General features: G+C 70.8%; 55 protein-coding genes (2 of these 55 only partly in view). 29 read left to right on the top strand and 26 right to left on the bottom strand.

Features of this window, described 5'->3' with window-relative positions:
- Positions 1–3 carry the 3' portion of a SigE family RNA polymerase sigma factor gene (locus LXN57_RS10330; RefSeq protein ID WP_251797812.1) on the top strand. Its footprint begins 1,158 nt before the window's first position, so the window shows 3 of its 1,161 coding nt (coding positions 1,159–1,161); its start codon lies beyond the left edge, outside the window; it ends in the stop codon at positions 1–3.
- Between the two features lie 50 nt (positions 4–53).
- Here LXN57_RS10330 and LXN57_RS10325 read toward each other — a convergent pair whose 3' ends face one another.
- Entirely contained in the window at positions 54–605 is a 552-nt protein-coding gene (locus LXN57_RS10325; protein ID WP_251797811.1) for a DM13 domain-containing protein, read from the bottom strand.
- 132 nt (positions 606–737) lie between these two features.
- Here LXN57_RS10325 and LXN57_RS10320 point away from each other — a divergent pair, with 132 nt between their 5' ends.
- Positions 738–2,006, top strand: coding sequence for a cation:proton antiporter (locus tag LXN57_RS10320; protein WP_251797810.1), 1,269 nt, complete (start codon positions 738–740; stop codon positions 2,004–2,006).
- A gap of 36 nt (positions 2,007–2,042) precedes the next feature.
- On the opposite strand, the gene LXN57_RS10315 is transcribed toward LXN57_RS10320, so the two are convergent.
- The 3 genes from LXN57_RS10315 to LXN57_RS10305 all read right to left on the bottom strand — a co-directional run bounded on the left by LXN57_RS10315 (position 2,043) and on the right by LXN57_RS10305 (position 5,505).
- Positions 2,043–3,620, bottom strand: a complete 1,578-nt coding sequence (locus tag LXN57_RS10315; protein ID WP_251797809.1) for an ABC transporter permease — start codon at positions 3,618–3,620, stop codon at positions 2,043–2,045.
- A complete protein-coding gene (locus LXN57_RS10310) occupies positions 3,617–4,540 on the bottom strand; it encodes an ABC transporter ATP-binding protein (RefSeq protein WP_251797808.1) in 924 nt (307 codons plus the stop codon). The genes LXN57_RS10315 and LXN57_RS10310 overlap by 4 nt, the downstream gene beginning before the upstream one ends.
- Before the next feature lie 140 nt (positions 4,541–4,680).
- Entirely contained in the window at positions 4,681–5,505 is an 825-nt protein-coding gene (locus LXN57_RS10305) for an SAM-dependent methyltransferase (RefSeq protein WP_251797807.1), read from the bottom strand.
- Between the two features lie 255 nt (positions 5,506–5,760).
- On the opposite strand from LXN57_RS10305, the gene LXN57_RS10300 reads away from it, so the two are divergent.
- On the top strand, positions 5,761–6,669 hold the full coding sequence (locus LXN57_RS10300) for an NAD-dependent epimerase/dehydratase family protein (RefSeq protein WP_251797806.1): 909 nt from the start codon (positions 5,761–5,763) through the stop codon (positions 6,667–6,669).
- Here the strand turns inward: LXN57_RS10300 and LXN57_RS10295 are convergent.
- The 5 genes from LXN57_RS10295 to LXN57_RS10275 all read right to left on the bottom strand — a co-directional run bounded on the left by LXN57_RS10295 (position 6,659) and on the right by LXN57_RS10275 (position 12,178).
- Positions 6,659–7,318, bottom strand: a complete 660-nt coding sequence (locus LXN57_RS10295; RefSeq protein WP_251797805.1) for a response regulator transcription factor — start codon at positions 7,316–7,318, stop codon at positions 6,659–6,661. The genes LXN57_RS10300 and LXN57_RS10295 overlap by 11 nt on opposite strands.
- The gene (locus LXN57_RS10290; RefSeq protein WP_251797804.1) at positions 7,315–8,472 is read right to left on the bottom strand and encodes a sensor histidine kinase; all 1,158 of its coding nucleotides are present in this window, start codon (positions 8,470–8,472) and stop codon (positions 7,315–7,317) included. Before LXN57_RS10290 ends, LXN57_RS10295 begins: the two co-directional genes overlap by 4 nt.
- Positions 8,469–10,649, bottom strand: coding sequence for an MMPL family transporter (locus tag LXN57_RS10285; RefSeq protein WP_251797803.1), 2,181 nt, complete (start codon positions 10,647–10,649; stop codon positions 8,469–8,471). The genes LXN57_RS10290 and LXN57_RS10285 overlap by 4 nt, the downstream gene beginning before the upstream one ends.
- Before the next feature lie 406 nt (positions 10,650–11,055).
- The gene (locus tag LXN57_RS10280; RefSeq protein WP_251797802.1) at positions 11,056–11,691 is read right to left on the bottom strand and encodes a hypothetical protein; all 636 of its coding nucleotides are present in this window, start codon (positions 11,689–11,691) and stop codon (positions 11,056–11,058) included.
- Positions 11,692–11,770: 79 nt separating this feature from the next.
- Positions 11,771–12,178: a four-helix bundle copper-binding protein gene (locus LXN57_RS10275; RefSeq protein WP_251797801.1), complete on the bottom strand. Its 408-nt coding sequence runs from the start codon at positions 12,176–12,178 to the stop codon at positions 11,771–11,773.
- Positions 12,179–12,235: 57 nt separating this feature from the next.
- On the opposite strand from LXN57_RS10275, the gene LXN57_RS10270 reads away from it, so the two are divergent.
- Positions 12,236–12,457: a hypothetical protein gene (locus LXN57_RS10270; protein ID WP_251797800.1), complete on the top strand. Its 222-nt coding sequence runs from the start codon at positions 12,236–12,238 to the stop codon at positions 12,455–12,457.
- 63 nt (positions 12,458–12,520) lie between these two features.
- Here the strand turns inward: LXN57_RS10270 and LXN57_RS10265 are convergent, their stop codons facing one another.
- Positions 12,521–14,719, bottom strand: coding sequence for an MMPL family transporter (locus LXN57_RS10265; RefSeq protein ID WP_251797799.1), 2,199 nt, complete (start codon positions 14,717–14,719; stop codon positions 12,521–12,523).
- Positions 14,720–14,893: 174 nt separating this feature from the next.
- Here LXN57_RS10265 and LXN57_RS10260 point away from each other — a divergent pair, with 174 nt between their 5' ends.
- Positions 14,894–16,633: a sensor histidine kinase gene (locus LXN57_RS10260; RefSeq protein WP_251797798.1), complete on the top strand. Its 1,740-nt coding sequence runs from the start codon at positions 14,894–14,896 to the stop codon at positions 16,631–16,633.
- Positions 16,630–17,310, top strand: a complete 681-nt coding sequence (locus LXN57_RS10255) for a response regulator (RefSeq protein ID WP_221379168.1) — start codon at positions 16,630–16,632, stop codon at positions 17,308–17,310. The genes LXN57_RS10260 and LXN57_RS10255 overlap by 4 nt, the downstream gene beginning before the upstream one ends.
- Here the strand turns inward: LXN57_RS10255 and LXN57_RS10250 are convergent.
- A complete protein-coding gene (locus LXN57_RS10250) occupies positions 17,262–18,191 on the bottom strand; it encodes a LysR family transcriptional regulator (RefSeq protein WP_251797797.1) in 930 nt (309 codons plus the stop codon). The genes LXN57_RS10255 and LXN57_RS10250 overlap by 49 nt on opposite strands.
- Positions 18,192–18,263: 72 nt before the next feature.
- Here LXN57_RS10250 and LXN57_RS10245 point away from each other — a divergent pair, with 72 nt between their 5' ends.
- Positions 18,264–19,142, top strand: coding sequence for a DMT family transporter (locus LXN57_RS10245; protein WP_251797796.1), 879 nt, complete (start codon positions 18,264–18,266; stop codon positions 19,140–19,142).
- Between the two features lie 158 nt (positions 19,143–19,300).
- On the opposite strand, the gene LXN57_RS10240 is transcribed toward LXN57_RS10245, so the two are convergent.
- From LXN57_RS10240 to LXN57_RS10220, 5 genes are all read right to left on the bottom strand, one after another.
- Positions 19,301–19,768: a GNAT family N-acetyltransferase gene (locus LXN57_RS10240; protein WP_251797795.1), complete on the bottom strand. Its 468-nt coding sequence runs from the start codon at positions 19,766–19,768 to the stop codon at positions 19,301–19,303.
- Positions 19,769–19,778: 10 nt separating this feature from the next.
- Positions 19,779–22,160 (bottom strand): glycoside hydrolase family 65 protein, encoded by a 2,382-nt coding sequence (locus tag LXN57_RS10235; protein WP_251797794.1) that lies wholly within the window; start codon positions 22,158–22,160, stop codon positions 19,779–19,781.
- 116 nt (positions 22,161–22,276) lie between these two features.
- Positions 22,277–22,930, bottom strand: a complete 654-nt coding sequence (locus LXN57_RS10230; RefSeq protein ID WP_251797793.1) for a fasciclin domain-containing protein — start codon at positions 22,928–22,930, stop codon at positions 22,277–22,279.
- A gap of 82 nt (positions 22,931–23,012) precedes the next feature.
- Positions 23,013–23,741, bottom strand: a complete 729-nt coding sequence (locus LXN57_RS10225; RefSeq protein WP_251797792.1) for an anti-sigma factor — start codon at positions 23,739–23,741, stop codon at positions 23,013–23,015.
- On the bottom strand, positions 23,695–24,273 hold the full coding sequence (locus LXN57_RS10220; RefSeq protein ID WP_251797791.1) for an RNA polymerase sigma factor: 579 nt from the start codon (positions 24,271–24,273) through the stop codon (positions 23,695–23,697). The genes LXN57_RS10225 and LXN57_RS10220 overlap by 47 nt, the downstream gene beginning before the upstream one ends.
- Positions 24,274–24,432: 159 nt before the next feature.
- On the opposite strand from LXN57_RS10220, the gene LXN57_RS10215 reads away from it, so the two are divergent.
- Both LXN57_RS10215 and LXN57_RS10210 read left to right on the top strand, forming a co-directional pair.
- Positions 24,433–25,263, top strand: a complete 831-nt coding sequence (locus LXN57_RS10215; protein ID WP_251797790.1) for a DUF4397 domain-containing protein — start codon at positions 24,433–24,435, stop codon at positions 25,261–25,263.
- The gene (locus LXN57_RS10210) at positions 25,260–25,931 is read left to right on the top strand and encodes a class F sortase (protein ID WP_251797789.1); all 672 of its coding nucleotides are present in this window, start codon (positions 25,260–25,262) and stop codon (positions 25,929–25,931) included. Before LXN57_RS10215 ends, LXN57_RS10210 begins: the two co-directional genes overlap by 4 nt.
- Positions 25,932–25,970: 39 nt before the next feature.
- Here the strand turns inward: LXN57_RS10210 and LXN57_RS10205 are convergent, their stop codons facing one another.
- Positions 25,971–27,071, bottom strand: a complete 1,101-nt coding sequence (locus LXN57_RS10205) for a Gfo/Idh/MocA family protein (protein WP_251797788.1) — start codon at positions 27,069–27,071, stop codon at positions 25,971–25,973.
- Entirely contained in the window at positions 27,041–27,745 is a 705-nt protein-coding gene (locus LXN57_RS10200; RefSeq protein ID WP_251797787.1) for a ThuA domain-containing protein, read from the bottom strand. Before LXN57_RS10200 ends, LXN57_RS10205 begins: the two co-directional genes overlap by 31 nt.
- Before the next feature lie 140 nt (positions 27,746–27,885).
- On the opposite strand from LXN57_RS10200, the gene LXN57_RS10195 reads away from it, so the two are divergent.
- Positions 27,886–28,173 (top strand): hypothetical protein, encoded by a 288-nt coding sequence (locus tag LXN57_RS10195; RefSeq protein ID WP_251797786.1) that lies wholly within the window; start codon positions 27,886–27,888, stop codon positions 28,171–28,173.
- A gap of 117 nt (positions 28,174–28,290) precedes the next feature.
- Positions 28,291–28,563 (top strand): hypothetical protein, encoded by a 273-nt coding sequence (locus tag LXN57_RS10190; RefSeq protein WP_251797785.1) that lies wholly within the window; start codon positions 28,291–28,293, stop codon positions 28,561–28,563.
- Between the two features lie 15 nt (positions 28,564–28,578).
- Here the strand turns inward: LXN57_RS10190 and LXN57_RS10185 are convergent, their stop codons facing one another.
- Both LXN57_RS10185 and LXN57_RS10180 read right to left on the bottom strand, forming a co-directional pair.
- Complete coding sequence (locus LXN57_RS10185) at positions 28,579–28,878, bottom strand: hypothetical protein (protein WP_251797784.1); 300 nt, start codon at positions 28,876–28,878, stop codon at positions 28,579–28,581.
- Positions 28,879–28,928: 50 nt separating this feature from the next.
- Entirely contained in the window at positions 28,929–29,375 is a 447-nt protein-coding gene (locus tag LXN57_RS10180) for an Hsp20/alpha crystallin family protein (protein ID WP_251797783.1), read from the bottom strand.
- Positions 29,376–29,498: 123 nt separating this feature from the next.
- Here LXN57_RS10180 and LXN57_RS10175 point away from each other — a divergent pair, with 123 nt between their 5' ends.
- The 6 genes from LXN57_RS10175 (at position 29,499) to LXN57_RS10150 (ending at position 35,679) form a co-directional block, all read left to right on the top strand.
- Positions 29,499–30,158, top strand: a complete 660-nt coding sequence (locus LXN57_RS10175; protein ID WP_251797782.1) for a hypothetical protein — start codon at positions 29,499–29,501, stop codon at positions 30,156–30,158.
- 72 nt (positions 30,159–30,230) lie between these two features.
- A complete protein-coding gene (locus LXN57_RS10170; protein ID WP_251797781.1) occupies positions 30,231–31,769 on the top strand; it encodes a phenylacetate--CoA ligase family protein in 1,539 nt (512 codons plus the stop codon).
- Positions 31,766–32,212 (top strand): DUF4188 domain-containing protein, encoded by a 447-nt coding sequence (locus tag LXN57_RS10165; RefSeq protein WP_251797780.1) that lies wholly within the window; start codon positions 31,766–31,768, stop codon positions 32,210–32,212. Before LXN57_RS10170 ends, LXN57_RS10165 begins: the two co-directional genes overlap by 4 nt.
- The gene (locus tag LXN57_RS10160) at positions 32,209–33,264 is read left to right on the top strand and encodes a hypothetical protein (protein WP_251797779.1); all 1,056 of its coding nucleotides are present in this window, start codon (positions 32,209–32,211) and stop codon (positions 33,262–33,264) included. Before LXN57_RS10165 ends, LXN57_RS10160 begins: the two co-directional genes overlap by 4 nt.
- A complete protein-coding gene (locus LXN57_RS10155) occupies positions 33,261–34,283 on the top strand; it encodes a nitroreductase family protein (RefSeq protein ID WP_251797778.1) in 1,023 nt (340 codons plus the stop codon). Before LXN57_RS10160 ends, LXN57_RS10155 begins: the two co-directional genes overlap by 4 nt.
- A gap of 16 nt (positions 34,284–34,299) precedes the next feature.
- Positions 34,300–35,679 carry an FUSC family protein gene (locus tag LXN57_RS10150; RefSeq protein WP_251797777.1) on the top strand — a complete coding sequence of 460 codons (1,380 nt, stop codon included), beginning with the start codon at positions 34,300–34,302 and terminating at the stop codon, positions 35,677–35,679.
- Positions 35,680–35,694: 15 nt separating this feature from the next.
- Here the strand turns inward: LXN57_RS10150 and LXN57_RS10145 are convergent, their stop codons facing one another.
- Both LXN57_RS10145 and LXN57_RS10140 read right to left on the bottom strand, forming a co-directional pair.
- Positions 35,695–37,314, bottom strand: coding sequence for a phospholipase D-like domain-containing protein (locus LXN57_RS10145; RefSeq protein ID WP_251797776.1), 1,620 nt, complete (start codon positions 37,312–37,314; stop codon positions 35,695–35,697).
- 36 nt (positions 37,315–37,350) lie between these two features.
- Positions 37,351–37,884, bottom strand: a complete 534-nt coding sequence (locus LXN57_RS10140; protein WP_251797775.1) for a peptidase M23 — start codon at positions 37,882–37,884, stop codon at positions 37,351–37,353.
- Positions 37,885–38,048: 164 nt separating this feature from the next.
- On the opposite strand from LXN57_RS10140, the gene LXN57_RS10135 reads away from it, so the two are divergent.
- From LXN57_RS10135 to LXN57_RS10110, 6 genes are all read left to right on the top strand, one after another.
- Positions 38,049–38,555 (top strand): MarR family winged helix-turn-helix transcriptional regulator, encoded by a 507-nt coding sequence (locus LXN57_RS10135; RefSeq protein ID WP_251797774.1) that lies wholly within the window; start codon positions 38,049–38,051, stop codon positions 38,553–38,555.
- A 217-nt stretch (positions 38,556–38,772) separates the two neighbouring features.
- On the top strand, positions 38,773–39,705 hold the full coding sequence (locus LXN57_RS10130) for an NADP-dependent oxidoreductase (RefSeq protein WP_251797773.1): 933 nt from the start codon (positions 38,773–38,775) through the stop codon (positions 39,703–39,705).
- Between the two features lie 276 nt (positions 39,706–39,981).
- Positions 39,982–41,046 carry a TolB-like translocation protein gene (locus LXN57_RS10125; protein WP_251797772.1) on the top strand — a complete coding sequence of 355 codons (1,065 nt, stop codon included), beginning with the start codon at positions 39,982–39,984 and terminating at the stop codon, positions 41,044–41,046.
- 53 nt (positions 41,047–41,099) lie between these two features.
- Complete coding sequence (locus LXN57_RS10120; RefSeq protein ID WP_251797771.1) at positions 41,100–41,315, top strand: hypothetical protein; 216 nt, start codon at positions 41,100–41,102, stop codon at positions 41,313–41,315.
- Positions 41,316–41,346: 31 nt separating this feature from the next.
- Positions 41,347–42,075 carry an alpha/beta fold hydrolase gene (locus LXN57_RS10115; RefSeq protein WP_251797770.1) on the top strand — a complete coding sequence of 243 codons (729 nt, stop codon included), beginning with the start codon at positions 41,347–41,349 and terminating at the stop codon, positions 42,073–42,075.
- Positions 42,076–42,138: 63 nt separating this feature from the next.
- On the top strand, positions 42,139–43,557 hold the full coding sequence (locus LXN57_RS10110; protein ID WP_251797769.1) for an AfsR/SARP family transcriptional regulator: 1,419 nt from the start codon (positions 42,139–42,141) through the stop codon (positions 43,555–43,557).
- On the opposite strand, the gene LXN57_RS10105 is transcribed toward LXN57_RS10110, so the two are convergent.
- On the bottom strand, positions 43,493–44,146 hold the full coding sequence (locus LXN57_RS10105; RefSeq protein ID WP_438872861.1) for a class I SAM-dependent methyltransferase: 654 nt from the start codon (positions 44,144–44,146) through the stop codon (positions 43,493–43,495). The two genes, LXN57_RS10110 and LXN57_RS10105, sit on opposite strands and share 65 nt — an antisense overlap.
- A gap of 118 nt (positions 44,147–44,264) precedes the next feature.
- Here LXN57_RS10105 and LXN57_RS10100 point away from each other — a divergent pair, with 118 nt between their 5' ends.
- The 3 genes from LXN57_RS10100 to LXN57_RS10090 all read left to right on the top strand — a co-directional run bounded on the left by LXN57_RS10100 (position 44,265) and on the right by LXN57_RS10090 (position 47,856).
- Positions 44,265–44,414 (top strand): hypothetical protein, encoded by a 150-nt coding sequence (locus tag LXN57_RS10100; protein WP_251797767.1) that lies wholly within the window; start codon positions 44,265–44,267, stop codon positions 44,412–44,414.
- A gap of 280 nt (positions 44,415–44,694) precedes the next feature.
- Positions 44,695–45,780, top strand: a complete 1,086-nt coding sequence (locus LXN57_RS10095; protein ID WP_251797766.1) for a sugar phosphate isomerase/epimerase family protein — start codon at positions 44,695–44,697, stop codon at positions 45,778–45,780.
- A gap of 258 nt (positions 45,781–46,038) precedes the next feature.
- Entirely contained in the window at positions 46,039–47,856 is a 1,818-nt protein-coding gene (locus LXN57_RS10090) for an HEXXH motif domain-containing protein (RefSeq protein ID WP_251797765.1), read from the top strand.
- Here LXN57_RS10090 and LXN57_RS10085 read toward each other — a convergent pair.
- On the bottom strand, positions 47,800–48,903 hold the full coding sequence (locus LXN57_RS10085; protein WP_251797764.1) for a 5'-methylthioadenosine/S-adenosylhomocysteine nucleosidase family protein: 1,104 nt from the start codon (positions 48,901–48,903) through the stop codon (positions 47,800–47,802). The genes LXN57_RS10090 and LXN57_RS10085 overlap by 57 nt on opposite strands.
- Positions 48,904–49,095: 192 nt before the next feature.
- Between LXN57_RS10085 and LXN57_RS10080 the strand changes: the two genes are divergently transcribed.
- A complete protein-coding gene (locus LXN57_RS10080) occupies positions 49,096–49,275 on the top strand; it encodes a hypothetical protein (protein ID WP_251797763.1) in 180 nt (59 codons plus the stop codon).
- Positions 49,276–49,315: 40 nt separating this feature from the next.
- On the opposite strand, the gene fxsT is transcribed toward LXN57_RS10080, so the two are convergent.
- Together fxsT and LXN57_RS10070 are read right to left on the bottom strand one after the other, a co-directional pair.
- Positions 49,316–52,717: an FxSxx-COOH system tetratricopeptide repeat protein gene (gene fxsT, locus LXN57_RS10075; protein ID WP_251797762.1), complete on the bottom strand. Its 3,402-nt coding sequence runs from the start codon at positions 52,715–52,717 to the stop codon at positions 49,316–49,318.
- 402 nt (positions 52,718–53,119) lie between these two features.
- Positions 53,120–54,463, bottom strand: coding sequence for a ricin-type beta-trefoil lectin domain protein (locus tag LXN57_RS10070; RefSeq protein WP_251797761.1), 1,344 nt, complete (start codon positions 54,461–54,463; stop codon positions 53,120–53,122).
- Between the two features lie 289 nt (positions 54,464–54,752).
- Here LXN57_RS10070 and LXN57_RS10065 point away from each other — a divergent pair, with 289 nt between their 5' ends.
- Positions 54,753–55,055 carry a putative quinol monooxygenase gene (locus LXN57_RS10065; RefSeq protein ID WP_251797760.1) on the top strand — a complete coding sequence of 101 codons (303 nt, stop codon included), beginning with the start codon at positions 54,753–54,755 and terminating at the stop codon, positions 55,053–55,055.
- A 262-nt stretch (positions 55,056–55,317) separates the two neighbouring features.
- A protein-coding gene (locus tag LXN57_RS10060; RefSeq protein ID WP_251797759.1) for an amidohydrolase family protein crosses the window boundary here: on the top strand, positions 55,318–56,263 show its 5' end (the start). Its footprint extends 1,094 nt past the window's final position; 946 of the gene's 2,040 nt are visible here — the first part of the coding sequence; its start codon is at positions 55,318–55,320; its stop codon lies beyond the right edge, outside the window.

Here is a 56,263-nt window from a genome sequence, read left to right as displayed (position 1 = left end):
TGATCAGGCGGCCCTGATGTCGCGGCCGGCCGCATCCTCGCGGCCGGCCGCCCTCACGTGAGAGCGGCTGCGCCGAACGACACCGAGAAGCGTTTGCACCAGATGCTGACGCTGCGGAAATCGCTCGGGTCGATGTTGTCGCGGAGACGGTACACCTGGTTGCCGTGATTTCCCTTGAGCTTTCCCAGTTCCGCGTACTCGCCGTCGTCGAAGACGTGCCAGCCGTCGGCGCCGTCGCGTACCGGTTGGTCGGACAGCCATACCCGCAGGTCAGGCCCGTCGGAGGTGTCCAGGCCGACCAGTTCCAGCTGGTGGCTGCCGTCCGCGTTGCGGACCATCCGGGCGGTACCGGTGGTTCTGTGCTCGTGGGTGACGAACGAACCCTGCGTGAGCACCATCGCGGCCGGTTTCCGCGGCTTCGAAGAGGGGGCCGATGCCGCCGATGCGGCCGGAGACGCGGACACGTCGATGGACAGCGCGTCCGTCACGGTCGTGTCGGTGACGAGCCGCCAGGGCTGGAACCAGTAGAGGCCCACGGCGCCGCCGATGCTGAACAGCGCTATGACGACCCAGGCGACAGGCTTGGACAAGGTTCGGCGAATCATGGCTTCGAGCCAACCCGGAGCCGGCCGTTCGCGCCAGGCTGTGGTGCTTACGGTCACCTTACGGCGTGTGCCCCGTCCGGCTGATCCGCCGCGAAGGGCATAACCCGCAGGAGAAGCGGGCACGCTAGCGCCGTGCAAACGTCTGACGTCGTCTTCGCGGTCATCGGTTTCGGAGCGCTGCTGGCCGGGATCCTCCCGCGCCTGCTCGAGCGCCGGCCGCTCTCGATGCCGATCGCGTTCCTGGGTCTCGGCATGCTCGTCTTCGGCCTGCCCCTCGGCCTGCCCGATGCCGACCCGCTGACCCATTCCAAGGCCACGGAGCACCTGACCGAGGTCGGCGTCATCGTCGCGCTGATGGGCGCGGGTCTGAAGATCGACCGGCCGCTCAGCCGGCGGGGCTGGGCATCCACGTGGCGGCTGCTCGCGATCGCGATGCCGGTGACCATCGCCGCGGTGGCGCTGCTCGGCTGGTGGTGGGCCGGACTCGTACCGGCCGCCGCCTTGCTGCTGGGTGCCGCGCTCGCGCCGACCGACCCCGTTCTCGCCTCGGACGTCCAGGTCGGCGAACCCACCGACGAGGAGGACTCCGAGGACGAGGTGCGGTTCGCGCTCACCTCCGAGGCCGGTCTCAACGACGGGCTCGCGTTCCCCTTCGTCTACGCGGCCATCGCGATGGCCGGGACGGCCGGGCTGGGGTGGATCGGCCACTGGGCCTGGCAGGACCTGCTCTACAAGCTCGCCATGGGCCTGATCGGCGGGTTGATCGTGGGCAAGGTGCTGGGCTGGCTGTTCTTCCGTCCCCGTGCCGAGGCGCTGCGCCTGGCCCGTCATTCCGAGGGCTTCCTCGCCCTGGCGGCGACCTTCGTGGCGTACGGCGTGGTGGAAGTCGCGGGAGGATACGGCTTCCTGGCCGTGTTCGTCGCCGCGCGAGCCATCCGTGCCGCCGAGCGGTCACACGATTACCACCAGGTGTTGCACGACTTCGCCGAGCAGACCGAGCGGCTGCTCACCGTCCTGCTGCTGCTGCTCTTCGGCGGTGCGATCGTGAGCGGACTGCTCGAAGCGCTCACCTGGCCCGCCGTCTTCGTGGGGCTCACGCTGCTGTTCGTCATCCGGCCGCTGACCGGCATCCTGTCTCTGCGCGGGGCGCCCGGCTCCACCGCGGAGCACTGGGTGATCGCCGCCTTCGGCATCCGGGGCATCGGTTCGTTCTACTATCTGTCCTACGCGTTGACGCATGCCGCCTTCCCCGGCGCCGATCTCATCTGGGCGTCCATCGGCTTCGTCGTGCTCGTGTCGGTGGTTCTGCACGGCGTGGCGGCCACGCCGGTGATGCAGATGCTGGACCGCGCCCACGATCGCTCCGGGCAGCGTGGGCCGCAGCCGGAGCCCAGCCGGTGAACCGGCGGAACGCCCTGAGCGGCCGGGAAGCGAAGCTCAGTAGCCGATGTCGCGGCGGCGCAGGCCGGCGTAACCGGCGGCGAGCAGGGTCACGGCGATCAGGCCGACCACGAGGAGCGGTGTGACGGCGAGCGCGTCCAGGGGTACCCGCGGGGTGTGGGCGAACGGTGACGCGCGTTGCGCCCAGCCGGGCAGGTCGAACGAGTCGGCGAAGAGCGCGACGACCGCGCAGTAGGCGACGGCCACCCAGGCCACCACGGCGGCCGGCCGGGGCAGCCAGCCGATGGCGAGCACCGCGACGGCGACGACGAGCCACACCGCGGGCAGGTAGGCGAGGGCGACTCCGACCAGGCGGGGCACCTGGCCGGGGTCGGAGACTGTCATGGCGTACGCGGCGCCTTCGCCGAAGCCGATCGCCAGCAGGGCGAGGGCGGTGCCGGCGAGGGCGACGCTGAGGTGGCCCGCGAGCCAGCTGAATCGGCTCGTCGCCGTGGCCAGGACCGGTTCGGCCCGGCCGGACGTCTCCTCGGCGCGCACGCGCAACACGCTGGTGACGCCGTACGCCGCGGCGATGAGCGCCGACACGCTGACGGTGAGCGCCAGGTACGAGTCGACGATGCTCTGCGCGCCGCCGGGCAGGAACTGCGTGATCTCGGGGTTGTCCGCGACGTACTGCTCGATGCTGTTGCCGATGGAGCCGTACGCGACGCCGAGCAGCGCCAGGCCGGCCACCCAGCCGGCCAGCGCCGAACGTTGCAGCCGCCAGGCCAGCCCGAACGGGTTCGCGAGCGCCGCGGAAGCCGTGGGACGTCCGGGCCGGGACGGGACGAGTCCGGCGCCGAAGTCGCGCCGTTCGAGCAGCGCGACCGCGAGCGTGATCAGCAGCAGGGTGGCGGCGAGGGGCAGCAGCAGCGGCCACCAGCGGTCCCCGGCGTAGGGAAAGGTGCGCTGTCCCCATCCGATCGGTGACAGCCACGACAACGTGCCGTCGCCGGTGTCCCCGGCGGCCCGCAGGGCGTACGCGGCGCCGAGCACCGAACCGACCGCGCCGTAGACCGCGCGGGTATTCTCGAAAACCTGAGCGGCGACCGCCGTGAGCGCCGCGAACGTCAGCCCGACGGCGGCCACGGCCGCGCCCAGCAGCATCGACCCGCTGACCGGCAGGCCGGTGCCGGCGGCCACGGCGGCCACGAGCACCCCGGCGGACAGGTCGGCCAGCCCGGCGAGGACGAGCGCGGCAGCCAGCGGAGCGCGGCGGCCCACCCGCACCGAGCGGAGCAGCTCGGCGCGGCCGGCCTCCTCGTCGGCGCGCGTCTGCCGGCCGACCACGAACATGTTCATCAGCGCGATCACGATCGCGAGGAAGGCGAAGATCTCGAAGACGACCTCGCCGCCGATCGAATCGAGCAGCTGGGTGGGCCCGCTCATCGCGATGACAGCGGTGTTCCCGCCGATCGTGCGCCGGAGGTTGGCGAGGTCCTCGGCCGTACCGTAGAGATTCTGGCTCTGGGTCGACTGGATCAGCAGGAGCACGGCGGCGCCCAGCAGCCACCAGGGCAGGCTACGACGTTCCCGGCGCAGGAAGAACAGCAGCAGGTTGGCTGTCCCGGTCATGACGCGACGATCTCGGCCGCGGTGGCGTCGGCGCCGTAGTGCCGCAGGAACATCTCTTCCAGGGTCGGCGGGGTGCTGGTCAGGCTGCGTACGCCGAGGCCCGCCAAGCGGCGTATCACGGCGTCCAGCTGCGCGGAGTCGACGTCGAAGCGGGCGTGGTGATCCTCGGCCACGACGTCGTGCACGCCGGGCAGCGTATCGATGCCGACGAGCGGTTCGGCGGTCTCGACGGTGATCGAGGTACGGGTCAGGTGGCGCAGCTCGCGCAGCGTGCCCGACTCCACGGTGCGGCCGAGCCGGATGATGCTCACCCGGTCGCACAGCGCCTCGACCTCGGCGAGGATGTGGCTGGACAGCAGCACCGTCCGGCCCTCCCGGCGGGCGTCCTGAATGCAATCCTGGAAGACGGACTCCATCAGCGGGTCCAGGCCGGACGTGGGTTCGTCGAGCAGCAGCAGCTCGGCGTCCGAGGCGAGCGCGGCGATCAGGGCGACCTTCTGCCGGTTGCCCTTGGAATAGGTGCGGGCCTTCTTGCGCGGGTCGAGATCGAACCGGTCGAGCAACTCGTCGCGGCGGCGGCGGTCGGGACGGCCGCTCATGCGGCCGAGCAGGTCGATGACCTCGCCGCCGGAGATGCCGGGCCAGAGCGTGACGTCACCGGGCACGTACGCCAGCCGCCCGTGCAGGGCGACGGCGTCCCGCCAGGGGTCGCCGCCGAGCAGTCGTACGGCGCCGGAGTCTGCGCGCAACAGACCGAGGAGAATGCGGATGGTGGTGGTCTTGCCGCTGCCGTTCGGGCCGAGGAAGCCGTGCACCTCACCCGCGGCGACGGTCAGATCCAGTCCGTCGAGGGCCTTGGCCGGGCCGAACGACTTGGTCAGACCGGAGATCGAGATGGCCGTGCCGGTGCTCGCGTTCATCGGAGGCTCCTTTACAGGCGGCAGTGTGTCGCCGACCAGGCTTCCCGGCACTCCGTGCGACAGCGTACGCCACAAACGCCACTTTCGTTTGTGGACTCGTCGCCGGATTCCGCGAGCGCCCGAACCGGCCGCGTCCGGACCTACGGGATCCGGGCGACGGCCCCGTACCCGGTGGCTTCGGCGGCGGTCGGGCGGGGGCCCGGTTCGGGGCGCCAATCGCTCACCGAGACGATTCCCGGATCCAGCAGCTCCAGGCCGTTGAAGAACGGGGTGACCTCGGCGAGCGTTCGCGGGCTGAACCGGGGCTTGATGCCCTCGTTGATCGCGTTCATCGCGGCGATCGTCTCGGGGTCGAGCGGATCGAACGTCGCGTGCGACAACACCAGGTAGCTGCCGGCCGGCAGAGCGGAGACGAGCTGACTCACGATGCCGTACGGGTCCTCGTGGTCCTCGACGAAGTGCATGATCGCCACCAGCTGCAGCGCGATGGGCCGGGACCAGTCCAAGGTGTCGCGTACGGCGGGGTCGGCCAGGATCTTCCGCGGTTCCCGCACGTCGGCGTCGATGTAGGCGGTGGCGCCCTCGTCCGAACTGGTCAGCAACGCCCGGGCGTGGCTCAGCACCAGCGGGTCGTTGTCCACATAGACGATCCGCGACTCCGGGGCGATTCCCTGGGCCACGTCGTGCACATTGTCCGCGGTGGGCAGCCCGGTGCCGATGTCGAGGAACTGCCGGATACCGGCCTCGCGGGCGAGGTGACGCACCGCCCGCTGCATGAACGCGCGGTTCTCGCGGGCGGCGGTGCGGATGTGCGGGAACACCCCGGCGATCGCGTCACCGGCGTCCCGGTCGGCCTGGAAATTGTCCTTGCCGCCGAGCCAGTAGTTGTACCGCCGCGCCGGATGCGGCCGGGTGGGGTCGAGCTCCGGCCCGCCACGCTGATCCGTGCCCTGCTCGCTGCCCATCACCGTCTCCGCCGTCCGTCGATGCCGATCCCGCCATCCTAGATCGGCCGGGAAATCCGCCGGCTCCTCGGCGGTCGTACGCTGAACATCTACGCCACTCGGGCCGGCGTTCAGCAGCCGGGCCAGACCCGATCCCGCGGATCGGTCAGTTCGAGCCGGGACAATCCGGGGTGTCGCCGCCGTCCTGAGCCCGGCTTCCCGCTGCGGGCGGCATCCGGCTTGACAAAGGGCGCGGTCCTTCGTGGACGATGTCGGATGCGCATTCTCGTCGTGGGTGGAAGCGGTCTCGTCGGGGCCCATGTCGCGGAGGTGCTGCGCGAACGCGGCCACGCGGTGACCAGTGCGGCGCGCGCTGCGGCCCCCGGCGTCGACCACCGGCTCGATCTGGGAGCCGCCTCGGCCGAGCAGCTGCGGCCGCTGCTGGCCGGGCACGACGGCGTGGTCTTCGCCGCCCGCACGGACGAGCAACGACCGCTGCGCCGGCCGATCCATCCGGCGTTCCGCCGCGACATGGTGGAGCCGGTGGTACGCCTGTTCGGCGCGGCCCGCGACGAGGGGCTGACCCGCGGCGTCATCATGGGCTCGTACTACACGTACTTCGATCGGCTGCATCCGCAGTGGCGCCTTCCGGAACGGCACGTCTATGTCCGCTGCCGGGTCGAGCAGGCCCGGGAGGCGCGGGTGGCCGCCGGTCCCGGCCTGCCGGTCGCCGTCCTGGAGCTGCCGTTCGTGTTCGGCCGGGCCGGCGACCGTCTGCCGAACTGGGCGCCCGCCCTGGATCGCTGGGTCCGCTCCCGTTCGCCGCTGGTCGCCCCGCCCGGCGGGACAGCGGCCACCTCGGCCCGCCGCGTGGCCGAGGTCGCGGTGGACGCGCTCGAGCGGAGCAGCGGCCAGGACATTCCGGTGGCTGACGAGAACCTGACGTGGGCCGAGATGATCACTCGGATCGCCGGGGCGGCCGGTCGTCCCCGCCGGGCCGTCCGCCTCCCGGCTGTCGCGATGCGCGGATCGCTCCGGCTCGGCGGGGCTTTGCAGGCTCTGAGCGGCCGGGAGTCGGGCACCAACCTGACGTACCTGGCCGACCTGCTGCTGGCCGACCTGTTCATCGAGCCGGCATCGGGACGGCCGCTGGATCAGGCGATCCGGGAAACGTTCAAGCCTTGACCAGCCCCTGCTGGTAGGCGAGGACGACCAGCTGGGCGCGGTCGCGGGCCCGCACCTTCATCATCGCCCGGTGAATATGCGTCCGGACCGTCAAGGGGCTCACGACGAGGCGTTCGGCGATCTCCTGGTTCGAGAGGCCGTGGGCGGCCAGCGCGGTGATCTCCCGCTCGCGGTCGGTCAGTGTTGCCAGAGACCCCAGGGACGGCCCGCCGATGCGGCCGGAACCGGACAGGAAACGGTCGATCAACGCGCGGGTGGCTGCCGGCGAGAGTAGCGCCTCGCCCCCGACCACGGTTCTGATGCCGGCCAGCAGAACGTCCGGGGTGACGTCCTTGCCGAGGAAGCCGCTGGCCCCCGCCTCGAGCGCGCGGGCCACGTACTCGTCGGTTTCGAACGTGGTGAGGATCAGCACGCGTGTCCGTGCCAGCTCGGTGGTGGAACAGATGCGCTGCGTCGCGGCCAGCCCGTCCAGGATCGGCATCCGGATGTCCATCAGGACGAGGTCGGGCCGGTGCAGTTGAGCGTGTGCGACCGCTTCCTCGCCGTTCGCGGCCTCGGCGACGACCGTCATGTCGTCGCCGGACTCGATCAGCATCCGGAACGTCGAGCGCAGCAGCGCCTGATCGTCGGCGAGAACGATCCGGATCATCGGAGCACCTGGTCTTCCTGCCAGGCGGCCAGCGGGATGGTGAGGGAGACCGCGTACCGGTCGGGGCCGGCCGGACCGGCCCGGACCGACCCGCCGACCGCGTTCGCGCGTTCCCGCATGCCGATCAGCCCGTAACCGCCGGTTCCGGCCGGACCGGAGTGGGCCGAGGTGTTGACCACGTCGACGGCGAAGGTGTCCTCCTCGTACGTCAGGGAGATGGTGACGATCGGGTGAACGGCATGTCTGGTGACGTTGGTCAGCGCTTCCTGAACGATCCGGAACGCGGTGAGCTCGACCAGGGGCGGTAAGCGCCGCGGCGTCCCGTCGCTGGACACGGAGACGTCGATCCCGGCCGCCCGGCACGCTTCGATCACCTCGGGGAGCTGGTCGAGGCCGGGCGCCGGAGTGGTGCCCGGCGAGGAGTCGTCGCCGGGATGACGGAGCAGGCCCACGGTCGCTTTGAGCTCGCGCAGAGCGGCCGACGTGGACCCGCTCAGCCCGGCGAGAAGCGGGGGGACCTGCTCCGGACGCTTCCCCAGCAGATGGGCCGCGGTCCCGGCCTGCGCGTTCGCGACCGCGAGGTGATGCGCGACAACATCGTGCAGGTCACGCGCGATGCGCAGGCGTTCCTCGCTCAGCCGGCGGCGCACGTCGTCGTCCCGATTGCGTTCGGCGTCCGCGGCGCGGGCCTCGACCATCCGCAGGTACGCCCGCTGGGCGTGGGTCATCCGTCCGGCGAACACTGCCGGAAGCAGCCACAGGGCGACGCCGACGGTCCGCAGGAGCAGGGACCCTCCCGTCGGGGCCGTGTCGCCCGCCGCTCCGCCCAGGATCACCGCTCCCACCGCGATCCCGGTCCACCAGGCGGCCGCCCGGAGACTGCCGGCAACCGTCAGCCGATACAGGCAGCCGATCAGCGGGGCCAGCAGCAACGGTGTCGGCAGGTAGCCGGCCGCGCAGGCGGCGGCCGCGCAGCAGATCGCGACGACGGTCGCGACCCGCGGGAAGCGGGCGGAGGCGAACAGGGCCCCGCTCGCGACCAGGCTCAGCAGCGCGCCGGGAAGCAGCTCGGCCGGCCGGAAGATGCCCTCGGTGCTGAGGCTGGCGCCGAGGGCAGCGAAGACGAACGCGACCAGCGCGGTCAGAACGTTCATCGGGCCGACACTACGTGAGCCGGCTCCGATCCCGGCTGGTGTTCACTCGGCGCCCCGCCCTCGACGTCGACATGCGGCAGCACCCGGTCGAGCCATCGCGGCAGCCACCAGGCCCGCTCGCCGAGCAGTCCCAGGACGGCGGGCACCAGTGTCAGGCGTACCACGAAAGCGTCGAAGAAGACCGCGCACGCGAGCCCGAGGCCCACCATCTTGATCAGCGGCTCGTCGGCCGCCGCGAACCCGCCGAACACCGCGATCATGATCACCGCGGCCGCGACGACCACCTTCGAGCTCTGCTCGAAACCGGTGACGATCGCGTCGCGGGCCGGCCTGCCGTGTACATGAGCTTCACGCATCCGCGACACCAGGAAGACCTCGTAGTCCATCGCCAGCCCGAACACGATGCCCACCAGCAGGATCGGCATCAGGCTCATGACCGGCCCGGTCTGCTCGATGCCGAGCAGGTCGGCCGCCCAGCCCCATTGGAACACCGCGACGATCACCCCGAGCGCGGCGAACAGCGACAGCAGGAAGCCGAGCGCCGCCTTGACCGGGACCCAGACCGAACGGAAGACCACCAGCAGAAGCAGCACGGCGAGGCCGATGACGATCGCGACGTACGGAACGAGCGCCGACTGCGTCTTGCGCGCCATGTCGATGTCCAGCGCGGTGGCGCCGGTGATCTCGTACCGTACGTGCCCGGCCGCCTCCACGCCCGGACGCGCGGTTCGCAGCGCTTCCACCAGGGCCTCGGTACGTTCGTCGGCCGGGCCGGTCGACGGCACGGCGGTGAGGATCGCCGTGTCGCGCTGCTGGTTGAAGGTCGCCTTGGACACCGACACCACGCCGCTGGTCGTTCGGATGCTGTCCGCCACAGTTGCCACCGCCGATGCCGGGTCAGCGGCGCCACGGGCGTCGACCACCACCGTCAGCGGACCGTTGAACCCGGGACCGAACGCCTCGGCCCGCAGGTCGTACGCGCGTCGCTGGGTCTCTGTCGTCGGCAGCGACGCGTCCCCGGGCGTGCCGAGTTGCAGGGACAAGGCCGGGACGGCGATCGCGGCCAGCACCGCGACACCGGCCAGCGTGATCACGAGCGGACGGCGCAACACCAGCCGCATCCAGGTGCGCGCCGCCGGACGGCGCTCCGAGCTGCGGACACCGCCGCGGCGTTGCGCTCGGGGAAGGACCCGGTTCGGGGCGAAGCCCAGCAACGCCGGCACCAGGGTCAGCGCCACCAGGACGGCCACCACCACCGCAGCCGCGGCGGCCAGTCCCATCTTTGCCAGCGACGGGATGCCCACCACCGACAGCCCGGCGAGCGCGATCACCACGGTGGTCCCGGCAAAGGCCACCGCCGAGCCGGCCGTCCCCACCGCGCGCCCGGTGGCCCGCTCGGCGTCGTCGCGGCCGTGGCGCTCCTCCCGGTACCGGGAGACGACGAACATCGCGTAATCGATGCCGACCGCCAGCCCCAGCATGAGGGCGAGCATTCCGCTGGTGATCGCCATCTGCAGCGGCCCGGCCACCGCCCAGACGCCGAGGAACGAGATGGCCACCCCGATGACCGCCGTGAGGAGCGGCAGACCCGCCGCGACCATCGAACCGAAGGTCATCAGCAGGACGACCGCGGCGATCGCCACTCCGGCGAGCTCCATGGCACTCATCCGGGTGCCGGTCTTGAGCGCCGATCCCGACATCTCCGCCGTCAGCCCGGCATCGCGCGCCCGCTCCACGGCATCGGCCAACGCAGCGCGCGATTCCTCGGTCACCTCGGACGAGGGAACCCCGTACGACACCGACGCGAACCCGGTCGATCCGTCGGCGCTGACGCCTCCGCCGGCCGACGGCGGCACGACCCGTGACACCTGAGGACCGCCGGAGACGAGCGCCAGCGCGGCGTCGACGGCCTTCGCGTTTCCCGCGGACGTCAGTCGCTGACCCGGCGGAGCGACGAACACGACGGTCGCCGACGCCCCGTCCGCGGCGGCACCCGGAAAGCGCTCCGCGATGAGGTCGAACGCCTGCTGCGACTCGATCCCCGGCATCGTCGCCCGGGTGCTGACCGGGCCCTCCGACTCGACGGCGAGCAGCATGATCCCGCCCAGCGCGAACAGCCACACCAGGACGACCAGCCATCGCCGGCGGTAGGAAAAGCGACCAAGACGATCCAGCATGCCTGCCATGGCGGACACTCCACTTCTCTGCGAAAGGTGCCCACAGCCTCTCGGCCGGGCCCCGGTCGCGTCGTCGTGCAGGTGCAGGCTCCGGGTACGGGAATCGCAGTACGGCGGACGCCGACGTGGTCGAGCGAGCCGGAGAACAGACTGAACGACCTCCGAGCCGGGGCCTCGCACAGTGCGCCCGAGGAGAACTCCGCGCACGGCAGGCTGAGCGTCCGGCCCGGCCCGGGCGACACGCCACCCGGACCGGGTGGGAGCTGATCGCGGACCCCGAATACCCCGTCCAGCCGGTGTGATCCTGTCGTCGGCGGGAAGGTGCCGGGGTCGTCGTCTGTGGAACCCTGCCCGAAGTTGCCGCGCCATCCCGCGGTTGCGGGATCGGTTCCGGTTGTGATGCGGCTCAGCTCGCCGCGGTGCTCGCGTCCGCGTAGCGCAGGACCGCGCCGATGCCGTGCTCGAGGGTGGCCTCGCCGGGAACGATCAGCACCAGGTCGGCCCCGGTGCCGGCGATGGCGCGGACCAGCGCGGCGTCGGCGCGGACCTTCTGCGGCTCGTCCACACCGGCCTCGCGCAGCACGTGGTCGTCGACCGCGACGAGCGTCGGGTCGTCGGGTGCGATCCACAGCTTGTCGGTCGACGACTGGTCGTCGATCAGGAGCACAGTGTCGGCCTGGCCGCGCTGCAGCCGGGCGACCACGTCGACCAGTCCGGTGCTCGCGGCGTGCGGCAGCGGTTCGAACCAGGCCGTGTCGGCGGGCGGGGGAGCGGACAGCGTCTGCACCATGGCGACGTCGCCGTTCGTGGCGAAGACGGCCAGCCCGTACTGTCCGGGCTGGGTCGGATGGTCCTGCACGGCTCCCTCCACGGCGTCGAGAGTCGCGGCGTCGGCGCCCTGCCCGGCCAGCTCCTCCCGCAGGCCGCGCCAGCGCAGGGCGACCTCGTGGTCGGCGTTCTCGCCTGCGCGGGTGGCGTCGAGGTAGACGGACACCCACGAGCCCGGGCGTTCGAACAGGGGACGCAGGAAGTCGAGTTTCACGGTGAAGGTCCTTCCACTGGTCACGTCGGCCGTACGAGCGCTGGCTACCCCCGATTCCGCGAATCTCACCCGGGGTGGCTCACCTGATGGCGGCGAGCAGGTCGCGGCAGGCCTGTTCACAGGCGCGGCAGGCGTCGGCGCAGATCCGGCAGTGTTCGTGCATGCCGGCGTGCCGGCCGCATTCGTCGCCGCACGCCTTGCACGCGGTCGCGCAGGCGTCGAGGAGGCTGCGGCTGATGGTGGCGTCGTAGCCGGTGTGCCGGGACAGCACCCGGGCGGTGGTGCCGCAGATGTCGGCGCAGTCGAGGTTCGTACGGATGCACTTGGTCAGGTCGGCGACGGTGTCTTCGCTGAGGCAGGCGTCGGCGCAGGCGGTGCAGGCCTCGGCGCAGGCGATCAGCGCGTCGATCGCAGCGGCGAGCTTCCCGCGGTCCAGGTTGATCGACTTGGGATAGGTGTCGAGCATGGGCTGGGTGGTAGTTGTCATGTCGGGCCGCCTACCCGCTGCGGCCGGGATGATGCGCGACGGCTCGGCCTGACCGGCTTGACGCTGCTCGACCCGGCCGGCGCGGGCGCCCTCGTCGTGGCCCACCGGATCGCCGTCAATCTGCGGGTGGCGCTGCGGCTCCGTGCGATCAGCGCGGCCGAGGCCGAAGCCCTGAGGCTCGTCGGCGCCGCCGATCTGCTGCCCGGCCCGCGCCCGGCGGGAGCCGGAACGCGTGCGTCAGCGACGGCCTTCATCAACGGAGGCTGCTCGAGGTGGTGACGCGGGAGGCACCGTCCGCAGGGTGGTTCGCGGACGGTGCCTTCGCTCAGGTCCCGCCGGCGGTCAGCGGCCCGCACCCACTGGTTGCGGCAGGGCCGGCGGCTCGTCGGGCACGGCGTCCTGCAGCCGTTCGCCCTCCACGTCGACGTTCGGCAGCAGCCGGTCCAGCCACCGGGGGAGCGCCCACGCGCGCCGGCCGAGCAGGGCCATCGCCGCCGGGACGATCGTCATGCGGACCAGGAACGCGTCGAGCAGGATGGCCGCGGCCAGGGCGAACCCGATCGACTTGATCAGTGGGTCCGGGGCCAGGACGAAGCCGGCGAAGACGCTGATCATGATGATCGCCGCCGCCGTGACCACCCGGGCGCCGTGCGCGTAGCCGGCGGTCACCGCCTGGATCGGGGACGCGCCGTGCACGTGCTCCTCGCGCATCCGGGTGACCAGGAAGACCTCGTAGTCCATGGCCAGACCGAACACGATCCCGATGAGGATCACCGGCAGCAGGCTGACGATCGGGCCGGTCTGTTCCACCCCGAACACGTCGGCCAGCCAGCCCCACTGGAAGACCGCCACCACCGCGCCGAACGTGGCCACCACCGACAGCAGGAACCCGGCGATCGCCTTCAGCGGCACCAGCACCGACCGGAACAACAGGGTGAGGAGCAGGAAGGCCAGAACGACGATCACCGCCAGGTACGGCACCAGCGCGTCACCCATCTTGGCGGCGATGTCGATGGTGACGGCCGTGGTGCCGGTGACGGACAGGTCGGCGCCGGTGTCCGCCCGCAGGTCCGCGTCGGCGTCGCGGATCGCGTGCACGAGGTCGGTCGTCTCGGTGCTGTCCGGCGCGCTGGCCGGGATCACCGACACCATCGCGGTGTCGCCGGCCTCGTTGAACGTCGGCGGGCTGACCGACACCACGCCGGGCAGGGCCTTGATGGTGTCGGCGGCCGCGGTCGCCGCCGCCTTCGGGTCGGGGCTGCCGTCGGCGTCCACCACGACCAGCAGCGGACCGTTGTAACCGGCCCCGAATCCGCTCGTCATCAGGTCGTACGCCTTGCGCTGGGTGGTGTCCGGCGACGCCATGTTGTCGCCGGGCAGGCCCAGCCGCAGATCGAGCGCCGGCACGGCGATGATCCCGAGCACGGCGACCGCGGTCGCCACGGTCAGGATCGGCCGCCGGGTGATCGCGCGGGCCCACCGCAGGCTCAGCGTGGGCCGGTCCCCGTCCGCCTCGAGGTCCCGGGTGTGGCCGGTGCGCCCGGTGATGCGCCGGCCCGCGAAGCCGACCAGCGCCGGCAGCAGGGTGAGCGCGATGAGCACGGCTACCGCGACCGCGCCCGCGGCGGCCAGACCCATCTCCGTCAGCACCGGGATGTTGACCACCGCCAGCGCCGTCAGAGCGACGAGCACGGTGAGCCCGGCGAACGTGACCGCGGACCCGGCCGTGCCGACCGCGCGCCCGGCCGCCTCCGCGCCGGTCCGGCCCACGGCCAACTCGTGCCGGTACCGCGAGACGATGAACAGCGCGTAGTCGATGCTGACCGCGATGCCCAGCATCAGCGCCAGCGTCGACGTGCTGCTGCTCAGGTCGAAGAAGCCGGACGCCAGCTGGATGCCGGTCATCGTGGCGGCCACCCCCAGGAAGGCGGTGAGCAGCGGCAGCCCGGCCGCGATGAGCGAGCCGAAGGTGATGGTCAGCACGACCGCGGCCACGCCGAAGCCGATCACCTCGCTGAGCCCCTGCTCGGGTTCGCTCTGCAGGGCGTCCCCGCCGGTCTCCACGGCCAGCCCGGCGTCCCGCCCGGGCTCCGCGGCCGCCAGCAGCGCCTCACGGTCGGCGTCCGTCACCTCGGCCGCCGGCACCTTGAACGTGACCCGGGCGTACGCGATCGTGCTGCCCTCGTTGACGGTGCCGTCCAGCGGATCGCTCACCTGAGCGACCTGCGGCCCGGTCTTCAAGGCGGCGACAGTACGGTCGACCGCACCCCGGTTCTGCGGGTCGGTGAGCTTCTCGCCGGGCGGCGCGGCGAACACCACCCGTGCCTCGGCGCCACCCGCCGGTGACTCGCCGAAGCGCTCGCTCAGCAGGTCCTGAGCTTGTTGGGCCTCGGTGCCGGGAATGGCGAAGTCGTCCGAGGTCGGGCCGGACAGCGTGGCCGCGCCCACGCCGAGCAGGCCCAGTATGGCCAGCCAGATCGCGAGGACCAGCTTGCGGCGGTAGAAGCTGAACCGGCCGAGCCGGTACAGATAGGTAGCCATCGGAGTTCTCCCGGGCAGCCGGAGTCAGTGACCGTTCCACAGTCGCGAAACCCGCGCCGGAAGTCGTCGTCCAGCCACAGACGGCCGTCTACGACAATTGCGGTATCCGGCTCCGTGCCCGGTACCACGCCGGGAGGACGCCACCGGAACGCGCCGGGCGTAGGGTCGGCCGTGATGAACACGACCGAGGGACACCTGCTGGGACGCTGGCGCGTGGTCGCCGAGCGGCCGCTGCTGGTCGATTTCGTGCTCGCCCTGGTGCTGGCGGCCGCGGTGTTCAAGGCGGCGCTGCCGGAGTCCACGCACCGGCCGAACGGCTGGGACGTGCTGATCGCGGTGGTGGCGTTCGTGGCCGTCATGGGCCGCCGTCGCCGGCCGATGACCGCGCTGGTGATCGCCACCACGGCCACGGCCGCCGCCGTGGTCCAGGAGGTCAACAATCCCGGCCTGATCGTGGCGCTGGGCGTCATCACGTACTCGATCGCCGCCCACACCGACCGGCGCCGGGGCTGGTTGTGCGCGCTGGCCGCGTCCTCGGTGGTCTATGTGACCGTGGTGCTGCTCAACCGGGACGTGTGGCTGCGCCCCGACGTGCTCGGACTGTTCGCCTGGGTCTTCCTGGCGGCCGCGGTGGGCGACGCGGCCCGGTCCCACCGGGCGTACGTCCGCGAAGTGGAGGAGCGGGCCCACCGCGCCGAGCACAGCCGCGAGGAGGAGGCCCGCCGCCGGGTCACGGAGGAGCGGCTGCGCATCGCCCGCGAGTTGCACGACGTGGTGGCGCACCACATCGCGGTGATCAACGTGCAGGCCGGCGCGGCCACCCACATCCTCGACCGCCGGCCCGACCAGGTGGCGCCCGCCCTGAACCACATCCGGGAGGCGTCGAACAGCGTGCTCTCCGAGATCCAGTCGGTGGTGGGCGTGCTGCGCAGCGCGGACGAGCCGGACGAGACCGAGCCGGCGCCCAGCCTCACCCGGTTGCCCGACCTGCTGGCCGGTCTCGCGGCGGCCGGTTTTCCGGTGCGGTTCCGTCAGCTCGGCGAGCCGGGGGAACTGCCGGTGGTGGCCGACCTGGCGGCGTACCGGATCGCGCAGGAGGCGCTGACCAACGCGTACAAGCACGGTGCCGGCGCCGCCCGGCTCACCGTGCGGCACACCCCGGAAGCGGTCGAGATCGAGGTGGTCAACCAGCTGCCCGTGGCCGCGGCCGAGCTGGGTTCCGGATACGGGCTGCTGGGCATGCGGGAGCGCGCCGCATCCGCGGGCGGCACTCTCACCGTGGGGCCGGCGGGCAGCGATTTCCGCGTACGGGCGGTGCTGCCGGCCGGCGCGCCGGCGCCCCGCTTCGGCCCTGCACCACGCGAGCCGGCCCGCAGCGCCGGCCTGCTGCACGACATCGTGACCGGCCACATGGCGTCGGTCGTCGAGCAGACCCGCGCGGCCACGCGCCTGCTCGAGAGCCCCGAGCCGGTGGCGCCGTCGCTCGCCCACATCCAGCGGGCGTCGGACTCCCTGCTCACCGAGCTGCATTGCGTGGCCCGCCTGCTCGGCATCTCCGACGAGCCGGCGCCCGGGCTGCCCGGGCTGCGCGGGCTGCCCGAGTTGCCGGCGCGGCTGGCGGCGACCGGGATGACGGTGGAGCTTCAGGTCCGCGGCGAACCGCGGCCGCTGCCCATGGCGAGCGACCGGGCCGCGTACGAGACCATCGCCGACGCCGTGGCCGGGGCGCACCGGCACGGCGTGCGAGCGGTCCGGCTCGCCGTGCGGTACCGGCCGGACGCGGTCGAGATCGAGGTGGTCAGCAACGAGGGGGACGGCTACCGGATGCAGGCGGTGCTGCCGGTGGCCTCTCCGGCGCCGCAGACGGCCCCGGGATGCGGAGTCGTGCCCCGCGGCCGGGTGCGGTCCGCGTGACCATCCGCGTGCTGCTGGCCGACGACCAGGCGCTGATCCGGGCCGGCTTCCGCATGATCATCGATGCCGAGCCGGGGTTCGAGGTGGTCGCCGAGGCCGCCGACGGCCGCGAGGCGCTGGGCCTGGCCCGCACGACCCGGGCCGACGTGATCCTGATGGACATCCGGATGCCGCGCATGGACGGACTGGAGGCGACCCGGCTGATCGGGGCCGACGACAACCTGGCCGGCGTCCGGGTGCTCGTGCTCACCACGTTCGAGAACGACGACAACGTGGTGCTGGCGCTCCAGGCCGGGGCGAGCGGCTTCCTCGGCAAGAGCGTGGAACCGGAAGACCTGCTGAACGCCATCCGGGTGGTGGCCGACGGCGAGGCGCTGCTCTCGCCGCGAGCCACCCGGGCCCTGGTCGCCCGCTTTCTGGACCACCTCAGGCCGGACGGCCCGCGGGCGCCCGCCCTGGACGATCTGACCGATCGCGAGCGCGAGGTCCTGGTCCTGGTCGCGCACGGCCTGTCGAACAACGAGATCGCGGTTCGGCTGCACATGTCGCCGCTGACCGCGAAGACCCACGTGAACCGGGCGATGACCAAACTCGGCGTCCGTGACCGCGCCCAGCTGGTGGTGCTCGCCTACCAGTGCGGTGTGGTCCGCCCGGGCGACGCGCTGCCCGGCGACTGACCGGCGGCCGCTATCTCGTGGAGGGCGCCGAGGACCATGCGCACGGCGGCCCGGTGCAGGCTCTCCGGACGCGCGAGGACGTCGATGTGCCGCCCGGCCGGCAGGTCGGCCAGCGGCCGCAGCACCACGCCGGGATCGGGCCGGCTGGTGTAGCCGGGCAGCAGCGCGAGCCCGCCACCGGCCGCCACGATCGCGGCCACGACGGTGAACTCGTTGACCCGGTGGACGATGTCGAGGGGCCGGCCGGCGATCGCCGCGATGGCGGTCAGGACTCCCTCGATCGGGAACCCCTCGTGGACGCTGATCCACGGCTCACCGGCGACGTCGGTGGCGGTGAGCGACGGCGCTGAAGCCAGCCGGTGACCGGCCGGCATGGCCACGTACAGCGGCTCGTGGACCAGCGGTACGACCGTGAGACGGTCCGCCGGCCAGGACGGGCTGTGCGCCAGCCGGTGGGCCAGCACCAGGTCGTAGTCGGCGACCAGCGCCGGGAATCCGGTCTGGGCCACGTCCTTGTCCGAGCACCGCACCGGGGGCAGGCCGGCCCGGCCGATCAGCGGGCCGAAATAGGTCAGCCCGGCGCTGTGGAAGGCGGCCACCGTGACCGGCGCGGCCGGGTCGTCGAGGTAGGCGTCCACGGCCCGGCCGGCCCGGTCGAGCGCGGTGGAGACCTCGATCGCCGCCGCGGCGAGGGCCCGGCCGGCCTCGGTGAGTACGAGACGACGGCCGCGGCGTTCGGTCAGCGGCACCCGCGCCGAGCGCTGCAGCGACCGCAGTTGCTGGGAGACCGCCGACGGCGTGATGTGCATCGCCCGGGCGACGGCGGCGACGCTGCCACGGTCGCCGAGTTCCCTGAGCAGGCGCAGGTGGTGCAGATCCATTAGGTATGACTACACCGTTGGTTCAGAGGTTGGCATCTTGTCTTCACGATCTGGCCGCTTCAGGCTGCGGTCATGTCGATACGCCGGAGCGATCTGTTGTTGCTGGCCGTGGCGGTGGTGTGGGGCAGCAGCTACCTGGCCGCGCAGACCCTCGTCCTGGTCGGCGGGGTGCTCGCCGTGCTGGCCCTGCGCTTCGGAGTCTCGGCGATCGCCCTGGCGCCGGCCATGGCCGGGCGGCGGCTGAGCCGGCCCGAGGTGCGGGTCGGGGCGCTGCTGGGCCTCACCCAGGCGGCGGTGCTGGTGCTGGAGACGTACGGGGTGGCGCTGACCAGCGCGACCAACGCCGGGGTGCTGATCAGCCTGACGATCCTGCTGACGCCGGCGCTCGAGGGCGCGGTGCGCCGGCGGTGGCTGCCACGCCGGTTCTTCGTGGCCGCCGCGGTGGCGGTCGCCGGCGTGGTGCTGCTCGTCGCCGGCCCGGGCCTGCGCGCGCCGACGGCCGGCGACGCCCTGATGCTCGCGGCAGCCGTCGTCCGCGCGGCCCACGTCACGCTGTCCGGGCGGCTGACGGAGGGCCGGCGGTACGACACGGTGACGCTCACCTGGCTGCAGATGGTGGTCGGCGCGGTCCTGTTCACGATCGTTGCGGCGCCCACCCTGCCCTCGGCGGTGCGGGCCTTCGGGCCTGCTCACTGGGTCGGCGTGCTGTATCTCGCGCTGGGCTGCAGCGTGTTCGCGTTCCTGGTGCAACTGTGGGCGATCCGGCGTACGTCGGCGGCCCGCGCGAGCCTGCTGCTGGGCACCGAACCGGTGTGGGCGGTGCTGATCGGGGTCGGCATCGCCGGCGAGCACCTGACCGCGGTCGCCGTGGCCGGGATCGCGCTCGTCCTCGCCGGCACCTACTACGGCCAGCGCGTCGAGGCCGGCCATCGCGCGCTGACCCCGGTCTGATCCGCCGGCGCTCGCCAGGCGCTTCTCGGGATCGAACCCCGGTCCAGGTGGTCGTCGAGAGCTTCCCCGTGGTCCCCACCCTGGTCGCCGGCAGCGATCGCATCGCCCTGTACAGCCACCGCTGATACCGCGGGGCGGAGGTCGGGCACTGACGCGGTTCAGGACTGGGGGAGCAGGTCTTTGGCCAGGTTGCGGCCCGTCTCGGTGAAGCCCAGCTGCTCGTAGAGGGCCCGGGCGCCGGTGTTGTGGGCGAAGACGTGCAGGCCGATCCGGGTCAGCCCGTTGCCGTGGCACCAGCGCTCGGCGGCCAGCATGATGGCGCGCCCGTAACCCTGGCGGCGCAGGCCGGGCTCGACGGCGACGTTGTAGACGAACGCGGTGTCGTCGGTGACCCTGATCCAGAGGAAGCCGACCCGGCGGTCGCCGTCGTACGCGTACCAGAAGTGGTGGTCGGGGGTGGCGTACTCGTCGGGAAGCAGATTCGCGAAGGTGACGGCGGCGTTGCGGGCCGCGATCTCAGCCGGCCGCCCCGACGCGGCGACGCTCTGCGTGTAGTGCGCCTCGGCCTCGGCCCGCCACGGCCGGTACTCGTCCTCAGTCATCGGTTCCAGCCGCACGCCCGTCATGGCCGCCAACCTATCGAGTCGCCGGACGGGGATCCGGCACTGCCCGCTCGGGCGCGTAGCCGGGCGGCTGCTGAGGCGCCGGTAGCAACGGCTTCAGCGGCACGACGTCGCGCTCCACCGGTTGGCCGGCCGCTACCGAGAGGGACTCGTCGTAGAGCCGGAGCGGCAGCCGGGCGCCATCGCCGTCGCCGTCGCGCACCGTCACCCGTACGGTCCGGTGGCCGGCCTCGACGAGCAGCCGCAGGCCGTGGTGCCGCAGCCGGAACCTCAGGCCCGTGACACCCTCGGGCAGCCGGGGGTCCAGGGCGAGCACGCCGTCGCGTTCGCGCAGGCCGCCGAACCCCTCCACAATGGCCGACCAGGCGCCCGCGAGTGAGGCCAGGTGCAGTCCGTGGCCGGTGTTGCCGTGCAGATCGCGTAGGTCGACGAGAGCGGCCTCGGAGGCGTAGTCGTGGGCCAGTTCGAGGTGGCCGACCTCGGCGCACAGCACGGCCTGGGTGCACGCGGACAGGGACGAGTCGCGGACGGTGATGCGCTCGTAGTAGTCGACGTTGCGGGCCTTCTGCTCAGCGGTGAACTCCTCGGGGCACCAGTGCATGGCCAGCGCCAGGTCGGCCTGTTTGATCACCTGGCGACGGTAGAGCTGGAAGTACGGCGCGTGCAGCATCAGCGGTTCGCCCGGGTGCTCGCCGGTGAAGGGCCAGGGGGCGTAGCGGGTGAAGCCGGTGGACTGCTGGTGCACGCCGAGCCGCTCGTCGTACGGCACGTGCGCGGCGTCGGCGGCCACCTGCCAGGCCTTGGTCTCGTCCGGCCGTACGCCCAGGCGGGCGGCCACCTCCGGCCGGCGGGCACAGCCCGCGACGGCCGCGCGCAGGTTGCGGGCCGCCATGAGGTTGGTGAAGAGGTTGTCATCGGCGACCGCGCTGTACTCGTCGGGACCGGTGACGCCGTCGACGTGCCAGACGCCGGCGTCGTCGTGGTGGCCGTACGAGACCCACAGCCGGGCCGTCTCGATGAGGATCTCGAGGCCGCACTCCTCGTCCAGCGAGTCGTCGCCGGTGACCTGACGGTAGCGGTCGACGGCGCGGGCGATCACCGCGTTCAGATGCAGCGCCGCGGTGCCGGCGGGCCAGTACGCCGAGCATTCCTCGCCGTGGATCGTGCGCCACGGGAAGGCAGCGCCGGCCAGGCCCAGCGTGCGGGCCCGGTGCCGGGCCTGGCCGAGGATGCTGTGCCGCCAGCGCAGCGTGTCGGCGGCGGCGTGCGGGGCGATGTAGGTCAGCAGCGGTAGCACGAAGCCCTCGGTGTCCCAGAAGGCGTGGCCGTCGTAGCCGGGCCCGGTCAGCCCCTTGGCCCCGATGGCGCGCCGTTCGGCACGGGCGCCGGCCTGGAGCACGTGGAAGAGGCTGAAGCGAACCGCCTGCTGGAGCACCGGGTCGCCGTCGACCTCGACGTCGGCGGTGTCCCAGAAGTCGTCCAGGTACGCGCGTTGTTCGGACGCCAGGCCGTCCCAGCCCGCATAGCGCGCGCCGGTGAGGGCGCCGGCCACTTGGTCGCGCACGGCTTCCGGGGAGCGCGAGGAACTCCACGCGTAGCCCAGAAACTTGGTGATGCGCAGGCTTTCGCCGGGCTGCAGGACGGTCACAACGGTGGTGCGGGCCCAGTCCGCGCGGACGTCGGTCTCCTCGTCGTAGTCGCCGGGCGCCTCGACGACATGGTCCATGCCGGCGCCCATCAGCAGCCGGCTGACCCGGGTGCGGTGCAACAGCACCGCGCCGTGTTGCTCGGTGTCCTGTCCCACCGCTTCGAGCGGGCGGTCGAGCGCGGCCGCGACGCGGGGGTCGGAGGACTCGTGCGGCTGTTCCTCGTTGGCCACCAGGCCCGACTGGACGGTGATCCGCATCGGTTGGCCGACGGCCTCGACCTCGTAGGCGACGGCGGCCACCGCCCGCTGGGTGAACGACACCAGGCGGGAGCTGCGGATCCGCACCCGCCGCCCGGCCGGGGACTCCCAGTCGACGGACCGCCGGAGCACGCCGTCGCGCAGGTCCAGGGTCCGTTCGTGGGCGATCAGCCGGCCGTGCGCCACATGGAACGGCTCATCGTCGACCAGGAGCCGGATGAGCTTGCCGTCGGTGACGTTCACGACGGTCTGACCCTGCTCCGGATAGCCGTAGCCGCCTTCCGGGTAGGGCAGCGGCCGCTGTTCGTAGAACGAGTTGAGGTAGGTGCCGGCGATGACGTGGGGCTCGCCCTCGTCGAGGTTGGCCCGGAGCCCGATGTGACCGTTGGCCAGGGCGAACACGGATTCGGACTGGGCGAGCCGGCCGATGCTCAGCGAGGGCTCGCGCACCTGCCACGGCTCGACCGGGAACAACGCGTCGGCGACCATGTCACTACCCTCAGGCCTGGCCGGGCCCTGGTCAAACGCTGCAGCGTCCCGGCTGCCGCGAGCGGAGGGGTGGGCGCCGGTGCGCGCCCACCCCCGTCAGCTCCGGCGGGCCCGGGTCAGGGCAGGTTGATCGGGCGGAGGACCCGGTCGATGCCGTGGGCGATCTGCTTGTTGCCCTTGTTGAGGTCGAAGCGGATCACCCGCGGGTTGCGGTCGCTGCGGTCGGCGTCGATCAGCGCGATCCGCTTGTGCCAGTGGCCGTAGACGTCGACCTTGACGGTCGAGCCGGCGGCCGTCTTGAGCTTGGCCCCGTCGGCCTTGAGAGCCGCCTTGCGGGTGATCGTGGCACCCGGGACGACGTGGTAGAGCAGGACCGACTCGACGGTGTTGATGCCGAGCCCGGCGACCGCGGTGAAGGCCGCCTTCTCGCCCGGCAGCCGCTTGGAGTGCTGGATGTCGGCGACCAGCTTCTGGAAGGCACGGTCGTTGGGGATGAAGGCGGTGACGGCGGTCTTGCCGTCGGCCAGCACCTTGACCGGGCTGGACGGCTTGGCCTTGAGCACGGCCAGCACGGCGGCGGTCAGGATGTCGTAGTCGTAGCCGTTGCGGTCGAAGCCGCTCTTGTCGGCGGTCAGCACCGCGGCGAGGGACTTCGTGCCCAGCGGCTTGGTCTTGCCGTGCGCGGCGGCCGGGGCGGCGGAGAGAGCGGAGGCGACGATGGCGGCGGTCGCGACCGCGGCGGCGCGCCGGCCGGCTCGGGTGATCCTCATCTACGTGCGTCCTTCCGGAAACGGGATGGTGGCTGCGTCGCCACCACCCCGTCTTCGCTCCGGTCACGCCGTTTGGATGCACCTAAGAAGTGAGAGTTCCGCGCAGCAGGCTGCGACCCGAATGGGTGACATCGCCGTCGTGCGGCTCGTCGCTGATGTCGACCAGGCGATAGCGGTTGAGGTCGGTGCCCGGGGGCACCGGCAGCACCGCGTCCGGCCGGTCGGTCAGGCTGCCGATGGCCACCATCTTGCCCGGGTTGTCCGGGTCGAGCAGCCACACCTCGTGGAAGCCCGTGGTCAGCGGCAGGTTGTGGACGTCGATCCGCAGCTGCCCGTCGGACAGCACCCGCACGTCACCGCCCGCGTTGGGCGGCACCTCCTTCAACGGCGTCAGCGTCGCCCGGGCCGTCACCGGCCCGGTCTGCTGACGGCCGGTGAACCGGTCGACGGCCACCGTGCCGGCCACAGCGAGAACCGCCGCCGCCGCCGCGGCGATGGTGGGCATCAGCCAGCGTGACCGCGAACGGTCACGCCGTACGCGTCGCTCCGCCATGTCGATCACCGGTGCGGCCGGCGCGGCGGGCGCGGTCGAACCGGCTATCCCGGCCTCGATGGCCGACCAGACATGCTCCGGTGGGGGCGGCAGCTCGCGCAGATCCTGAGCCTGCGAGCCGACCTCGGCGACGTGGCGCAGAGCTTGTATCTCGTGGCGGCAGCCCTCGCACTGCGCCAGATGATCGGACTCGTTCAGCTCCTCGATCTCCTCAGAGAGCGCGAGAAGGACCAGCCGATCGGGATCCAAATGTTGCACCGTCCACCTCCCAACGGCGTCGCAGGTTGGCCATTCCACGCCGGATATGGCTCTTGACCGTGCCCAGTGGCAGTCCGGTGACGGTCGCTATCTGGGGATGAGTGAGATCGTCGAAGAACGCCAGTTCCAGTGTGCGTCGCTGTTCGTCGGGCAACCGGCCCAGCTCGTCGGCGACCACGAGCCGGTCCACGATCCGTTCCGGTGTCTCGTCGGTGTCCGGCGCCGTCTGCTGGGCCTGAACAGTTTCGGTCGTCCGCTGTTCCCGCGACGCGGACCGCAGGCGGTCGACGGCCTTGCGCCGCGCGATGCCGAGCAGCCAGCCCAGCATCGTGCCGCGTTGCGGATCGAAGCTGTCCCGGCCGGTCCACGCGGCCACGAATGTCATCTGGGTGACGTCCTCGGAGTCGGCCCGGTTACCCAGCAGGCGCTGAGCCAGATAGAGCACGGCTGATCCGTGCCGCTCGTACGCCACTCGCAGAGCCGTCTCGTCGCCGGCGCGTAACCGCTCGGCGAGCTCGTCGTCGGAGCTCATCGACCTCCTTCCCGCGCATAGGGGTTCCACCGATGGTTCGTTCGCCGGGCTCCCGGCGGATGCACCCGAAAGTTTTCTGATCCGGCTGCATCCGCCCGCCGGCGCCGCGACGAAGGACCGGGCGTACCGAATCAACGACGATCACGCACAGGAGATCCGATGCGCATTCTGCCCTTCCGCCGTGCCGCCGCTTTCGGCGCGGTGACCCTACTGGCCCTCGGCGGCCTCGGCGCGATGGCCACCTCGCCGGCCTATGCCAAGGCGAACTCGCAGGTGACGGTCGTGCACGGCATCCCCGGACAGGCGGTCGACGTCTACGTCAACGGCGAGAAGACCGTCCCGGACTTCCAGCCCGGCAAGGTCGCGGGCCCGCTGAGCCTGCCCGCCGGCGAGTACGACATCGCCCTGACCAAGCCCGGCGACGCCATCGGCAGCGCGCTGCTCAAGGTCGACAACGCCGAGGTGCCGGGCGACGCCAACATCAGCCTGGTCGCCCACCTCAACGCCGAGGGCGAGCCGGCGCTGACGCCGTTCGTCAACGACACCGCCAAGCTGGCGGCGGGCAAGGCCCGGCTCATCGTGCGGCACGCCGCGGCCGCGCCGGCCGTGGACATCCGGGCCGGCGGCGAGCCGGTCTTCGAGGGCGTGACCAACGGCAAGGAGGGCAAGGCCGACGTGGACGCGGGTACGGTCTCGGCCGACGTCGTGCTGGCCGGCACCGACACCCGGGTGCTCGGCCCGGCCGACCTCGACCTCAAGGAAGGCACCGCGACCATCGTGTACGCGGTCGGCTCGGCCGAGGACGAGACCCTCGACATCGTGTCGCAGTCGATCGCCGGGCTGCACTCGGCGCCCGGCGGCGTGCCCAGCGGCGACGGCGGCCGCGCCGACGGCAACGGCAACGGCAACCTGCCGCTGTACGGGGCCGGCGCCGTGGGCATCCTGCTGGCCCTGTTCGGCCTCGCGCGGCTGGTGACCGGACGTCGATGAACTCGCATCGCGGCACGCCCCGGACCCGTCCGGGGCGTGCCCTTCCCCTCGTACTGCTCGGTCTGGCCCTGGCCGTCACCGCGGGCACGGTCGCCTGCCAGTCGCAACCGGCGGACGACTTCGGCGCCCCGCCCGTCACCACTCCCGCGTCCTCGCCGCCGCCGGCGGCGGCCGACGTCGCGATCCAGGACGGCGCCCCGCCGAAGAGCACCGCCGCTGACGTGCCGGCCCGGCTTCGCATCCCCGCCCTCGACCTCGACGCGACCGTCGACGCCGTCGGCATCGACGCCGCGACCGGCGAGTTCGCCGTCCCGCCGAGCGTCGACCGGGTGGGCTGGTACCGGTACGGGCCGGGCTTCTCGGCGAAGGCCGGCTCCATCGTCGTCGCCGGGCACGTGGACAGCGCGGCCGAGGGCAAGGGCGCCTTCTTCCGCCTGGGGGCCCTCGAGGCCGGGGACTCCGTGGCCCTGACCGGTCCGGGTGGGAAGGAGCGTGTCTTCGAGGTGATCGCCCGCGAGCGGTACCGCAAGACGGCCATCCCGCTGGACAAGTACTTCGCCCGCGACGGAACCGCCCGGCTCACGCTGATCACCTGCGGCGGGCCGTTCGATCCGAAGACCCGGCACTACCGCGACAACGTGGTGATCACGGCCGCCGCCCGCCGGTGAGTGCCGCTCCGGCCGACCCGTTCGAGGCCCGCGAAACGGTCAGGCGGGGGAGCGGCGCCACGTCGCGGCCGGAACCAGGGGAACCGGGTCGGGCCGTTCGGTCGTCGTCGTCAGCTCGATGCGGCGGCCCTCCTCGGCCGACCGCAGCAGCGACGTCATGGCGTCCAGGACGTGCAGGGCCAGCGCGCCGCTCGCCCGGGGTGACGGCGTGGTGAGCATGTCGAGCAGGCCGATGCCCCGGGCCGCGTCCGCGTAGCCGGCGGACGGGGGCACGCTGCGCCACTCGGCGGCGCCCAGCTCGAACAGGCGCACGTCGCCGGCGAACAGGTTGGGGTCGGGCACCGCGAGGGTGCTGGTCTCGCCGTGCACCTCGATCGGGGCGGCCGTGGTGCGGACGGCGTCGAAGCTGGTGGTGATCGTGGAGAGGGCGCCGCTCGTGTGGTGCAGGATCCCGGACACGTGGGTGTCGACCGTGACCGGGATCCGCTCACCCGCCCGCGGACCGGAGCCGATCACGCGCGTGTCGCGCCGGCGGGACGAGGCGCCGGTGACGGCGGCGACCGGGCCGAGCAGGTGGACGAGGGCGGTCAGGTAGTACGGGCCCATGTCGAGCAGCGGGCCACCGCCGGGCCGGTAGTAGAAGTCGGGCTGATGATGCCAGCGTTCGTGCCCGGGAGTCGCCATCACCGCGACGGCGGACAGCGGTTGCCCGATCACGCCGGCGTCGATGACGGCCCGGGCGGTCTGCACACCGGTGCCGAGCACGGTGTCGGGGGCACAGCCGACCTCGACACCCGATGCGGCGGCTCGCTCCAGCAGCGAGACGGCTGCGGGCATGTCGGCGGCGAGCGGCTTCTCGCCGTACACCTGCTTGTTGCTGGCGATGGCGGCCAGCGCGATCGAAGCGTGCGCCGCCGGGATCGTCAGGTTGAGAACCGTCGCGATGGAGTCTTCCCGCAGGAGGTCGTCGACCGGCAGGGCGCGGCAGCCGGGGATGCCGGCGGCGACCGAGGCCGCACGCGAGGTGTCGAGGTCGGCCACCGCCGCGATGGTCACGGCCGGGTGGTTACCCAGCGTCTCGAGGTACGCGCCGGAGATCCACCCGGTGCCTACGATCCCGACGCGGTGCGGCTCGCCCACAGCATTCCCCTCTCGATCACGGTTCGTACGCCGGGGTGCCGGAGGACGTCGAGGCTGTGACCGGGTGTGGTGACGACGATCCGGCCCTGACCCCACTGCCTGGTCCAGACGGCCGGTGACGTGATCGGGCGCTGCCACGGATGCCACGGCTGGACGGCATGGGTGGTGGTGGCGAGGACATCGATGAGGTCGTCGTGCAGCACCCAGTACTGCTCGGTGGTCAGCTCGAAGTCGTCGAGCCCGGCCGTGATCGGATGCTCCCGGCCGGCCGCGGTGAGGTCCACCGTGTGGGTCAGGAAGTTGTCGGTCTCGTCGCCCACCCGCGCGGCCGGATCCTTGCCGGGATGGGTCGCGAACTGGCCACCGACCAGCTGCAGATAGTCCGACGAGGCGCGGAACGAGTCGGCGATGCCGCCGTGCCAGCCGGTGAAGCCGGTGCCGGCGGCCACCGCGGCCCGCAGCCCCGCCAGTTCCTGTTGCTCGATCGACGACATGGTCACGCACTGCACGATCAGGTCGGTCGCGGCCATGACCGCCGGGTCGCTGTAGACGGTCGTCGAGTCGCTGACCCGGACCTCGAATCCGTTGTCGGCCAGGAACGGCAGGAACAGGTCGGTGGCCTCGACCGGCCGATGACCTTCCCAGCCGCCGCGTACCACCAGAGCGTCAGGCATCCCCCACGCTTACCACAGACATGACCTTGCGGTCGATGAGCGGGCCGGCGGCGGGGACGACGGGTCGGTGAGACCGGCCGGAAGATTGACACGCAACTCTTGTGCTGCGAATGGGCCCCGGCGCGATATCCTTGCCGCATATGGCTACCTTTCGCAGCGCCTCGACACTCCTTTCCGCGGACGGCACCCGGACGGCCGGCACCGCAGCGCTCTTCACCGAGCCGGCGCGCAAGGGCGGAATTCCGCCGTGGGCCGGCGATTTCCGGCCCGCGAACGGCCCCGGAAACATTCCGAAGAACGCGGTCGGAAAGACCTTCACCTTGGAGTTGCCCGACGGCAGCACCGGCAAGGTGGTCGTCCAGAATCTGAAGACCGGCAAGAACGGCGTCACGCTGGCGTTGATGGGCCAGGACGCGCCCCCGTTCTGACCGTCGAAGGACACCGGAATCGCCCGTGAGCGTGAACTTCCGCGAGTGCCGATTGGGCGCTGGATCTTCCGGGCATGTTCTCGCCGCCGCACTGGAACCGCTTGGCTGGAGCCGACGATGATCAACCCGCGCGTGACCCTGGACAGCGAGTCCCTGGGCCCGGTGGAACAGAAACTGCAGGAGCCGTTGGAGCAGCAGCTCACCTCGGCCCTGCAGCATGCCACGCACACCGTCGAGGACAGCTACTCCGGCGAGAGCGTTCAGCAGGTGGCCCAGGAACTGCTGGTGGAAACGAAGGACGGCCTGCACCCGGACATCGCCGCCGGCTTCACGCCGGACGCCGCGCAGCTGCAGGCCGTGGCGGCCGCCATCGTGGACGAACACCGATAGACCGACCCGCGCGGATCACGGCGGAGGATGTCGATCGTCGGTGACGTGGCCGGTGGCCTCCTCGTCCGGCCGTGCCGCCGGCGGCTCCGGCGATGAGGTGCCGGGCGGCAGAGCCGAACGTTCGGTGGGTGCGGGCGGCTCCGGTGGCTGTGCGGGGCCGGACCGGCCGGGCCACGACGCGGCCATGAGGTCGTCGAACTCCGCCTGAACCAGGTCGGGGTCGCTGGTGACGAGCTCCGCGAACGCCTCGTCGAACCCGTGGTCCCACTCCGGGGACAACGCGGTCCGGGCCCGCACCTCGAGATTGTCGATCATGCTTCACCACCCGTCGTCTGATCCGGACCAGAAGTTGACGAGCCGTCAGGTCAGCTGGTGATGACCTTCTGCTCCCCGGTCTGACCGGCCGTCACGGCGACCTTGCGCGGTTTGGCCTTCTCGGCGATCGGGATCCGCAGAACGAGGACCCCGTTCTCGTACGCGGCGTCGATGTGCTCGGTGTCGAGGGCGTCACCCAGGAACAACTGCCGGGAGAACACGCCGAGAGGCCGTTCGGTCAACTGCGTCACGGCCTGATCGCCCAGGTCGATGGGGCGGCGCTCGGCGCGCACGGTCAGGACGTTGCGTTCCACGTCGATGTCGATGTCGTCGGCCTGGACGCCGGGCAGATCAAAGGCGATCACGAAGTTGTCGCCGTTGCGGATCGCGTCGACCGGCATCGTCGTCGGGCGGGACCAGGTGCCGGACGGCGCGGCGCCGAACAGCTGCTGGGCGAGCCGGTTGACCTCGGTGAAGGGTTCGCTGCGCATCAACATCGTGCCACCTCCTGCGGTCTCGACCTTGGGGTCAATGCGCGTTACTGTTTTCGTACCACGTCATCGCAACGATGACAAGAGGAATGTCGTCGCAACGATGACAGGGTGGCAGGAGGGGTCGGCATGACGGAGGCAGCCACCGCGGGACGCGACCTCGCAGCGGTCACGGCAGCGCTCGCTGCCACGGCTGAGTCGGTCCGGCGGGCTCCCGACGAGGTCAGTCCGGCCGATCTGCTCGACGCCCTGAGCCTGCTGCGGTGGGCGCAGTCCGAGCTGGCCGCCATCGAACCGGAGCTCGTCACGGCCGCTCGGGCCGCCGGCGTCTCCTGGCAGAGCCTCGCTCCGGCGCTGGGCGTGGCCAGCCGGCAGGCCGCCGAGCGCCGCTACCTGCGCAGCACGTCGGCCGGCACCGGGGCGCCGGGCGCCACGCGCGACGATCGGGTCCAGGCCGAACGCGACCGCCGCGCCGCCCGCCGCGCCGTCACGCGATGGGCCAACGACAACACCGCCGACCTGAGGCGGCTGGCCGGACAGGTCGTGGGCCTCACCGATCTCGACGACGCGGCAACCGAAACTGTCAGCCGGTTGCACGGGGCACTGGGGGACCCGGACGCCTCGGCGCTGCCCGGCCTGCTCGCCGACACCCAGCCCCACCTTCCCGGGCATCCGGAGCTGGCGGCCCAGATCGACGCGGTCACCGAGCAGGCGGCCTGGATCCGCCGCCGCCACCGCGACCGTCCGAAGGTGCCCGGACGCCGGAACCCTGACCGGCCGGCGAACTGAGGCCGCGTACTCAGAAGGGTTGAGTAGGCGCGGGGAAGTGGCGCGGGGTGCGGAATCCCTAGCGTCATACCCGTGATCTCGACCTTCCGGCAATGGACGCTGCGGCTCGGCAGCTACGCGCTGAGCGGCATCTACGCGCTCTATCGGGCGCATCCCGCGGTGTGGCGCCTCATGGCACGCCACTACCGGCCGCGGATGGCCGGCTTCGCCCGGCTGAACGCCTGGATGACGTGTCAGTTCGCGGCGCTCGACGTGCCCGCCTACGGCGACTTCCTGCGGCGTGGCGGGTGGGAGTTCCGCTGGTTCGACCTCGAGAGCTACCCGCCCACCGGCAAGGCCTCGTACGTGCAGGCGTATCCGGAGCACGAGCGGTGCCGCAACGGGCGGCTCGAGATCGCGGGCAGTGTGGTCGACGAGTCGTCCGGGTCGTCGGGGCAGCCGTTCAACTGGGTCCGTAGCCGGGCCGAACTGCGGGCGGTGCACCGCAACCTGGCCGCGTACGCCACCATGATCTTTCCGGCGAAGCGGCGGTTCGTCATCAACGCCTATTCGATGGGGGCGTGGGCGACCGGCACGAACACCGGCATCGCGATGTCGCGGATCGCCATGGTGAAGAACACCGGGCCGGACATCCGCAAGATCATCGACACGCTGCGGCACTTCGGGCCTGATTTCGAGTACGTGGTGACCGCGTACCCGCCCTTTCTCAAGCGCCTGCTCGACGAGCTCGACGCCGAGCGGTTCCCGTGGCCGGAGTACCGGATCTCCGGGCTCGTCGGCGGCGAGGGGATGACCGAGGCCCTGCGCGACTATCTCGAGAAGCGCTTCCTGAAGGTCCGCTCCGGCTACGGCGCCAGCGACCTCACCATCGGCATGGCCGGCGAGACCGACCTCAGCGTCTGGGTCCGCCGCCGGCTGCGCGCCGACGCCGGGTTCCGCGCCGAGCTGCTCGGTCCGGACGAGCAGCGGCTGCCGATGGTGTTCCAGTACAACCCGCTCGAGACCTACCTGGAGATCACCGCCGACTCGGAGATCCTCTGCACGATCAATTCGACCTCCGTGGTGAATCCGAAGGTGCGCTACAACATCGGCGACGAGGGCCGGCTGGCCACGCTGCCCGAGGTGCTGGCCGCCATCGCCGATCCGGCGGCGCGGGCCGAGGCGGAGGCGGCGATGCGGGTCGACGGGATGCGCCTGCCGCTGCTGTTCCTGTTCGGGCGCAAGGACAGCACGATCTCGTACATGGGGGCCAACATCTACCCCCAGGACATCGAGTACGGGCTGTACGACGGAAACCCGTACGCCCATCTGCTCGAGGGTTTCTGCCTCGAGCTGGTGCAGGACGACCGGCTCGAGAGCCGCCCCACCGTCCACCTTCAACTGCGTTCCGGCGTACGCCTGGAGGCCGCGCGACGCGACCTGCTGGCCGACACCTGCCGGACCGGCGTGCTGGCCCACCTGACCGCGTCGAGCCGGGACTTCGCGGAGTCGCTGGCCGAGGACCCGTCCGCCGCCGATCTGCGGGTCGCCGTCCACGAGCACGGCGCCGGCCCGTTCGCCGGCGCGGCCGCCAAGCTCAAGAACGTCTACCTCATCAAGGGGACCGCATGAGAACCACCGACTTCACCGCCGCCCCGCCGCAGGGGCGGGCGACCGCCATGTTCATCGGGGCCACCCGCTACTCCGGGCCGCTGGCGATGCTGCACACGATCCGCGCCTGGTTCCCGATGGTGCGGCAGATGAAGCGCATGGCCGGGTACCGCTGGCACACCGTGTACTACCAGTTCCCGTACACCATCGGCACCATCGCCTTCTTCAGCGACCAGGACGCGATGCTCAAGTTCGCCCGCAGCCGCCACCACCGCGATCTGATGTGCTGGCTCACCGACGAGGGCGCCGGCAACGCGACGGCCGGCTTCATCCGCCTGTTCACCGCCGAGCCGCACGGCTACAGCAACGGCTCGTGGCGCGCCGAGGACGGCAGCCTGTCGCACATGCCGACGTGGACGCCACTGTCCACCGAGGACGCCGGTCCGCCGGTGCACCGCTCGTGAAGGCCACTCCGGTCCGTACCCGGGCTGACCTCCGCGACTTCTGTCAGCTGCCACTGCGGCTGCATCCTCGCGACCTCTACGTTCCCCTGCCGGCGCCGGTCATCGCCCGGCACGCGCGGACCGCGACGCTGTATGTGGTGCGCGACAGCCGGGGCCGGGTCGTCGGGCGGACCAGCACGCACCGCGACGAGGCGTTCGGCGCGTGCCAGCTCTTCGGGCACACCGAGTTCATCGACGACGACGCCGTGTTCGCGACGCTGGTGGACGTCGTGACCCGCGACGCCGGCGGGCGCACGTTGTTCGGCCCGGTGGCGTTGCTGCCGAACCAGACCGGCGGCGTCATCACCAGCGGCTTCACGTCGCGCGGTTTTGTCGACTCGGCGTGGAACCCGGCCTACTACCCGGCCCTGTACGAGCGGCACGGCTTCACCCGCCGATTCGAGGCCGACACCTGGATCGTCGACGTAGCGGGCTCGGCCGCCGCCCACACGTTCGACGACAGCCGGATCGCCGCCGAGCGACTGGTGATCCGGCACGGTTCGCGCCGCGGGCTGCGCCACCAGTTGCCCATCCTGCGCGAGATGCTGAACGCGAGCTTCGCCCGGCTCGGCTACTACACCGAGATCTCCGCCGATCAGCTGGCCGAGCAGACCGACGGCCTGGCCTTCCTGCTCGACGAGGGCCTGCTGCTCTGGCTGGAGAAGGCGGGCCGGCCCGTGGCGTTCGTGGTCGCTGTCCCGGACATCTCCGAGTTCCTGATGCGCACCGGTGGCCGGCTCGGCCCGGTCGAGCAGCTGCGGCTGCTCGCCACCCGGTCGCGCTACCGCCGGGACGCGGTGCTGGTCATCAAGGGCACCGTTCCCGGCGCGCAGGGCCGGGGCTACGTGACGCTGCTGAGCCGCGAAGTGCACCGTCACCTCGAGGCGAACGGCTACCGGACGCTGCGCAGCACCTTCGTGGAGCGCGACAACGCCGCGTCCGCCGCGTCCTACCGCCGCGCCGGTGGCCGGCCCCTGCACGGGTACACCTTCTTCGAGCGAGGTGCGGCATGACGTGGGTTTCCGTCCTGCGGGAGCGCGAGGCGTTGTTCCGGCGGGCGCCGAGCGCGCACAACACGCAGCCCTGGACCATCGACTACCGCGACGACGAGATCGTCATCGGCGCCGACCCGGACCGGTCCCTGCCCGGCTCGGACCCGTCCGGCCGGGACCTGGCGCTCGGGCTGGGCGCGTTCGCCGAGACCTGTCTCATCGTCGCGGCCGACGCCGGCTTGCCGGTCGCCTGCGACCTCAGCGATCCGCGGCGGATCCGGCTGGTGCCGGCGGCGGAGCGCTACGACACGATCTTCCACCGCGCCGACATCGAGGCGCGGCGGGTGAACCGGGGACCGTACGAGCCCGGACTCCTGGATCTGGTCGTTCTGGCCGGTCTGGAGCCCGGGATCGTGCACGTCCGCAGCCGCGCCCTGGCCGGCGATCTGGCCGAGGCCGACCGCTGGATGTTCGGCACCCCGCCGGTAGCCCGCGAGCTGCGCGCCTGGCTGCGGCTGAACCCGCGCGACCCGCGTTATGACCGCGACGGGCTGACCGACCGCGCGCTCGGACTGAGCCGCCTCGAGGCGCGGGTGCTGTCGGCTGCGCTGCGCGCCTACCCCCTGACCCGGCAGCTCGGCCTTCCCGCCCTGCTCGCGGCGAGCGGGCAGAGCCTTCTGCGGTACGACGGAAGTGTGCTCGTCCTGACCGACCGGGGCGACGATCCGCGGGACGCGGGCCGTCGCCTGCTGCGGACCTGGCTCCGGCTGGCCCGCTTCGGGCTGGCCGTCCACCCGCTCAGCCAGCTGCTGGACTGCCCGGCCACCGCGGCCCGCCTGGCCGGCCGGGTGGGCGCGACGCCGCTGGCGGTCTTCCGCGTCGGCTACCCGCGGCACGAGGCGGCCCGATCATCCCGCCTCCCGGCCCGCACGGACGGGAGGGGAGAAGCAGCGGTGCAACCTCCGTCACAATTGCCACATTCAGGGTATTCGCCGGCGCGGGTGCGCATACTTTTTGGCGACCGGATCAACCGCTCGTGAAGAGGAAGCCACAGCGTTGCCCCAGTCGCTCGTCGAGTCCGCGAACCCGATCACGATCGTCGCCGCGAGCCTGCTGCTCTGCGCGGTGCTCGTGGTGCTGCTGCGCCGCAAGGTCAAGCCGGTCGTCGAGTCCGTCACCCGTGCCCTGTATGACGAGGTGCGACCGCATCTGCCGCCCGGCCTGCGCCGCGTGGCGCGCCGCTGGTACGAGCGGATCGACCCGGCCGTCGCCCGCTCCATCCTGGTGGCGGCGATCGCCGCCGGGATCGCCTGGTCCGCGGCCGAGACCCTGCAGCTGGTGGGCGCGGTCACGGCCTCGATCTCGGCGATCCTGTCGGTGCACCTGAGCTCGCACGCCTCGGTCCGGGAGGGGACGAAGCGTCTGGTCGGCACCGCCGCCGGCATCGGGTTCGCCGTGGGCGTGTGGGGCGTGTTCGGCCCGAGCCCCGTGTCGATCGCGCTGATCGCCGGGTGCGGGCTCGTCGTCGGCCGGCTGTTGCGGCTGGGCGACGGCGCGGTCACCGTGCCGGCGACCTCGCTGGGTGTCCTGGTCGCGGGCGGCGCGGTCACCGGGACCTTCGTCTGGGAGCGGGTCTGGGCGACGGGGCTGGGCATCGTGGTCGGCATGATCCTGTCACCGCTCGTCGGCGGGATGACGCCGCTGGAGCGGGCGCACTGCAAGCTGGCGCTCCTGTCCACCGAGATCGCCCGCCTCCTCGGCGACCTCGGGGCCGGCGCGGCTCGTGGGTACGGCCGGGACCAGGCCGCGCAGTGGCTGGCGCGGTCGCGCGAGCTCGGCGAGACGCTCGGCGAGGCGGTCGACGCGGTGGAGGATCTGGACCGGCAGGCCCGCTGGTCGCTGACGACGCCGCACACCGAGGTGGCCCCGGTGCACCACACGTATCGCGTCCTCGAGCACGGCGTGCACCAGGTGAACTCGGTGGCCCGGACGATGTTCGACGCCGCCCTGACGCCGCACAGTCCCGGCGTGCCGGATGACATCGGGCCGCTGCTGACGGCCGCTTCGGAGGCGTTCGCCGCGCACGCCCGGCTGGAGACGGATCCGGACGCCGACCCCACCCAGGACGCGGACGACCTCGAGGATCTGCTCGACGGTCTGCGCGAGAAGCGACGCAAGACACTGCACAAGGTGCGCAACCAGGTCGACGACACCGGGGTGCTGGTTCTCACCGGCTCCATCATCACCGACATCGACCGGATGGCGGGGTCGCTGGAGAGGTCGGCGCCGGCGCTCAGCATCGGCGCCCGGGAGACCGGTCCGAGCATCCCGGCGGTCTCGGAGGTCGTGCCCGTGGTCCGCAGCCTCTGGGAGAAGGCCGTGATCACGAAGGGCGAGCCGGACCGCCGCCGGCCGGACCGGCGAACCGGGCGCTGAACTGATCGGGCGTGGTCAGCCCGGGCGTCCGCGCGTCTCCCGGCGCAACACGGCGGAGGAGTAGCGAGCCGGGGTCAGAGCCCATTCCGCCGGAGCGAACCCGGCCGGCAGCCCGGGCCGGCGCCAGGTGTCCGGATGGTGGCCGTCCGGCAGCCACTCGCGGCGCCAGATGCCCAGGGCGGTGTCGAGGTCGGCCATGGCCGGGCTGAGCTGGTCGGCCAGGGGCGTGCGCAGGTGCTCGGCCCACAGCTTGGCGCGCAGGTCGCGGACCAGGGGCCCGGAGGTGACGAGGGTGGACGTGATCTCGCTGTCGGTGCCGACCATCGAGCGGCTGAAGAAGTTGGCCGAGCCGATGCTGGCGAACACGTCGTCGACGAGCATCAGCTTGGTGTGGACGGTCAGGTTGTCGACGCGGTACATGACCACGTTGCGCTGGGCGGTCTTCGGCAGCCGGGCCAGCACCCGCCACCGCAGGTCGTGGGTGATCACCGGATGGACGGTGCTGTCGCCGCCGTCGGCCGGGTCCTTCCGCCCGGATCCGATCAGGATGATCTTGACGCCGCGGCGGGCGGCGGCGCGTAGCCGGCCGTAGAGCTGGAACCGGGGGTCGCCGCCGGGAGCCTCGTGGAAGTACTGGTCCTCGAGGTAGATGTAGCGTTCGGCGGCGCCGATCGCGGTGGTCATCGAGTGGTAGATCTCTTGGATGCCGGCCCGGACGACGTTGGCCCGGCGCAGACGGCGCAGCCCGCGGTGGCCGTAGAGGCGCCACGGCCGGTAGGAGCGCACGACCTGCACCGCGGTCCCCTCCGCCGGATGCTCGGGCTGCTCGGGCACGGGCGGCAGGTCGCGCGGCGGATCCAGCGGGTTGAGCCAGGTGAGCCCGCCGCTGGGCAGGTGGAAATACTCCGGTGGCAGGTTCTTGGCGATGGGTCGCGGCGGCAGGGCGGCGGTGTTCTGCCAGCGGAACTGGAACGTCTCCCGGACCCGTGCGGCGGCCGGGCCGTGCAGGCGCGCGGCCGCGTCGTGCCAGCCCCAGCGGTGGGCGCCGAGCTTCAGGCGTCGGTGCGGCGAGTGGTCGTACCGGGTGGGGGAGAGGTCGAGGCCGCCGACGTACGCGGTGAGCACGCCGTCATGGCAGAACACCACGAGTTTCTGGTGGTTCGAGCCCAGCACCGGGCCCGACCAGTCCAGCAGCACCCGGTCCTCCAACGGCGGCGTGGCGACGTCCCGGGTCGACGGCTTCCACGCCCGGATCACCCGCGCGGCCAGGGTGTTGGCCCGGAACGGCCCGACCGGCAGCCACGGCACGCCGCCGGAGAACTCGGCCGCGCTGAGCACGATCCGCACGTCGGTGCCGCCCGCGGCCTTCTCGGCGAGCACGTCGGTGAACGGCCGGTAGCCGGGCTCACCGGGGGCGCGCCCGGTGAGGTCGAGCTGCGGGTCGGCCTGGTAGCCGGCGATGTAGACGGCGTCGCCGGGACCGAGCGCCCGCATCCGCCCGGCCAGCTCGGTGAAGTAGGTGACGCCGTCGATGATCGGCTCGAAGAGGGAGTTCTCGGTGAAGGTCGGGCACGCCTCGGTGGCCGGTGGCAGATAGCGGCCGATCAGGTCGGTCAACGACGGTGCGTGCGGCATGCCCGTGATTACACCCGATGCGGGCCGTTCCGTCATCTACGGGGCCAGGGCCTCGGCCGAGCACGGGGCCGGGTCGCTCAGCTCGGCGATGATGCGGGTGGCGGCGGGTATCCGTTTCGCGTACGCCTCGGGGTAGGCCGACACCTGCACGGCCTGGGCGGCTTCGGTGTAGCGCATCTCCTGCCAGCCCCGGGTGCGGAGCAGCTTGTCGTAGAATCGGTGGGTCTGGTACGCCGGGTCGGACAGTTGCCGGGGCGTTCCCCAGCCCTGGCTGGGGCGTTGCTGGAACAGGCCGATGGAGTCGCGGTCGCCGCCCTTCAGGTTGCGCAGGCTGGACTCCTGCAGCGCGGTGGCGACCGCGATCAGCCGGCCCTCGGCCGGCACCCGCCGCTCGTTGCCGATCCTGATGATGGTGCGCGCGTTGGCGAGTTGCTCCTCGCTCCAGCTCTCACCGTCCGGTGTGGAGGGCGGCGCGGCGGCCGCCGGTGTGTAGTCGGCGTCGGCATGGAGCAGCGGACTGATGACAAAGCCGGCCAGCACGGCGGCGACGATCACGAACAACGCGCGCACGACGAGGAGCACCTTTCGGGGTGGGGGGTCCGGCGAAGGCTACCGGTCGACGTCGATGGATCCCCGCGTCCGCCGCCAGGTTCAGCCGGCCGGCCGGCAAGATCGAACCGGTCGGCCGGTGGCGGCGGCGCACGCTTTGAGTTCGAAGCAAGTAGAATTGCCTGGTGAGTGACCCGACCCCTGGCCTGAACGCCGAGCAGCTCGGTGCGTACTTCGCCCTGATGGAGGTCGGCAGCCTTCTTCAGTACGCGGTCGACGAGCACCTGCGGGCCGACGGTGACCTCAGCTATGTGCAGTTCCAGATTCTGGCCCGGCTGGTGGACGCGCCCGACGGCCGCCTGCGGATGACCGATCTGGCCGACGGTGTCGTCTACAGCCGCAGCGGGCTGACCTATCAGGCCGGGCTGCTCGACAAGCGCGGCCTGATCACCCGTGCGCCGTCGCCGGACGACGAGCGCAGCGTCATCGTGAGCGTCACCGACGCCGGCCGGGAACTGGTGGCCCGGGTGCTGCCGGGGCACGTCGACCGCGTACGGCAGCTGCTGTTCGAGCCGATGAAGGGCCGGGACCTCCCCGTCCTCAGCGCCGTGCTGGGCCGGGTCCGCGACCACATGCGCGCCAACCCGCCCCGGTCGGCCAAGCCTCGCGCCGGACGCGGGCGGGCCGGCTGACCCCTGCCGGCGGTTCGACCCGGACAACTTGTCCCCGGATGAGTGCGGCCTTCAACCGGGGCCCGCCTCGCGCCACGCTGAATCAGTCGAACACGGACGCCGGCTGGGCTGCCGGTGGAGTCACACCGACAACTATTGCTTCGAACTCGAAGCGTGCTACGGTCTCCATGTGCTTCGAAAACGAAGCACATGACGCAAGCGGGAAGAGGGATCACCCATGAAGGCCATGCGTTTCCACGAGTACGGCGACCCGGGCGTCCTGCGGTACGAGGACGTCGAGCAGCCCGTCGCCGGCCCCGGGCAGGTTCTGATCCGGGTGGCCGCGACGTCGTTCAACGGGGTCGACGGCAACATCCGCGCCGGATTCATGCAGGGCCCGATCCCGGTGACGCTGCCGCACACTCCCGGCATCGACGTCTCCGGCACGGTCGAGGCGCTGGGCACCGGTGTGACCGGCCTGCGGGTCGGCGACCAGGTCATCGGCTTCCTGCCCATGGCGGGTACGGGCGCCGCCGCCGAGCACGTCGTGGCCCCGGCCGAGGTGCTGGCGGCAGCGCCGGCGAGCATCGCGCTGACCGACGCGGCCGCACTGCCGGTGGTCGGCCTGACCGCGTGGCAGGCGCTGTTCGACCACGCGAAGCTGACCGCCGGGCAGCGCGTGCTGGTCAACGGCGCGGGCGGGGCGGTCGGCGACTACGCTGTGCAACTGGCCAAGCGGACCGGCGCGTACGTGATCGCCGCTGCCGGCCCGCGCAGCATCGACCGGGCCAAGGCGGCCGGGGCCGACGAGGTCGTCGACTACACCGACACCGAAGTGCCGGCCGCGACCACCTCGGTCGACGTGGTCCTCAACCTGGCGCCGATCGAGCCGGCCCGGCTGGCCGGTCTGGTCAACCTCGTCCGGGCGGGCGGGGTCGTGGTGAACACCACGGTCTGGATGCCCGCACCCTCCGACGAGCAGCGTGGCGTACGCGGCATCGACCTGTTCGTGCGCAGCGACGCCGCCCAGCTGTCGCGGCTGGTGGCGCTGATCGACTCGGGCGAGCTGCGCGTCGACGTCGCCGAGCGCGTCCCGCTGGCCGACCTGCCGGCGGTTCACGCCCGGGCCGGCGCGGGCGAGCTGCACGGCAAGGTCGTCATCACGGCATAAGCGACTCCGGCATCACCCCGTTCCATCCGCCCGGAACCCCGGAGTACCCCGAGGCGGGCGCCCCCTTCCAGCTCGCGGCGACGTCCGGCACGGGCTCACCGCCCTGCACGGCTCGTCCTCCACCGTCGGCGTCATCGGGTACCTGCTCGGCGGCGGCCTGAGCTTCTACGGCCGCCGGCCCCACCGCACTCGGCCGTCCCGCCGAGGGCGCCCTCGACTAGCCTGATCGGGCTGCATCAGTGAGTAGAGCCCCGACGGCGATGGGATGGTCCCGACGTGAAGGCGCACAGGGGTCGGATCGCCGGGCTCGGCGTGGCCCTGGCGGCGTCCGGAGCACTGATCTGGGCTCCGTCGCCCGCACCGCCACCGCCGCCGCCTCCCACTGCCGGGCAGGCCTGGCCGGACGCGCAGAGGGGAACACTGCCGGCCGATCTGCCGGACGGGACAGCGTTCGACCCGGGCCTGTTCCTGGACATCCGGACGTCGGTCGGGTCGGCGCCGACCCGCGACCGCCGGCATCGGCGACTGGTGATCCGGGGCCCCGGCGACTCCCTCCGCGAGCTGCGGCGCCTACCGGTGAGCCGGAATCCGTCCTTCCTGAGCCTGACCGTCGCCGGCAACGACCTGGTGTGGGCCGAGAGCACCGACGCCGGGCAGCAGCTGTGGACCGCTGACCTGCGCACCGGGCGGCCGGCGCGGCGGCTGACCGCCGACATCGGCGACGCCCGCTTCTATCAGACCCAGTACGACCTGGTCATCTCACCGGGCCGCGTCAACTGGGTGGCCGCGGCGCCCGGCGGCGGCACCGAGATCCGGTCGGTGGCGTTGACCGGGGGTCCGGTCCAGAAGCGCGCCGTGCCCGGAGACTGGGCCCTGACGGCGTGGCCCTGGATGGTCGACGGCCTGACCGACATCGCGGGCGCCGGCCGGCTGCGCAACCTGGTCACCGGCGAGGAGCGGCCCCTGCCGCGGACCCGCCTGAGTGAGACCGCCTGCACCCCCGTCTGGTGCCGGGCCGTCTCGCTGGACGACGACGGCTATCCGAGGATCGAGGTCGTCCGGGCTGACGGCACGCAGCGCCGGCTGGTCGCCCGGAAGACGGCCCGCACGGTCATCACCGACGTCGCGGTGCTCGGCCGGTTCGAGGTCTTCGCCCAGGTCACTCCGGCATCGGAACTGTCGGGACGCGACGAGCTCCTGGTCCACGACATCGCGACCAACCGGACCGTGCAGATCAGCCGGGAGGCCGGCGACGTCCGGTATCGCAACGGCGTGCTGGCGTGGTCGACCGGCAACGCCCAGTCCTTCCTGCGTCACGTTCTCGACCTGCGCTCCGTCTGAGAATCGCGCTGCGCTCGGCCCGGCTGCAGATCGTCGGCATCGGCATCGGCTCCGTGCCCGCCCGCGACTTCGTCGCCGAACTGCCGGGGCTCGCCGCCGCCGTGACGCGGGGCGCTGTCGACGTGCGGGACCGAGACGTGCCGCTCGCCGAGATCGCTCAGGCGTGGACCACCGACACGGACGAGCGCATCGTCCTCGTGCGTGGTCCGGCCGGCCGTGCACTGACTGTTCACTGGTTCTCCAGTCGGTCCGGTCAACCTCTGTCGTGACCCCAACCGGTCGTCGACAAGGAGACACACAGTGGGCAAGCCTTCCATCGTCCTCGTACACGGAGCGTGGGCCGACGCCTCGAGCTGGAACGCGGTGGCGTCACAGCTGCGCGGCCAGGGATTCACCGTGCTGGCGCCGCCCAACCCGTTGCGGGGTGTGGCCTCCGACGCCGAGTACCTGTCGTCGTTCGTCTCGCAGCGCACGTCCGGACCGGTCGTGCTGGTCGGTCACTCGTACGGCGGCGTGGTCATCAGCAACGCCGCGGGCGGCCTGAGCGACGTGCGGGCGCTCGTCTACGTCAACGCTTTCATCCCCGCCGAGGGCGAGAGCATCTTCCAGCTCCTGGGTGGATCCGGCTCGGCCCTGGACGTCCCCGACCCGACGACGGTCCTCGACATCGCCGGCTACCCGGGCGCCCCGGAGGGCGACGCCGAAGCGTTCCTCAAGCCGGACACCGTCTTCCGGCTCTTCGCTCAGGACCTCTCCGAGGCGGAGGGGTGGCTGATCGTCTCGGGCCAGCGCCCGATCACCCTGAGCGCCAACGCCGCGCCCTCGGCCGCGGCGGCCTGGCGCACACTGCCCAGCTGGGCCGTCATCGGCACCGACGACCTGGTGATCCCGGCCGGCACGCAGCGCTCGATGGCCGAGCGGGCCGGGTCGAAGACGTTCGAGGTGGCGGGCTCGCACGTCTCGATGGTGTCGCACCCGGACGTGACCGTGGAGGCGATTCTGGCCGCGGCCGAACACGTGGGTGACTGACGCCCGGCCAGGTTACGTCATTTGACGCAGTCTGACCGGGCCGCTCGTGCCTACGGTCGGGCCATGACAACCCGCCTTCAGGTACTGGGCCCGCTGCGTGTCTGGCACGGCGACGCCGAGGTCGACGCGGGGCCCCACCAGCAGCAGTGCCTTCTGGCGCTGCTGCTGGCCAGCGCGGGGCAGCCGATCGGCGTCCAGGCGCTCACCGAGATGCTGTGGGACCTCGACGCGCCGCCGAGCGCGCTCAACATCATTCACAAGTACGTCGGGCAGCTGCGCCGGCTGCTCGAGCCGGGCCTGCCGCCCCGGGCCCGCGGCGCCTACCTGACCCGGCACGGGAATGGGTACCGCTTCGTCGCCGGCCCCGACACCCTCGACCTCCTCCGATTCCGGCAGCTCGTCGCCGAGGCGCAGGCGCACAGCCACGACGGCGAGCACGACGAGGCGCTCGACCGGTACGCCGAGGCGCTGCGGCTCGGTAGCGGCGTCGCCGGCGCCGGTCTGGCCGACACCACGGCCGCCCGCACCGTGTTCCTGAGGCTGCACAACGAGTTCGTCGACGCCGTCGTCACCGCCGCTCAGCTCGCGATCCGGCTCGGGCAGCCGGCGCGCCTGCTGGCCGCGGTCCGGCGTACGGCCGAGACCGACCCGCTCAACGAGCTCGTCCACGGAACGCTGGTGACGATGCTCGCGGCCGCCGGTCGTCCGGCCGAGGCGCTGGCCGTGTACCGCGCGATCCGGGAGCGACTTGCCGGCGAGCTGGGCATCGATCCGGGGCCGGACCTGCAGAACGCCCACTTCGGGGTGCTGGCCCGCAGCGGCCCGACGGCAACGCCGTCCCCGGCCGTCCATCCGGCGCAGCTGCCACCGGACCTGCCGTTGTTCGCCGGCCGCACGGGCGAGCTGGCGACGCTGAGCCGGTTGGCCGCGGGGCTGCGCGAGCCGGGGCGCGCCGGCCCCTTGATCATCGCGATGAGCGGGCCCGGCGGGGTGGGCAAGTCGGTCCTGGCCCTGCGGTTCGCCCACCTCGTCGCCGGCGACTTCACCGACGGGCAGCTCTACCTCGACCTGCGCGACGACCCGGACCCGGTGCGTTCACTGCTGTACGGGCTGGGGTTGCGCCGGCCCGACATCCCCGGCACGCAGGCCGCGCGGGTGGGGGCCTATCGCAGCCTCACGGTCGCCAAGCGGATGCTCATCGTCCTCGACAACGCCGCCGGCGCCGCGCGGATCAGGTCGCTGGTGCCGAGCTCTCCCACCAGCCTCGTGCTCGTCACCGGCCGGGAGCGGCAGCTGGACCTGGCCGTCCGCAACGGCGCGCACCTCATGGCCGTCGACGTGCCCGACCTCGGCGCCGCGCGAGAGCTGATAGCGCTCCGGACGTCCGGGCTCCCGGTCGCCGGGCCGGTGGACGAGTTCATCGAGCGGTGCGGCCGGCTCCCGCTGACCATGGCGACGACGGTGACCGCGGCGTCCCGCTGAGGGCAGGCGGATCAGCCTCCGATGCCCGGGCGGCGATGGCCGCGTATCTGCGGTCCGGGCGCTCCGGGAACTGCTGTTGCCGGCGCTCGAGTTCGGTGAAACCCGCCTGGGCCAGGCGGGCGGAGAACTCGGTCACCGGCCAGCGGTACGCCGTGACGACCTTGTGGTCGAAGGCGGCCACCCCGTCGTCGCTGTCGAAGAAGCCGATCACCAGCCGTCCCGCCGGGGCCAGCATCCGGCGGAACCCGGTGAGCGTACGGTCCAGATCCGCCGGCGGCAGATGGATGGTCGAGTACCAGGAGAGGATGCCGGACACCGAGTGGTCGGGGACGTCCAGCTCGGTCATCGCGCCGAGCCGGAATCGCGGACCGGGGAAGTTGGCCCGTGCGTGGTCGAGGAACTCGGGAACCAGGTCGACACCGGTTACGTCGGCGCCCAGCCCGTGCAGGTAGGCGGTCCAGTGCCCCGGACCGCAGCCGAGGTCGAGCACCGGACCGTGCAGCCCGGTCAGATGGCCCCGGATCAGCGCCGTGTCGTCCTCGTGGGCCTGCCAGTCACCGTCGAACAGGGCGATGTACTGCTCGGACATGGTCGAATAGGCGTCACGCACCGGCTCCCAGCTCACCCCGAAACCCTAGAACGTGCTCAAGGCGTTTGAGTACGGCGGCTCACGCGGCGGCCCGGTGACCGTTCATAGGTTGATTGCCATGACTCCGACCGCCGAGCTCGAACGCCTCGTCCGCCCCTCCGACGTGCGTGGCCGCCATGGCCGCCACGGTCGCCGCAACCGCCGCCGGGGCCGGTTCGGCACCATCGCCGACGCAGTCGTCGCCGCGATCAACGCGTTCTTCGTCTGACCCGCGAGCCGTCGCGGCCCGGCTAGCGAGTGGGGGCATCGACGACGACCAGGGTGTGCGGGCCTCGCGGGGCTACGCGCGATGTCCCCGGAGACTTTCGTTCACTCGGACTAAAGTTAGGTCCTGGTCGGACTATCTTTTGTCTTGTGCGAGCGCTAGCGTCGTTTCACATCTGAAATATGCGTGACACAAAGCTTGCGTACCGACGCATCGGCGGCGTCGGTCTGGTGTGACTGAAGGACCCTCCAGGTTCTCCGACGACGTCCTCCGTGGAGTTCGCATGTTCAAATCGCCCGTCTCCCGCCGCCAGGTTCTCACCGCCTCCGCCGGCGCGGCCGCCGCTCTCGGCGCCGCCGGACTGCCCGTGCTGGCCACCGGCTCGCCGGCTCTCGCGCACGGTCACGGCTCGGGCCGGCTCCGTGTCGAGCCGCTGATCCCGGCCCGCAACCGCGGCATCATCCTCTACAGCGTCCGCGACCGGATCTCCGCCGCGCCCGACGACTCCGGCGTGCCGTACGGGTTCGAGCGGGTGCTCGCCCGGCTCGCCGAGATCGGCTACAAGGAGATCGAGTTCGCCGGGTACAACCAGAACACCTCGATCCTGGGGCGGCAGATCACGCCGGCCGAGATCCGCAAGATCCTGGACGACAACGGGCTGGTGGCCAACGGCGCCCACACCTCGATCAACGCGGCCACCTTCGACCAGCAGCTGGACATCGCCGAGACGCTGGGCATGAAGCACATCGGCACCGGCAGCGACCCGACCGGCAGCGCTTACCGGAGCGACTGGGACGCGGCCGCCGACCTGTGGAACGAGCTCGGGCGCAAGGCACGCAAGCGGGGAATGAAGCTCTACACCCACAACCACGACGCCGCGTACGGGTTCCTGCTCGACGCCGGCCCGCTCGATGCGAACGGCAAGCCCACCCGGTCGAGCGGGCAGCGCAAGCTCGAGTATTTCTTCGGCCGGACCGACGAGCGGTACGTGTTCTTCGAGATGGACATCTACTGGGCGTACGTGGCCCGGTTCAAGCACCACACCTATGTGGACGCCCGGGGAAACGCCCGGGAGGACCTGTTCGACCCGATCCTCACCGTCGCGCCCCGCACCGAGCGGTTCCCGCTGTTCCACGCCAAGGACGGCGACCGCGCCCCCGCCCAGGTCAACGGATACACGATGGTGCCGCTGGGCGAGGGTGACATCAACTTCCAGCAATTCTTCGAGGTCATCGGCGAGCAGAACTACCACCACGCCAACTGGGAGCAGGACACCGCGCCCGGCGGCGCCGCCAACCCGGGCCAGTCGATCGACTTCGCGGGCATCAGCTACCGCAACATGTCCGACCTCACCATCTACCGCCGATAGTCCCACCCTGGAGCGATGGATCGGGCCGGAACGCCGACCGGCCCGATCCGTCTCGTTCCGGTCACGGCGAGGCGGGAAGCCGGGCGCACACAGCGCGGAGCGCAGCCGGGCGCGGCGGGTGACTCGCAGCGTCGGAAGGTGAACTGCGTCAACTGTGCGGCAGATCTGTGGCCCAAGTCGGGTGACGCCTTCACGCATCCCCTACATTCAACGAAGGGTGTCCATGTAAGCATGGAACGTCAGCCCGGGAGGCGCTCTGTGGGATCCGACGCCAGTCATGGCATTGACCTCTCCTATCATCGCTTTCCGTCCGATCAGCTCGACGAGTTGATGTCGGGGGCCGGCGGTCCGGAGGCGATCCGGACACTTTGGAAAGGTCAGCGAAGCCGTCGCATGCTTCTGCTCGACACAGTGCGGAGGGCCCTGTCCGACCCGGACGACATGGGACCACTGCCACCCGCCGCTCTTGCTTGGTCGGCCTGGGCCGCAGCGGATGAATCCGATCCCGACGAGGGCCTGGCGCTTCTGCTGCATCCGCAGGTCGGGTCTTGGGCGGCGTACACGCTGCGCCGCAAACGGGGCCGAACCCAGTCCGGTGTGGATCTCTGGGTCGATGCCGGGGTCGTGCATACTCTTGCCTTGGTCGCGAACGCCCGGTCGGGCCGGACCTGGCGCACATCGGTGCCAGTGCGTGACGGCATGGTAATGCTGCCAACCCTCGGCCTCGCACGAGTGGCGCACAGTAGTGGCCCGTCGTTGGCCGTGGCTGAGTGTGCCGGCGGAGAGATCCGTTTGCGGCAGGGTGATCGAGCGGTCACGATCCCCGCCGGCTCTGGTCGCGAAGCTGCCGGATGGCTGCCGTCCCGCCGGCTGACTGGCGACGCTGACGTCACATTCTCGGTGACCCTCGACGATCTCGACCCTTACCGGGAGCTTGCCGATCCGGTCGCCCCCGACCCGCTTGACGCCGCGTCGGTGGACCGCTGGGCCCGATTGCTCAACGGCGCCTGGCGCCTCCTGTGCCGGGACTATCCGGAGGAGGCGCAAGCGATCGCCCACGGCGTGGTTTGCCTGGTGCCGCTGCCTTCGGACGGTGCGGGCGTCACACGGAGCGCGTCCAGCGGAGAAGCGTTCGGGAGCGTGCTGATGTCACCGCCTGTGGATGAGGTCGACCTCGCCGTGTCGTTGATCCACGAATTCCAGCACATCAAGCTGGGTGGCCTGCTGCACCTGCTGCCCTTGACGAAATACGACGGCGAGCCTGTCCACCATGCCCCCTGGCGAGACGACCCGCGTCCGATCTCCGGGCTCCTGCAGGGCCTCTACGCGTTCTTCGGCATAGCCGGCTTCTGGCGGGTCCGGCGCTATTCGTCGACTGGAGCGTATCGCCGGATCGTCGACTTCGAGTTCGCATATTCGTGGTCCCAGGTACATGAGGTGCTGACCACCTTGACCCGATCGGACGGTCTGACCGGTGTTGGCCGTGAGATCGTCGCCAAGCTTGGGAACCGCGTGCGCGACTGGCGTTCGGAAGAAGTGGACACAGTGGCGGCGACGGCTGCGGACGTGCTTTGCGCGGCGCACCGGACGGAATGGCGTCTGCGGTACGTCCGCCCCGACCGCCGTCAGGTCGAGCTGATGGCCGCTGCTTGGCGTTCGGGAATGCCGATGACGCCGAGTCCCCTGCGAACCGTGGTGGTCGCCGATCCGATGCCTCGTCGCTGGTTCCTCAGCCAACCGGCGGCGGCCCGCGCCCTCGTCGCCGGTGGACCGGTTGTGGACCCTCTGGAGGCGGCATTGTTGTCGGGCGATAAGGGATCGGCGTACGAGGGCTTCCGGCGGGCCTTGGCGGCCGATCCCGCCAACCCGCGGATCTGGGCCGGTCTGAGCCTGGCCAGCGCTGACGGGCTACTGCGGGTCCGGCCGGAGTGGGTGTACGCGGTATGCGCGGAGCTTCGTGCGCGGGGCGAGGTGGCCGATCCGGTTGCCGTGGCCCATTGGCTCAGCAGCAGCGCCCCGTCAACGTTCTTTCCAGTTGTCGCGGAGGACTCGCTCGACCTCGACGAAGTCCCGTGACCTGCTTCCCAGCGCACGAAGCAGAGCGGTGAGAAGCGCGTCGAGTCCGCCGGGCAGACGCTCCAATGCGGTGATGGTCTCGACGACGTGCAGGCGGGCCAAGGCGTTGTCCCGGATCTGCTCACGCATCCAGTCGGGCAGTTGCTCCAGCACCGTGTACCGGTCGTTACGCATGACCCGGAGTCCGGCCAGAGCATCCGTCATCGCCGTCATCGCGTCGGCGACGGTCCGGCCAGGCAGCGTTCCCGGGCCGAGCGGCGCGCAACACCCGAGGACCGAGCCCAGATAGCACGCAGCCGCAAGCGCGGCGTACGGATGCCAGACGTCGTTCTTGTGGCCGTCGCCGTGATCGGCGACGCCGCGAACCATGAACCACGAAAGGTCGCCCAGATGAGCACCGACCGCGACCCCGGCGCCCTCCATCTCGAAGGCGACAATGCGATGCTCACGGGCCAGGTTGTCGCGCAGCGTCGAGTCGCGCAACAACAGGTCCGCACTTCCGACCCGGCCTCTGTGAACCCTCGGAATGCCCGGCCCACCCGGGCTGAGAAATCCAGCCTGCCGGCTCACCCGGTCGAGGGTCGGCAACCACGGCGGCCGGCCATCCAGCTCGTCCACCGCAACCAGGTGATCCGCGTTCATCCACAGCGCGGCAGGCGGCCGGACCGTGGCCCGGACGCGTTCGTCTCCGTTGACCCGATAGCTGTGCCGGTAATCGACGATTTCGGTCGCCACGACTATGTCCCCGAGAGCCACACCGTTGTCCGGGTCCGCTGAGGGCACTCCGGCTGCGATCCCGCACATGACGATCGCCCGTAGATTCGGGAAGGTGTGCGCCAGACGGCCGCAGAGCCACGCCGCGTCCCGAGTTCCGTCTGAGGTCTGCTGAGCGACGACGACGCCGTGCGGCCTCGACGGGATGCTGCTCGGCGCGGTGCCGACATGGTACGGGCGGTCGTCAGTGGAGACACGCGCCGGGACGACGTCGATGACTTGCCTGATCGCGAGCGTCTCGATGTTGATCGCGGTGATGATGCCGATCGTCACCTGCGACGGGTCCTCCAGCAATGATCCGGATTCATGCAAAACATCAACCGGCGGAACTGCCACATCGGCCAGAGTTGCATGCCATCATGACGAAGTACAGGGGTAAATCTGCCGAACCTCCGCTGCTTCGGTATGAGATGGTGACGTTGATGGATGCCTACTTGGCGTTCGGACGCAAGGGGGAATCACTCAGTGGATCTTTCTCCGGGTGATGTCGAGACCGATCTGATTGATCTATCCAAGCTCTCCCTGGCGATGTTGTATCAATGCGACGAGTCCGTGCTGGCGAATTCCGTGAAGACTCTTCTGCGCCAGGTCGACCGTCCGCGCGTGAATCTCGGCGGGTCGGGGCCACCCGTGCGTGTCGACTGATCGGGCCGGCCCGCCGGGCCGGCCCGATCAGGGTCGATGTTCAGAGTGGCATGGGGTCGATGTCGCAGTCAGCCCTGATGCTACGGAGTGCGTTGAGCGTTGCGGGGTGCTGCTCGCCCAGCCTGGCCCTCAGCCGCACCAGGGTGTCCGACAGGATTCGATCGCCTTCCGCGGCGCGATCCAGAGAGCGCAGATCCAGGGCAAGATTGACGCCAACCGCGAGCGTCGATGGATGATCCCGGCCCAGTGTCCGCTCCGAGCGGGCCAGAGTGTCGGTGTCTTGTTCGTACGCCTCCTGATGCCGCCCCAAGGCGTATACGTCGCTGGCCAGGTTGGTCGCGCAGGTCAGAGTGACCGGGTGATCCGGGCCGAGCGTTTCCTCGAGGATGGCCAGCACTTCCTGGTTGTGATGGTGGGCGATCTCGGATTCGCCGCTGAGACGGTAGGCGATGGCGAGGTTCGTCCGTGCGCTGAGCGTATGTGCGTGCCGCGGACCTAGCATCCGCTGATACCGGTCCAGGGTTGCCGTGGCCAGCGTCTGGGCAGCCTGCAGCTCGCCGGCTTGGCGTAGGTCGATGGCGTAGTTCACCGCAGTCGCGATGGTGTCGGGGAAGTCGTCGCCGTATCTTCGCTGGTATCGGTCGAGTGTGTCCTTGGCCAAGCGCCGCGCTCGTGTGTGATCGCCGGCCTTTCTCAGCGAGATGGCCAGGTATCGGGCGGCCTGCAGGGTGGCCGGCGCATCCTGATGGAAGCTCTCGAACACGCGCCGGTAGTACGCTTCGAAACGCGGCAGCGTCTCCATGAACAGCCCGGTCTCCCGCAGATCGATGAGGAGGGCGGCCAGAGTGTTCAGTGCCTCCGCGTCATCGCTGCCCAGCACGATTTCACGCCGTCGATGGGTGTCCTCGTCCAGCTTGCGCGCGCGCTCGAAGTGACCGTTGAGGCGCAGACTCACACCGAGACTGTGCGCGAACTTGAGCGTTGCCGGATCGTCCTCGCCGAACTCGCTGCGAGCTGCTTCGAGCGTCTGCTCGTCCAGCTCCTGGGCGCGGGCGAAGTCCCCGCTGGTCCGTAGGTCGATCGTGACCGCGTACATCGCGTTGAGGGTGCCCTCGTCGCGGTCGCCGAAGTGTTCCCGGTAGAGGGCCAGAGCCTGCCCGTTGAGTTCACGTGCCGCGGCGAACTTCCCGTTCTTCCATCGCATGTAGGCGAGCCAGCTCGCCATCTCCAGCGTCAGCTGAGTGGCCGGGCCGCTGGTCTTGCGCCACCACTCCAATGCCTCCGCGGCCAGCGCCTCACTGCCCGCGTGGTCACCCCAGTAATAGAGGAATTGGACGACGCCTTTGACCAACTGCTGCACTCGAGGATCGGCGGACTCCACCGCGCGCGACACCGCGACGTGCGGCTGCAATGCTTGATAGAGCCGCCAGTCGGCACGCCGGCCCGGGTTGTTCGGCCTGTTGTTGGCCAGCAGGGTGTGCGCACCTCTACGCATCACGACTCGTTCGTCGTTCGTCATTCGGCCGACCAGCACGGCCTGTACGAGACGATGGATCTGCAAAGTGTTGCGCTGATGGTCGATCTTCGCCAAGGCGTACCGGTTGATGTCCCGGATGGCGCGGCTGAGCCGGAAACTGTCGCTGAGCATCGCGTCGAGTTCATCGGTGATCTGCGCGACCGGCGATCCCGCGAAAAACTCGCGTGCGATCGGCTCGGGAGCGAAAAACGAGCAGACCTGTAGCATCTGAAGGGCCGCAGGATTCACCGCCTTGAGTTTCTCGAGCGACAGCCGGAACGCGGCCGCCACCGAATCTGGATAGTCCGGAGACGGTGAGGCCTCGAGGATCTCGATTCGCTTCTGCTCCAGCAGTTCGAGGTAGTCGGCTACCGGCATGCCGGTAGCCGCGCGCCAAGCGGCTGCCTGCTCAATGGCCAACGGCAGGTCACCGAGCGCCTCGGCCAGCTGGTCCGCCGCACCATCGGTGAGGTCGGGATTGCGGCCGAGCAAGAAGGTCTTGCTCTCGTCGCGGGTGAACACGTCAACGTCGATCGAACGGGTCACCCGGGACCAGTCGAGATCCCTGGACGTAACGAGAATCTTACCGGCGCCGCCGGTCGGGAAATGCTTGATAACTTCTTGCGGCGCCTCGGCGTTGTCAAAGATGAGGAGCCAGTTGAGGTACCCGGTCGTGCCGGTGCTCAACGCTTCCCGGACCGCGGGAACAGCGGTATTAGCCTCGGGGCTGACGTCGAGTCCCAATCGTAGCGCCAATTGGGTGAGTGAAGTCAGGATCTGGCTCTCCTGCTCAGCCGGAATCCACCAGATCAAGTCATATTCAGCGCTATGGCGATGAACATATTCAATGGCCACCTGGGATTTCCCGACCCCGCCCATCCCATGCAAGGCCTGGGGAAGAACGGCGGTCTGCTGGGTGCGGGACAGCTTTTCGTGCAATTCCTCGAGAAGAGAATCTCTTCCCGTGAAATTCCAATTTCGCTGCGGAATGTCGCCCCAAACTCTGGGGAGTGGTGCCGGTGTCTGCGTCGGGGCGACGGAGGGCATCACTTCTCCTTGGGGACTCGCGTCACTATCAACTAGGTGCGTTCTCTCCTCGGGAGAAAAATTGTGTTCCGCCCTTATCATCCCATTCGCCCTAAAATCGCCCGAATTATGATCGTTCGCGGGGATGATAGCAGCCGTCGGGTCGGTATCGCTCGCATGCTCGGTAGGCCGATCCGGTGGATGTTCTCTCAGGTCAGTCGGGCTCGCGTGGTCGGCTGACGGATGTGCGCCGGCCGAGAAGGCTGTCGCAGCCAGTGATGTGTCGTCCACCTCTAGCCGATCGGCCAAAATTCGAGTCCACTGATCGAGTTCTGCCCTGAGCTGACCGTCGGCCAGTCGAGCGACGTGCTGCATCAGGCGTAAGGCAGCTGGTTCGCCCTCTCGCGCGTGTCGGGCGCAGAGGTGATCGAAGGCCTCGGGAAGGGTGGCCACGCCCTCCGGTAGGTCGATCGAGGCCTGAGTCAGGCTGTTCCACCACCAGATCGGGACGGAGGGTTCGATCTCGGCCTCGGCGCGCTGCAGTGCATCATGCATGCGCCGGATTTCCGGATCCGGGACAAGGCCTTGAATCGAAGCGCCTTCCACCAGGTCGATTACCCGCTTGCTGCCCGGATGGTTCGGGGACATGGTGGCGAGGGCGCCGGTCAGAGCTCGAAATCCGCGGGGATGCCGATGGCAAGCCATGACAATTTCGATGAAATGAGATCGGATGACATCATTGTCGCGAATGTCCGGAAAATCGTCGAGATTGTTTCGGATCAACTGGAGCAGAAGCCGTCGATCTGCTTTGAGATTCAGGAACGGCATATCAGTGAGCGTGGTTATCAGCGCATCGCTCAGCGCGGTGGCAGGATTTTTCTTGATCGAACCCTGCGCCACCTATCTTCCTTCCGTCGTCGACCCGGAACGCCGATACGCATCGAAGTGCGCTATGCCTCATCATGACCTGTCCGGTACCGGAAGTGAACACTGGCGGGCGCCAGATCCCTCAGTGGAGACCACGTACCGCGAATTTGCCCAATACACCGCAGCGGACAGTTACCGCCTGTGAAGACCTCCAGCAGCCGCCGACCGGGGGCGCAGGTAAACCTGAAGGGGAACCTCAGGGGTCCTGTGGAGCGGCCGTGTGGCGAACCCGAATTCGGTGCCTCCACAACGGATCGCGGTGACGATGTCCGTCGGCGTTCCGGTCGTGGAGACCGTCGAGATCAGCTGGCGGCCCGACCAGGACGGCTCCACGCCGGAGTGTCCGATCCGCGGATCGGCTCGGTTGCTGACGGGTCAGCCGCGGCGCCACTTCTGGTTGGCGCCGCCGACGCAGGTCCACAGGTGCAGGAGCGCGCCGTTGTCCGGCTTCCACTCAGCGATGTCGACGCACTTGTTCGCCTGCGGGTTGACCAGATCGCCGGCGGCGCTCAGCACGAACTGCTGCGCGGCGGTGCCGTTGCAGGTGTAGATCTGGACGGCGGCGCCGTCGTGGGTGGCGGCGTCGGCGACGTCCAGGCACTTGTTGTTCTCGGTGCGCACGGCGCCGTTGACGAACTGCCACTTCTGGTTGGTGCCGTCGGTGCAGTCCCACACGTGGACGCGCTGGCGGTCGGCGAAGTTCCAGTTCGGCACGTCGAAGCACTTGTTGTTCCAGTTGCTGACGATCCGGCTCGTGGTGGCCGGAGGGTTGTCCGTCGAGCCCGGTGTGCAGGTGTTGTCGGCGGTCACGTTGTCGGTGTGCCGCGTGCCGGCCGAGCGGAGAGCGCCGACCCGGGCGGTCGCCTCGGCCGGCGTGAGCACCTGCTTCTTGGCGTGGAAGACGTAGTCGATGTTCTCGTGCCAGACGCTGGTGCCGCTGCCGGTGTGCCCGGTCAGATCGATGAACCACTGGTTGAAGTCGATCGACATGTTCTGCCGGGGATAGAACTTGCCGCCGTGGGCGCCGACGAGCTGGCCGTCGATGTAGTAGCGGATCTCGCCGTTGGCCACGGTCGCCATGACGTCGCGCCAGCCGGCGATGCTGCGGTTCTGCTTGCTGTACTGGCGGTCCTGCACCCACGGGTCGGCCTGGTACGTGTACCAGGTGGTCTGGAAGTTGGTCGGCCCGCTCTCGCCCCAGCCGCCGTTGGGCAGGTACTCGCTGAAGTCGAGCTCGCTGTAGATCGGGTCGAACGCGTAGCGCAGCGGGGAGATCGTGTAGAAGGTCTGGTTGACGATGTCGCCGTCGGCGCCGGAGACGGGCGTGTCGGCGAACTTGATCCGGGCGAAGTAGGTGCCCTCGAAGAATCGCCGGTCCGGCAGCGACATCTCGGCGTGCGTCGTGCCACCGGCCGTGCCGTTCGTGGTGGCCTGGAGGCGGGCCACCGTCTGGCCGTCGACGACGGGGAACGAGACGTTGCCGGCCGACCAGGTGGCGCCGGGAACGCCGGGGCCGCCCGCGTTGGTGCGCAGGTGCCAGCCGCGCTGGCCGAGTGCCGGGTCGGAGGCGGAGCTGTACGCGAAATCGTCGAACAGCACGCCACAGGTCACCGCGGCGTTGGCGGGCAGGGCCGCGGCCACGCCGGCTGTGGTGAGCCCGGCGGCGACGAGGACGGCGGTGGCGGCGCGGATCGTACGGCTGATCAGGGCAGGTGCCATCGAGAGCAGACTCCTTGGGGGAAGGGGACTCCTCGGGGTGGGGAGTGAGCTCAGCATCGCCGCGCCCGTTGATGGCAGTCAATGAAAGTGCGCGAATTATTTACATCTGGAGAACCACTAGAGAAAATTATTACTGGCTCGCTTGCCCGAAAGCACATCGACGGCCGTTGGCGTCCGCCACCCGGCCGGTGTCGCCGAGCTCTCGGTATTGCCGCACTCCGAGCCCGCGTCCACCGGTACCGCCTACGCTGACCATGTCGTAGGTCGGGAGAAGCCGGAGGGCGGCATCGTGTTCGCATTGGTCGTTCGCTTCGACTGCCGGGACGAGGCGGCCGCTGCCCGCTTCGACGAACTGACGGTCTCGGCCGTGCGGCAGATCGGCGAGCGGGAGCCGGGCACGCTGGTCTACGCGACCTCGGTGGTCGACGGGGAACCGCTGGCCCGGGTCTTCTACGAGGTGTACCGGGACCGCGACGCCTTCGAGGCGCACGAGAACGCCGAGCACGTCCGGCGGTTCCATGAGCTGAAGAACCCGCTGCTCACGGCCACGCGCGTCGAGTTTCTCGAGCCGGGGCCGGCCGTTCAGCGGTAGAAGTCGGCGGGGTCGCCGGCGAGGGACGCCTTCACGTGGGCGGTCCACTCCGCGGTTAGCCCGGTGACGAGGGCGACTGCTCCGGAGATCTGCATGCCGCCCACGCCAGAACCTGACGTTGACGTCAGGGGAAAGGTACGCGACGCGGGTCACAGTCAGGCTGCCGAGCGTACGTCTGAGAGAAAATTTCACATTTACATCTATGAATGAGGTGTGACCTTTCTTACACTCGCCGGGACGGTGATCAAGCGAAGGGGTTCCTATGGCGAGACTGCGCAAGCTGGCCGCGGGCTTACTGGTGCTCGGGCTCGTCGGAGGGTTACCCGTGCCCGCCGTCGCCGCTCCGGCCTGGGCCCCGGCCCACGACCTCGAGGGCGCATGCGTGACGCTCCAGGTTTACGACGGGTCGGCGCCGCGCGGATACGTCCAGCGCGCCTCGGTCGGCTACGGCTTCACCGGCGCCGCGTCGAGTGCCGAGCCGTTCCGGTTCGAGGCCACCCAGCTCGGCCGCTATCTGCTGCGGGACTCCACCGGCAAGCCGCCCTACCAGAGCGTCCTGGGGTGGGTGTGGGCCGGTGACGCGTACGGCGACCGCGCCGACTGGACGGTCAGCGTGGCCGACGGCCGCTACCGCTTCGTGTCCACCGCGACCGGCCAGCAGCTGGGCGTCTACCTGGGCGGGCTCGGCGCGGGCAACGCCGGCTCCACCGTGGCGCTCGCGCCGGCGAACGGGTGCGCGGCCGTCCCGGACATCGCCACCGGCGTCAGCGGAACCGCTGCCCCCGGCGTGGACGCCAACGGCAAAATGGTCGGCTGGATCGACGCCCACGCGCACATCACCGCGGCCGAGGCGTTCGGCGGATCGCTGCACTGCGGGGACGCGTACGCGCCCGGTGGCGCGCCGGTGGCCCTCAAGGGCTGTCCCTCGCACGCCACTCTCGGCTGGGGTGCCCTGCTCGAGGCGATCATCGCCGGCACCGACCCGATCAACTCGGCCGAGGACGGCTGGCCCACCTTCGGCGACTGGCCGCAGCACGACACGATGCTGCACGAGGCCTCGTACTTCCGCAGCCTCGAACGTGCCTGGCAGTCCGGGCAGCGGGTGCTCAACGTGCTGCTGGTCGCGAACCGGGTGATCTGCGGGCTGACCCTGGAACACACGTCCTGCGACGAGATGGACCAGATCCGGGCCCAGGCCACGTATCTGC

It is taken from the genome of Paractinoplanes hotanensis (genome assembly GCF_023717965.1).
Lineage (GTDB): Bacteria > Actinomycetota > Actinomycetes > Mycobacteriales > Micromonosporaceae > Actinoplanes > Actinoplanes polyasparticus.
This window is presented reverse-complemented; position numbering and strand designations above follow the sequence as displayed.

Excerpts from the sequence above, each read along its gene's own strand:
- LXN57_RS10325 (WP_251797811.1), bottom strand. The coding sequence starts at position 605 with ATGATTCGCCGAACCTTGTCCAAGCCTGTCGCCTGGGTCGTCATAGCG.
- LXN57_RS10315 (WP_251797809.1), bottom strand. The coding sequence starts at position 3,620 with ATGACCGGGACAGCCAACCTGCTGCTGTTCTTCCTGCGCCGGGAACGT.
- LXN57_RS10310 (WP_251797808.1), bottom strand. The coding sequence starts at position 4,540 with ATGAACGCGAGCACCGGCACGGCCATCTCGATCTCCGGTCTGACCAAG.
- LXN57_RS10305 (WP_251797807.1), bottom strand. The coding sequence starts at position 5,505 with ATGGGCAGCGAGCAGGGCACGGATCAGCGTGGCGGGCCGGAGCTCGAC.
- LXN57_RS10300 (WP_251797806.1), top strand. The coding sequence starts at position 5,761 with ATGCGCATTCTCGTCGTGGGTGGAAGCGGTCTCGTCGGGGCCCATGTC.
- LXN57_RS10295 (WP_251797805.1), bottom strand. The coding sequence starts at position 7,318 with ATGATCCGGATCGTTCTCGCCGACGATCAGGCGCTGCTGCGCTCGACG.
- LXN57_RS10290 (WP_251797804.1), bottom strand. The coding sequence starts at position 8,472 with ATGAACGTTCTGACCGCGCTGGTCGCGTTCGTCTTCGCTGCCCTCGGC.
- LXN57_RS10285 (WP_251797803.1), bottom strand. The coding sequence starts at position 10,649 with ATGCTGGATCGTCTTGGTCGCTTTTCCTACCGCCGGCGATGGCTGGTC.
- LXN57_RS10275 (WP_251797801.1), bottom strand. The coding sequence starts at position 12,178 with ATGACAACTACCACCCAGCCCATGCTCGACACCTATCCCAAGTCGATC.
- LXN57_RS10265 (WP_251797799.1), bottom strand. The coding sequence starts at position 14,719 with ATGGCTACCTATCTGTACCGGCTCGGCCGGTTCAGCTTCTACCGCCGC.
- LXN57_RS10260 (WP_251797798.1), top strand. The coding sequence starts at position 14,894 with ATGAACACGACCGAGGGACACCTGCTGGGACGCTGGCGCGTGGTCGCC.
- LXN57_RS10250 (WP_251797797.1), bottom strand. The coding sequence starts at position 18,191 with ATGGATCTGCACCACCTGCGCCTGCTCAGGGAACTCGGCGACCGTGGC.
- LXN57_RS10245 (WP_251797796.1), top strand. The coding sequence starts at position 18,264 with ATGTCGATACGCCGGAGCGATCTGTTGTTGCTGGCCGTGGCGGTGGTG.
- LXN57_RS10240 (WP_251797795.1), bottom strand. The coding sequence starts at position 19,768 with ATGACGGGCGTGCGGCTGGAACCGATGACTGAGGACGAGTACCGGCCG.
- LXN57_RS10235 (WP_251797794.1), bottom strand. The coding sequence starts at position 22,160 with ATGGTCGCCGACGCGTTGTTCCCGGTCGAGCCGTGGCAGGTGCGCGAG.
- LXN57_RS10230 (WP_251797793.1), bottom strand. The coding sequence starts at position 22,930 with ATGAGGATCACCCGAGCCGGCCGGCGCGCCGCCGCGGTCGCGACCGCC.
- LXN57_RS10220 (WP_251797791.1), bottom strand. The coding sequence starts at position 24,273 with ATGAGCTCCGACGACGAGCTCGCCGAGCGGTTACGCGCCGGCGACGAG.
- LXN57_RS10215 (WP_251797790.1), top strand. The coding sequence starts at position 24,433 with ATGCGCATTCTGCCCTTCCGCCGTGCCGCCGCTTTCGGCGCGGTGACC.
- LXN57_RS10210 (WP_251797789.1), top strand. The coding sequence starts at position 25,260 with ATGAACTCGCATCGCGGCACGCCCCGGACCCGTCCGGGGCGTGCCCTT.
- LXN57_RS10200 (WP_251797787.1), bottom strand. The coding sequence starts at position 27,745 with ATGCCTGACGCTCTGGTGGTACGCGGCGGCTGGGAAGGTCATCGGCCG.
- LXN57_RS10195 (WP_251797786.1), top strand. The coding sequence starts at position 27,886 with ATGGCTACCTTTCGCAGCGCCTCGACACTCCTTTCCGCGGACGGCACC.
- LXN57_RS10190 (WP_251797785.1), top strand. The coding sequence starts at position 28,291 with ATGATCAACCCGCGCGTGACCCTGGACAGCGAGTCCCTGGGCCCGGTG.
- LXN57_RS10185 (WP_251797784.1), bottom strand. The coding sequence starts at position 28,878 with ATGATCGACAATCTCGAGGTGCGGGCCCGGACCGCGTTGTCCCCGGAG.
- LXN57_RS10180 (WP_251797783.1), bottom strand. The coding sequence starts at position 29,375 with ATGTTGATGCGCAGCGAACCCTTCACCGAGGTCAACCGGCTCGCCCAG.
- LXN57_RS10175 (WP_251797782.1), top strand. The coding sequence starts at position 29,499 with ATGACGGAGGCAGCCACCGCGGGACGCGACCTCGCAGCGGTCACGGCA.
- LXN57_RS10165 (WP_251797780.1), top strand. The coding sequence starts at position 31,766 with ATGAGAACCACCGACTTCACCGCCGCCCCGCCGCAGGGGCGGGCGACC.
- LXN57_RS10155 (WP_251797778.1), top strand. The coding sequence starts at position 33,261 with ATGACGTGGGTTTCCGTCCTGCGGGAGCGCGAGGCGTTGTTCCGGCGG.
- LXN57_RS10145 (WP_251797776.1), bottom strand. The coding sequence starts at position 37,314 with ATGCCGCACGCACCGTCGTTGACCGACCTGATCGGCCGCTATCTGCCA.
- LXN57_RS10130 (WP_251797773.1), top strand. The coding sequence starts at position 38,773 with ATGAAGGCCATGCGTTTCCACGAGTACGGCGACCCGGGCGTCCTGCGG.
- LXN57_RS10110 (WP_251797769.1), top strand. The coding sequence starts at position 42,139 with ATGACAACCCGCCTTCAGGTACTGGGCCCGCTGCGTGTCTGGCACGGC.
- LXN57_RS10105 (WP_438872861.1), bottom strand. The coding sequence starts at position 44,146 with ATGTCCGAGCAGTACATCGCCCTGTTCGACGGTGACTGGCAGGCCCAC.
- LXN57_RS10100 (WP_251797767.1), top strand. The coding sequence starts at position 44,265 with ATGACTCCGACCGCCGAGCTCGAACGCCTCGTCCGCCCCTCCGACGTG.
- LXN57_RS10095 (WP_251797766.1), top strand. The coding sequence starts at position 44,695 with ATGTTCAAATCGCCCGTCTCCCGCCGCCAGGTTCTCACCGCCTCCGCC.
- LXN57_RS10070 (WP_251797761.1), bottom strand. The coding sequence starts at position 54,463 with ATGGCACCTGCCCTGATCAGCCGTACGATCCGCGCCGCCACCGCCGTC.